44 protein-coding genes (2 of these 44 only partly in view) are annotated in these 57,671 nt (G+C 40.0%); 12 read left to right on the forward strand and 32 right to left on the reverse strand.

Going from position 1 to position 57,671, the window contains the following annotated elements:
- The 3 genes in view from A4V03_RS11760 to A4V03_RS11770 are tightly spaced (at most 29 nt apart) and all read left to right on the forward strand, a layout consistent with a single transcriptional unit that may run on beyond the window.
- A protein-coding gene (locus A4V03_RS11760) for a TonB-dependent receptor plug domain-containing protein (protein ID WP_065539024.1) crosses the window boundary here: on the forward strand, positions 1-2,036 show its 3' portion. Its footprint begins 7 nt before the window's first position; only the last 2,036 of its 2,043 coding nucleotides appear in the window; its start codon lies beyond the left edge, outside the window; its stop codon occupies positions 2,034-2,036.
- Positions 2,037-2,059: 23 nt separating this feature from the next.
- On the forward strand, positions 2,060-4,033 hold the full coding sequence (locus A4V03_RS11765; protein WP_065539025.1) for a YncE family protein: 1,974 nt from the start codon (positions 2,060-2,062) through the stop codon (positions 4,031-4,033).
- 29 nt (positions 4,034-4,062) lie between these two features.
- On the forward strand, positions 4,063-4,845 hold the full coding sequence (locus A4V03_RS11770) for a DUF4465 domain-containing protein (RefSeq protein ID WP_065539026.1): 783 nt from the start codon (positions 4,063-4,065) through the stop codon (positions 4,843-4,845).
- A 278-nt stretch (positions 4,846-5,123) separates the two neighbouring features.
- Here A4V03_RS11770 and A4V03_RS11775 read toward each other — a convergent pair whose 3' ends face one another.
- The 4 genes from A4V03_RS11775 to mutY all read right to left on the reverse strand — a co-directional run bounded on the left by A4V03_RS11775 (position 5,124) and on the right by mutY (position 8,913).
- Positions 5,124-5,756, reverse strand: coding sequence for a 4'-phosphopantetheinyl transferase superfamily protein (locus A4V03_RS11775; RefSeq protein WP_065539027.1), 633 nt, complete (start codon positions 5,754-5,756; stop codon positions 5,124-5,126).
- A 43-nt stretch (positions 5,757-5,799) separates the two neighbouring features.
- Entirely contained in the window at positions 5,800-7,152 is a 1,353-nt protein-coding gene (locus A4V03_RS11780) for a gliding motility-associated protein GldE (protein WP_065539028.1), read from the reverse strand.
- Positions 7,153-7,230: 78 nt separating this feature from the next.
- The gene (locus A4V03_RS11785) at positions 7,231-7,704 is read right to left on the reverse strand and encodes a single-stranded DNA-binding protein (protein ID WP_065539029.1); all 474 of its coding nucleotides are present in this window, start codon (positions 7,702-7,704) and stop codon (positions 7,231-7,233) included.
- 162 nt (positions 7,705-7,866) lie between these two features.
- Positions 7,867-8,913, reverse strand: coding sequence for an A/G-specific adenine glycosylase (mutY, locus tag A4V03_RS11790; RefSeq protein ID WP_065539030.1), 1,047 nt, complete (start codon positions 8,911-8,913; stop codon positions 7,867-7,869).
- Positions 8,914-9,125: 212 nt separating this feature from the next.
- Here mutY and A4V03_RS11800 point away from each other — a divergent pair, with 212 nt between their 5' ends.
- Positions 9,126-9,401: an HU family DNA-binding protein gene (locus A4V03_RS11800; protein ID WP_004300646.1), complete on the forward strand. Its 276-nt coding sequence runs from the start codon at positions 9,126-9,128 to the stop codon at positions 9,399-9,401.
- 283 nt (positions 9,402-9,684) lie between these two features.
- Entirely contained in the window at positions 9,685-11,259 is a 1,575-nt protein-coding gene (locus A4V03_RS11805) for an Rne/Rng family ribonuclease (protein WP_065539031.1), read from the forward strand.
- Between the two features lie 62 nt (positions 11,260-11,321).
- Here the strand turns inward: A4V03_RS11805 and A4V03_RS11810 are convergent, their stop codons facing one another.
- From A4V03_RS11810 to A4V03_RS11865, 11 genes are all read right to left on the reverse strand, one after another.
- Positions 11,322-11,747, reverse strand: coding sequence for a GtrA family protein (locus tag A4V03_RS11810; RefSeq protein ID WP_235827483.1), 426 nt, complete (start codon positions 11,745-11,747; stop codon positions 11,322-11,324).
- Between the two features lie 5 nt (positions 11,748-11,752).
- Positions 11,753-12,457 (reverse strand): CDP-alcohol phosphatidyltransferase family protein, encoded by a 705-nt coding sequence (locus A4V03_RS11815; protein ID WP_065539032.1) that lies wholly within the window; start codon positions 12,455-12,457, stop codon positions 11,753-11,755.
- A gap of 91 nt (positions 12,458-12,548) precedes the next feature.
- Positions 12,549-13,841 carry a sensor histidine kinase gene (locus A4V03_RS11820; protein ID WP_065539033.1) on the reverse strand — a complete coding sequence of 431 codons (1,293 nt, stop codon included), beginning with the start codon at positions 13,839-13,841 and terminating at the stop codon, positions 12,549-12,551.
- 57 nt (positions 13,842-13,898) lie between these two features.
- Positions 13,899-15,248: a sigma-54-dependent transcriptional regulator gene (locus tag A4V03_RS11825; protein WP_065539034.1), complete on the reverse strand. Its 1,350-nt coding sequence runs from the start codon at positions 15,246-15,248 to the stop codon at positions 13,899-13,901.
- 443 nt (positions 15,249-15,691) lie between these two features.
- On the reverse strand, positions 15,692-17,170 hold the full coding sequence (locus A4V03_RS11835; protein WP_065540400.1) for a TolC family protein: 1,479 nt from the start codon (positions 17,168-17,170) through the stop codon (positions 15,692-15,694).
- Positions 17,171-17,179: 9 nt separating this feature from the next.
- Complete coding sequence (locus A4V03_RS11840) at positions 17,180-18,433, reverse strand: ABC transporter permease (RefSeq protein WP_065539035.1); 1,254 nt, start codon at positions 18,431-18,433, stop codon at positions 17,180-17,182.
- A 29-nt stretch (positions 18,434-18,462) separates the two neighbouring features.
- A complete protein-coding gene (locus tag A4V03_RS11845; RefSeq protein WP_065539036.1) occupies positions 18,463-19,752 on the reverse strand; it encodes an ABC transporter permease in 1,290 nt (429 codons plus the stop codon).
- 97 nt (positions 19,753-19,849) lie between these two features.
- Complete coding sequence (locus tag A4V03_RS11850; protein WP_065539037.1) at positions 19,850-20,476, reverse strand: GIN domain-containing protein; 627 nt, start codon at positions 20,474-20,476, stop codon at positions 19,850-19,852.
- A gap of 67 nt (positions 20,477-20,543) precedes the next feature.
- On the reverse strand, positions 20,544-21,209 hold the full coding sequence (locus A4V03_RS11855; RefSeq protein ID WP_065539038.1) for an ABC transporter ATP-binding protein: 666 nt from the start codon (positions 21,207-21,209) through the stop codon (positions 20,544-20,546).
- Between the two features lie 17 nt (positions 21,210-21,226).
- The gene (locus tag A4V03_RS11860; protein ID WP_008025749.1) at positions 21,227-22,474 is read right to left on the reverse strand and encodes an efflux RND transporter periplasmic adaptor subunit; all 1,248 of its coding nucleotides are present in this window, start codon (positions 22,472-22,474) and stop codon (positions 21,227-21,229) included.
- Positions 22,475-22,638: 164 nt separating this feature from the next.
- Entirely contained in the window at positions 22,639-23,544 is a 906-nt protein-coding gene (locus A4V03_RS11865; protein ID WP_065539039.1) for a glucosaminidase domain-containing protein, read from the reverse strand.
- A gap of 110 nt (positions 23,545-23,654) precedes the next feature.
- Here A4V03_RS11865 and A4V03_RS11870 point away from each other — a divergent pair, with 110 nt between their 5' ends.
- Positions 23,655-24,137, forward strand: coding sequence for a cytidine deaminase (locus A4V03_RS11870; RefSeq protein WP_065539040.1), 483 nt, complete (start codon positions 23,655-23,657; stop codon positions 24,135-24,137).
- Here A4V03_RS11870 and A4V03_RS11875 read toward each other — a convergent pair.
- Positions 24,120-24,431, reverse strand: a complete 312-nt coding sequence (locus tag A4V03_RS11875) for a hypothetical protein (protein WP_065539041.1) — start codon at positions 24,429-24,431, stop codon at positions 24,120-24,122. The genes A4V03_RS11870 and A4V03_RS11875 overlap by 18 nt on opposite strands.
- Positions 24,432-24,495: 64 nt before the next feature.
- On the opposite strand from A4V03_RS11875, the gene A4V03_RS11880 reads away from it, so the two are divergent.
- The 3 genes from A4V03_RS11880 to nudC all read left to right on the forward strand — a co-directional run bounded on the left by A4V03_RS11880 (position 24,496) and on the right by nudC (position 28,850).
- On the forward strand, positions 24,496-25,869 hold the full coding sequence (locus A4V03_RS11880; protein WP_065540401.1) for an FAD-dependent oxidoreductase: 1,374 nt from the start codon (positions 24,496-24,498) through the stop codon (positions 25,867-25,869).
- A 381-nt stretch (positions 25,870-26,250) separates the two neighbouring features.
- Entirely contained in the window at positions 26,251-27,951 is a 1,701-nt protein-coding gene (locus tag A4V03_RS11885) for an ABC-F family ATP-binding cassette domain-containing protein (protein ID WP_065539042.1), read from the forward strand.
- An 80-nt stretch (positions 27,952-28,031) separates the two neighbouring features.
- Positions 28,032-28,850 (forward strand): NAD(+) diphosphatase, encoded by an 819-nt coding sequence (nudC, locus tag A4V03_RS11890; RefSeq protein WP_369882202.1) that lies wholly within the window; start codon positions 28,032-28,034, stop codon positions 28,848-28,850.
- A gap of 390 nt (positions 28,851-29,240) precedes the next feature.
- On the opposite strand, the gene A4V03_RS11895 is transcribed toward nudC, so the two are convergent.
- From A4V03_RS11895 to A4V03_RS11905, 3 genes are all read right to left on the reverse strand, one after another.
- Entirely contained in the window at positions 29,241-30,986 is a 1,746-nt protein-coding gene (locus A4V03_RS11895; RefSeq protein WP_065539044.1) for a phospho-sugar mutase, read from the reverse strand.
- Positions 30,987-31,145: 159 nt separating this feature from the next.
- Positions 31,146-32,789 (reverse strand): C69 family dipeptidase, encoded by a 1,644-nt coding sequence (locus A4V03_RS11900; RefSeq protein WP_065540403.1) that lies wholly within the window; start codon positions 32,787-32,789, stop codon positions 31,146-31,148.
- Positions 32,790-32,817: 28 nt separating this feature from the next.
- Complete coding sequence (locus A4V03_RS11905) at positions 32,818-34,470, reverse strand: M23 family metallopeptidase (protein ID WP_065540402.1); 1,653 nt, start codon at positions 34,468-34,470, stop codon at positions 32,818-32,820.
- Positions 34,471-34,669: 199 nt separating this feature from the next.
- Here A4V03_RS11905 and A4V03_RS11910 point away from each other — a divergent pair, with 199 nt between their 5' ends.
- The 3 genes from A4V03_RS11910 to A4V03_RS11920 are packed head-to-tail and all read left to right on the forward strand — an operon-like array spanning position 34,670 to position 42,018.
- The gene (locus tag A4V03_RS11910) at positions 34,670-37,294 is read left to right on the forward strand and encodes a zinc-dependent metalloprotease (protein ID WP_065539045.1); all 2,625 of its coding nucleotides are present in this window, start codon (positions 34,670-34,672) and stop codon (positions 37,292-37,294) included.
- A gap of 32 nt (positions 37,295-37,326) precedes the next feature.
- Complete coding sequence (locus tag A4V03_RS11915) at positions 37,327-40,647, forward strand: SusC/RagA family TonB-linked outer membrane protein (protein WP_065539046.1); 3,321 nt, start codon at positions 37,327-37,329, stop codon at positions 40,645-40,647.
- Positions 40,648-40,659: 12 nt separating this feature from the next.
- The gene (locus A4V03_RS11920) at positions 40,660-42,018 is read left to right on the forward strand and encodes a RagB/SusD family nutrient uptake outer membrane protein (RefSeq protein ID WP_065539047.1); all 1,359 of its coding nucleotides are present in this window, start codon (positions 40,660-40,662) and stop codon (positions 42,016-42,018) included.
- Positions 42,019-42,218: 200 nt separating this feature from the next.
- On the opposite strand, the gene A4V03_RS11925 is transcribed toward A4V03_RS11920, so the two are convergent.
- The 13 genes from A4V03_RS11925 to A4V03_RS11980 all read right to left on the reverse strand — a co-directional run.
- On the reverse strand, positions 42,219-43,511 hold the full coding sequence (locus A4V03_RS11925; RefSeq protein ID WP_065539048.1) for a TlpA disulfide reductase family protein: 1,293 nt from the start codon (positions 43,509-43,511) through the stop codon (positions 42,219-42,221).
- Positions 43,512-43,767: 256 nt separating this feature from the next.
- Positions 43,768-44,871, reverse strand: a complete 1,104-nt coding sequence (glf, locus tag A4V03_RS11930) for a UDP-galactopyranose mutase (protein ID WP_065539049.1) — start codon at positions 44,869-44,871, stop codon at positions 43,768-43,770.
- Positions 44,872-44,907: 36 nt separating this feature from the next.
- The gene (locus A4V03_RS11935; protein ID WP_065539050.1) at positions 44,908-46,221 is read right to left on the reverse strand and encodes an HlyD family secretion protein; all 1,314 of its coding nucleotides are present in this window, start codon (positions 46,219-46,221) and stop codon (positions 44,908-44,910) included.
- Positions 46,221-48,428 (reverse strand): peptidase domain-containing ABC transporter, encoded by a 2,208-nt coding sequence (locus A4V03_RS11940; protein WP_218976239.1) that lies wholly within the window; start codon positions 48,426-48,428, stop codon positions 46,221-46,223. The genes A4V03_RS11935 and A4V03_RS11940 overlap by 1 nt, the downstream gene beginning before the upstream one ends.
- A gap of 20 nt (positions 48,429-48,448) precedes the next feature.
- Positions 48,449-49,744 carry a TlpA disulfide reductase family protein gene (locus tag A4V03_RS11945; RefSeq protein WP_084081146.1) on the reverse strand — a complete coding sequence of 432 codons (1,296 nt, stop codon included), beginning with the start codon at positions 49,742-49,744 and terminating at the stop codon, positions 48,449-48,451.
- 68 nt (positions 49,745-49,812) lie between these two features.
- Entirely contained in the window at positions 49,813-50,082 is a 270-nt protein-coding gene (locus A4V03_RS20790; protein ID WP_139147232.1) for a hypothetical protein, read from the reverse strand.
- A 54-nt stretch (positions 50,083-50,136) separates the two neighbouring features.
- Entirely contained in the window at positions 50,137-51,678 is a 1,542-nt protein-coding gene (locus A4V03_RS11950) for a vitamin K epoxide reductase family protein (protein WP_065539053.1), read from the reverse strand.
- A gap of 40 nt (positions 51,679-51,718) precedes the next feature.
- Positions 51,719-52,657, reverse strand: a complete 939-nt coding sequence (locus A4V03_RS11955; protein WP_065539054.1) for a glycoside hydrolase family protein — start codon at positions 52,655-52,657, stop codon at positions 51,719-51,721.
- 2 nt (positions 52,658-52,659) lie between these two features.
- Positions 52,660-54,510 carry a glycosyltransferase family 2 protein gene (locus A4V03_RS11960; RefSeq protein ID WP_065539055.1) on the reverse strand — a complete coding sequence of 617 codons (1,851 nt, stop codon included), beginning with the start codon at positions 54,508-54,510 and terminating at the stop codon, positions 52,660-52,662.
- 235 nt (positions 54,511-54,745) lie between these two features.
- Entirely contained in the window at positions 54,746-55,690 is a 945-nt protein-coding gene (locus tag A4V03_RS11965; RefSeq protein ID WP_065539056.1) for an NAD(P)H-dependent flavin oxidoreductase, read from the reverse strand.
- A 76-nt stretch (positions 55,691-55,766) separates the two neighbouring features.
- Entirely contained in the window at positions 55,767-56,492 is a 726-nt protein-coding gene (locus A4V03_RS11970) for a DUF4858 domain-containing protein (RefSeq protein WP_065539057.1), read from the reverse strand.
- A gap of 212 nt (positions 56,493-56,704) precedes the next feature.
- On the reverse strand, positions 56,705-57,229 hold the full coding sequence (locus tag A4V03_RS11975; RefSeq protein WP_065540404.1) for a DUF4943 family protein: 525 nt from the start codon (positions 57,227-57,229) through the stop codon (positions 56,705-56,707).
- A gap of 11 nt (positions 57,230-57,240) precedes the next feature.
- Positions 57,241-57,671: the 3' portion of an outer membrane beta-barrel protein gene (locus A4V03_RS11980; protein WP_065539058.1), read on the reverse strand. It continues 619 nt past the right edge of the window; the window shows 431 of its 1,050 coding nt (coding positions 620-1,050); its start codon lies off the right edge, out of view; the stop codon is at positions 57,241-57,243.

The following is a 57,671-nucleotide window of genomic DNA, read 5'->3' on the forward strand; positions in this document are numbered from 1 at the left end:
AAAGAACATTTAATAAAGTGATCTTTGCAGTATTTAGCTGCCAACTCTTATCTATATCACTTTTTGCACAACAGCAAAAGGTAGATACGACACATACATATTCTATTCCCGAAATAACAGTATCAGATATCTACCAGACCCGCGAAATACGCTCAACCGCTCCCCTGCAAGTCTTCTCCAAAGATGCCCTGAAAAACCTGCACGCCCTGCAAGTTTCCGACGCGGTGAAACACTTTGCCGGAGTGACCGTAAAAGATTACGGAGGTATCGGCGGACTGAAAACAGTATCCATACGAAGCCTGGGAGCCCAACATACCGCCATCGGCTATGACGGAATCACCCTAACCGACTGCCAAACCGGACAAATAGATATCGGGCGTTTCTCGCTCGACAACGTAGACCGCCTTTCTCTAAACAACGGACAAAGCGATAACATCTTCCAACCTGCCCGCTTCTTCGCGTCAGCAGGCATATTGAATATACAGACACTCACGCCGCTATTCACCAAAGGCAAAAAGACCAACATAGCCGGAGCTTTCAAAACCGGCTCCTGGGGATTAATCAATCCCTCCCTGCTACTGGAACAACAATTCAATAAAACATGGAGCATGTCAGCCAATGGCGAATGGATGTCCTCCGACGGACATTATCCGTACACATTACATTATGGAAATGCGGCAGAAGACCTGTCCTCACGTGAAAAACGAAAGAATACAGACGTACAGACATTCCGTGCCGAAGCCGGACTTTACGGCAACTTCTCCGATAAAGAACAATGGCGATTGAAAGGCTACTACTTTCAGTCCTCCCGGGGACTACCCAAAGCTACAACCTTCTATAACGACCATTCCACACAACACTTGTGGGATAAAAATACATTCATACAAAGTCAATACAAGAAAGAATTCAGCCAGCAATGGGTGTTCCAAACCTCTGCCAAGTGGAATTGGAGCTATCAACGTTATCTGGACCCCGATACCAAGAACTCTTTTAAGAAAACGGAAAACAGCTATTACCAGCAGGAATATTATCTTTCCGCTTCTGTATTATACAGACTGTTGAGCAACCTCTCTTTCTCACTTTCCACAGACGGAAGCATCAACACCATGAACGCCGATCTCGCCAACTTTGTACACCCCACGCGTTACTCATGGCTAACAGCATTCGCCGGAAAATACGTAAATGACTGGTTAACAATCTCCGCATCCGCATTGGCAACCGTTATCAATGAAGATGTGAAAAAAGGCGGTAGTGCCGGCAATCACCGTAAGCTAACCCCTTATGTAAGTGCCGCTTTCAAACCTTTCCGGCATGAAGAATTCCGTGTCCGCTTCTTCTATAAAGACATTTTCCGTCTGGCAAGTTTCAACGACTTATATTACGAAGAAGTAGGCAACACCCAGCTAAAGCCGGAAAAGGCAAAACAATACAACATCGGACTGACATACAATAAAAATGTATGCCCGTTCCTACCCTATCTGTCAGCAACCATTGACGCTTATTATAACAAGGTGACAGATAAAATCATCGCCTACCCTACCAAGAACCTTGCCGTATGGAGTATGAAGAATCTGGGTGAAGTTGATATCAAAGGCATTGATGCCACAGGAAGCCTGTCCCTCCAACCTTGGGATAAAATACGCATCAACCTCTCGGGTAACTACACATACCAACGAGCGTTAGATGTCACCTCGCCCGATCCGAACACGTATGAATCGACATACAAACATCAAATAGCCTACACTCCCCGCGTATCTGCTTCGGGACAGGCAGGTGTCGAAACACCGTGGATCAATCTGTCTTATTCATTCCTTTTTTCCGGAAAACGCTATGCTTTAGGACAAAACATTGCCGAAAACCGATTGGATAGTTATAGCGACCATAGCATTTCGGCAAACCGTGACTTTCTAATCAGAAAAATCACGACCTCTTTCAGCGTGGAAGTATTGAACCTGCTGGATAAGAATTACGAGATTGTGAAATATTTCCCAATGCCCGGACGATCCGTAAGGGCGACAATAAAAATAAGATATTAACTATTACAAAGTAAGATATTGACGTGAAAAGGAAACTAATATATATATTCTCGTGCTGGCTGTCATTGATAATCTTATTTGCGGCATGTGATGATATGGAGGACAAGCCCTTCACATCAGGCATTATAGGCGATCCGACAGAAACGGGTACTGCCGAATTATATGTATTATGCGAAGGACTGTTCAATCAGAACAATAGCTCGCTGGCACGTTTTTCTTTCGGCAACCGGCAAATGATTCGTGACTATTTCAAAGCAGTCAACCGCCGGGGACTAGGAGATACAGCCAACGACATGGCTATCTACGGAAACAAGATATATGTGATAGTCAATATCTCCAGTACGGTAGAAGTGATAGACTTTCGTACGGGAAGCTCATTGAAACAGATTCAGATGTTGGCAGAAAACGGAAGTTCCCGTCAACCACGCTACATCGCTTTTCACAAAGAAAAGGCATACGTATGTTCATACGATGGAACCGTTGCACGTATAGACACAACCTCCCTATCCATAGAAGCTATCACATCAGTGGGACGCAACCCCGACGGTATTTGTGTACAAAACGAAAAGTTGTATATTTCCAATTCCGGTGGGTTGGACTATTCATCAGGACTGGGGGTAGACAACACGGTATCTGTTGTCGATATTGCCACATTTAAAGAAATTAGCAAACTAACAGTAGGTCCGAATCCCGGTAAAATAGTAGCAGGTCCGGACGAAACCGTTTATGTTGCCACCCGTGGCGAAGATGTAGAAGCCGGCAATTATAACTTCGTCAAGATAGACTGCCGGACAAACAAAGTTACTCAATCTAACGAGAAAGTACAAAACTTTGCCATCGATGGAGAGATTGCCTATCTATACAATTACAATTACATCACACAGAACTCTTCTATCAAGATGTTCAATCTGAAAACAGCAGAGACAATCCGTGAGAATTTCATAACTGACGGAACAGTAATTAAGACGCCATACGGCATCAACATCAATCCTTACAGCAACAATGTATATATCACCGAAGCCCGTGATTACACCACCTATGGCGACTTGCTTTGTTTCAACCAACAAGGACAACTCCTGTTCCGTCTGAACAACATCGGGCTTAACCCGAATACAATTGCATTCAGCAACAAAGCCTCACTAAGCGATGTTGATGGCAACGATGATGATAAGGAGAATCCTCTGGCTTTCGCCAATAAAGTATGGGAATATCGCCCTGCCCCCGGACAGTTTATCAACACCACCACTTCAGCATATAAGGAGGGCTTTACTTATGATGATATACTGGAAGAAGCAACCCGCAGAATCCAACAGAAATCACTCCTTACATTGGGAGGATTCGGCGGTTACATTGTTTTAGGATTTCCACAACCCATTCCGAATGTAACAGGAGAGTATGACTTCAAGATAAAAGGCAATGCTTACTACAACTCCAAAACCGGAACAGGAGCATTGGGCGGAAGTGCAGAACCGGGCATCGTATTTGTATCCAAAGATGTAAATGGCAATGGAATGCCTGACGACGAGTGGTATGAATTGAAAGGAAGCGAATATGGGCAAGACACTGAAACACGCAGATATGAAATAACCTATCACCGCCCTACCTCCGCTAACCAAAACGTATTATGGAAAGACAATCAAGGCAACGAAGGATATATCTTCCGCAACAGCTTCCATAACCAGGAATCATATTATCCACTTTGGATAGAAAGTGATGAAATCACATTCCAAGGAACACGTCTAAAAGATAATGCCGTTTTAGAGAACGGATTATGGGTAGGATACTGCTATCCGTGGGGATATGCAGACAACCATCCTAACAACAAGGAAGGAAGCAATTTCAAGATAGATTGGGCTGTGGATAGTAATGGCAGTCCGGTGGACTTGGATCAAATCGACTTCGTAAAGATTATGACCGCAGTCAATCAGGATGCAGGACAAATGGGCGAAATATCAACCGAAGTCACCACCATTGAAAACTTACATTTTAAGAAATAATTAATTAATAACTAAAATCAGAAAAGAACATGAAGAAATTATCTTTATTATTACTGTTATCAGTATTTGTATTTTGTGGGTGTAGCGATGATGACGATGATGTAAAGAATGAAGTGGTAATTAACTTCGAAAATCAATTACCTCAAAGTGAATCCGAATTAAAGGCTGAAGAAGGAGTGAAAGAGAACCCTGCTGACTATTATTACAAATGGAACTTTAAAGACCCGAATAATTTAGTTGAGTTTGCTCATTACTACGCAGAATGGGGATTTGGAGGTGGATTTACTTATACTAACAAGACAGACGTCACTACTCCCGGGTACACCAATATCAGTGCTATTACCGCAAAAGGAAAGAATGGAAAAGTTTATTTTACTTCCCACTCCAGCAGCTTCACTCCAGCCCAAATCACCAACCTCCATCCTGACAAATATGAATTTAAGGGTGCATGGATTACAAATACAACTTATGCCTACCTAGCTATCAAAGACGGTAATGATGGCAATAGCCCTTCAAGAGTAAAACGATTCAGCAATGGAGACTGGTTTAAAATTACAGCAGTAGGTTACCGAACAAACGGGACAGAAATAGGTAGAGTAGATTTTTATCTTGCCGACTTCAGAGATGGAAAAACTAAAATCGTGAATACTTGGGAGTGGTTTGACTGGAGTTACATTGAAGATGCTGCCTACATTCAATTCGAACTAAGTTCCACAGATAATTCAGAATATGAAAATGAAGGAGTATTAGTTTCTAGTATGAACACCCCTTCTTATTTCTGCCTTGACGGTATTACACTTATCGAAGACTAAACAACCAACTGTTTAATTAATTGAGATTGAGCTTAACATCAATCGACCTCATCATTTTAAAGAGGCTGTCTGAAAAGTCGTTAGTAACTATAACTCCCCTTCTTCGGGAAGGAGGAGAATGAGGATAGAACCGACTTTTTAGACAGTCTCTTCTGCACCAGAATGAATCTATTTTGTTAGAGATGTGATCGCCCTGAATCAAATCCCCAAGAATGACAACTGAACCAAAAACAGGTAGAGGTACTCTATCTCTCCCCCTATTCAACTCAATGTCCGCGTCAGTTCAATGTCCATGTCAACACAAAGTCCGGACAAATACGATAACCGACAGAGTAAAGTTCCTGCTGCTCCGTCGCCAACTCTTGAACCTGAAAGGTTCCTTGCTCTTGAGGAATAAAATGCGTCAAACGAAGTTTACGAAGGTCAGCGTCCGCGTTTTCCATCCGTTTAAAAACAGCCTCCTTTGCTGACCAATGCAATAACAGTCCCCAAGTCATATCGTCCTGATAAGGTTCCGTTTGTTCGTCAGAACGGATATACCGATCAGATACCTTGTGAACGCGTTGAGCATATTGCTCAATATCAATGCCCGCCGGAGTGAAAGAAGCAAGCATCACAGCTACATAACCTTTCGTATGAGAAATACTGATGAAAAAAGAATGATCCGTCAGATACGGTTTTCCTTCGAGGGAATAACCGATTTCCTTATCCTCCTGCAACATGGAATACAACAAAACACGAACAGACAACCATTCCATCTTACGACGTTCGGAAACAAAACGATGCAATTCCTGTTCACAGAAAGCTCTGCGCACATCCGGCAAAAGAGCCAACAGAACCTCCAAAGGCTCTTCCATCTTCCAAACAGCCCACTGTATATCATCCATCTTATGCTGCAGAAATAACGCCATCTTACGTTTGCTTGATTATGCTTTCAAAATTATGATTTCAAGATTATTCTTTCTCTTCCGAGTCTTCCGTGTCCTTCGGCAGAATTGTAAACTTCACCTTCAGGATACGACGACTATCCATTTCGAGCACTTCAAACTCATAATGGTGATAAGTTACTTTCTCATGCAATGCCGGGAATTCTCCTTTAATTTCGAGCAACATACCCGCCAATGTATCCGCATCTCCTACCACCTTTTCAAACTCGTCTTCGTCTACTTTCGTAATCTTATAGAAATCCGTCAACTGCGTCTTCGCTTCAAATATCCAGGTATGGTCATTCAAGACAACGTATGTACGTTCTTCATCATCATATTCATCGTGAATCTCCCCCACAATCTCTTCGATAATATCCTCCATTGTCACCAGTCCGGAAGTTCCTCCAAACTCATCCACAACAATGGCAATATGGATCTTATTCGCCTGAAAATCACGCAACAAGTCATCAATCATCTTCGTCTCCGGCACAAAATAAGCCGGACGGATCAATGACTGCCAACGGAAATTATCCCCTTTGCTGACATGAGGCAACAGGTCTTTAATATACAATACCCCCTTGATATTATCCCGCGAACCGGAATAGATAGGAATACGCGAATAAGCATTGTCAATGATACATTGCATTACCTCCTTGAAAGAGGCACGGATATCCAAATCGACCATATCCAAACGTGATGTCATCACTTCTTTCACTGTTTCACCGCCGAAACGGATAATGCCCTCCAAAATATTATTCTCTTCAGAAAGCTCCGCTTTATCTGTCAGTTCCAATGCATGCGACAATTCATCGACAGAAATATTGTGGCTCTTCTTTACAAAATGCTTATTTAAAAAAGTAGTTGAACGTACAAGCACAGTAGCCACCGGACGGAACAGTTTTTCCAAAAAGTAAATCCCCGGTGCCGAAAAACGGCAAAAAGCCAACGTCTTCTGTGCCGAATAGATTTTCGGCATGATTTCACCGAACAACAACAATAGGAAAGTCAGGATGACGGTCAGTATCAAGAACTCTGCCAATGGAGAATGAAAGACAAATACATTCATAAAGAAGAAGTTGCAGAGAATGATAATGGTTACATTCACAAAGTTGTTTGTAATCAATATCGTTGCCAGAAGGCGTTCTGAATCCCCCAACAAGGCACTTATTTTTTCGTCGGAAGGATGATTCTGTTCATCAATATCATTCCGGTCGGAAGGAGTAAGTGAGAAAAAAGCTATTTCGGAAGCCGAAGCAAAGCCGGAAGCAAGCAGAAGTACACCTGCCAATACTATGGCAATAATAGCAGAGATAGAAGGAGTGTTTACGGTAATACCGTTGAAAATGTCAGCCAATTGGCTTAAATAACCATCTGAGTCCAAAGAATCTAAATTTTAATTAAACAAAAGACAATGTGCCAAGAAGCTCGCAAAAACCTATTGGCACACTATCACATTATCTTAGAACGGCAAATCATCTGCCGGATTATCTTGCACGGATTGTGCCTGCTGCGTTTGTTGCGGCTGACCGGAAACCGGTTGTTGCTGTTGCCCCATCGCTGGTTGTCCGGAAGCAGAAACTCCCGCACCCGGATTGGCTCCTTTCGGAGACAGCATTTCCATATTATCCACATAAATTTCGGTGATATAACGCATAGCACCCGACTGGTCGCTATAAGAACGTGTTCTTATCTTTCCTTCCAGATACAATTTGTCACCTTTGTGCACATACTTATCCACAATCTCCGCCAAACGGTTGGATGCAACGATATTATGCCACTCTGTTCTTTCGGGAATCTGGGTTCCATTAGCCAACGTATATCCACGATCCGTTGTAGCCAATGGGAAAGTTGCTACTGCCGAACCTGTATCGAAGTATTTTACCCGCGGATCTTGTCCTACGTTTCCCAACAATATCACTTTATTTACTGACATATCTGTATCAAGTTTATGATTCTTAAATCAAATCTGTCGCCAAAATTAAACAGAATAACAATAGGATGCAAGAATTTTAAGTATTAAGTATAAAATCAAGTATTAAGTACTAAATTTTAAGTATGCGGTTCATGGCGCAGCCTAATACTTAAAACTTAATACTTAATGCCCATCCATTGCTTGTAACAGGGTCTGCACCAATTTTGAAACAGCGTATTGTTCCAGTTCTTCGACTTTTATTTTTTGGAAGCCACTGAAAGAAGTCAAATTCTTAGATAAAGTCACCTCATATAGATTAGCATAGATAACCCGGTGAGACAGTACATGCTTTATTTCTCTGCAAACCGTACGTACCACCGGTACTTCCCCCAGTGCAAAGAGTGCACGGAATTCCGGTAAAGTCAAAAAATCTTCTTCCGAAAGAGGCACTGGAGTTTCTATCAATGGCAGTTCAAACAGATTTTTCCAAATATCATTGCCCGTCCGTTTATTTATAAAGGTATACGCGCCCGCACGTACATAAATATAATTAAAGTAACGGTTCGTTGTCTTTGTTTTGTGTTGCTTCACTGGAAGTGTTGCCACCAAGCCTTTTGAAAGCGCCGAGCAACTGCCCGCCAACGGACAAAACAAACAATCGGGCGATTGCGGAGTGCACTGAATCGCTCCGAAATCCATTATTCCCTGATTATAAACAGCCGGATGCTTCTTATCCAGCATCTCATCCGCCAATGCTGCAAAGAGCTTTTTTCCTTCCGTCGAATCAATCGGAGTATCGATGCCGAAATAACGGGAAAGCACCCGGTACACATTACCGTCCACCACCGCATAAGGCATACCATAAGCAAACGAACAAATTGCCGCTGCTGTATACTCCCCCACTCCTTTCAGAGCCAGCACTTCCTGATACGTTTTCGGGAAAACCCCATTCATGCTTTTGGCAGCAGCATGAAGATTGCGGGCACGTGAGTAATATCCCAGTCCTTGCCAGTATTTCATCACTTCATCCTCCTCCGCAGCGGCTAAAGTCAGCACATCAGGAAAACGTTTGATAAAGCGAAGAAAATAATCATACCCCTGCGCCACCCGAGTCTGTTGAAGAATAATCTCCGAAATCCAAATCAGATACGGATCGGTAGAATCCCTCCAGGGTAGTTCACGTTTGTTCTCTTTATACCACTCTACAATTGCTTTAGTAAACACGCTCATATCCTCGTTCCTAGTGTATTATCTAACATTTATCTTCTCTATTCTACCCAAAAGGCACACAAAAGTAACTCTTTTGGTTCTAAGAAACCCCTATGCCACTATTTTTTTAGAAAAAATGTGCAGAATATATTTTTTTAGGAGCTTAAAAAGCTATATATTTGCAGTCCAAAAAATTAGCAATAACATAATAATAATATTTTTTTTAAGGAAAAATGACTAAAGCAGATATTGTAAACGAGATTACAAAGAAAACTGGGATTGACAAGCAGACAGTTCTTACAACAGTTGAGGCATTTATGGATGCAGTAAAGGATTCACTGTCTAACGATGAGAACGTATACTTACGTGGATTTGGTAGTTTCGTAGTAAAGAAAAGAGCGCAAAAAACTGCTCGTAACATTTCTAAAAATACTACGATCATTATTCCGGAGCACAATATTCCGGCTTTCAAACCGGCTAAGACATTTACAATTTCAGTAAAAAAATAATAAACAAGAGTATTAACCCATAAAATGTGAAGCTATGCCAAGCGGAAAAAAGAAAAAAAGACATAAAATGTCTACGCACAAGCGTAAAAAAAGACTAAGAAAGAACAGACATAAAAGCAAAAAATAATTTTTAAGTCTGGATCACACAGAAATAAAGAACAAACTTGCGAAGCTAATGTCTTTCAAGTTTGTTCTTTGTTTAAGTAGCTAACCCAAAATGAACAATTAGTAAAAAATGTTGTTCACATAAATGAGATTCAATCAATAATAAGGAAACAGAAAAGTGACAAGTGAACTAGTAGTTGACGTACAGCCCAAAGAAGTCTCCATCGCCCTTCTCGAAGATAAGAGCTTGGTAGAACTTCAAAGCGAAGGAAGAAATATTTCTTTCTCTGTGGGCAATATGTATTTGGGACGTATCAAGAAATTGATGCCCGGACTGAATGCATGCTTTGTAGACGTCGGTTACGAGAAAGACGCTTTCCTTCATTATCTAGACTTGGGTCCTCAATTTAACTCACTCGAAAAGTTTGTAAAGCAGACTTTAAGCGACAAAAAGAAGCTGACCTCCATCAGCAAAGCAACCCTGCTTCCCGATCTTGACAAGGATGGAACAGTAGCCAATACCCTCAAGGTAGGACAAGAAGTTGTGGTGCAAATCGTTAAGGAACCGATCTCCACTAAGGGACCGCGACTGACGTCCGAAATTTCGTTTGCCGGACGCTATCTCGTACTAATCCCTTTTAATGACAAGGTTTCTGTTTCACAAAAAATTAAATCGAGCGAAGAACGCGCCCGCCTGAAACAATTGCTGATGAGCATCAAGCCGAAAAACTTCGGTGTCATCGTCCGCACGGTAGCTGAAGGCAAACGCGTAGCCGAACTCGACGGAGAGCTTAGAGTCCTGATAAAACATTGGGAAGATGCGATGGTAAAAGTACAAAAAGCCACCAAGTATCCGACGTTAATTTATGAAGAAACCAGCCGCGCCGTAGGTTTGTTGCGCGACCTCTTCAACCCTTCTTTTGAGAATATTCACGTCAACGATGAGGCTGTGTACAATGAAATTAAAGACTATGTATCACTGATTGCGCCCGACCGGGCCAATATCGTGAAACTGTACAAAGGTCAACTTCCCATTTACGACAATTTCGGTATCACCAAGCAGATTAAATCATCGTTTGGTAAAACAATCTCTTACAAGAGTGGTGCCTATCTGATTATTGAGCACACTGAGGCGCTTCACGTAGTAGACGTGAACAGCGGTAACCGCACCAAGAATGCCAACGGGCAGGAAGGTAACGCACTCGAAGTAAACTTGGGAGCCGCCGATGAGCTGGCGCGCCAATTGCGATTAAGAGATATGGGTGGTATCATCGTCGTGGACTTCATCGATATGAATGAAGCCGAGAACCGTCAGAAGCTTTATGAACGAATGTGTGCCAATATGCAGAAAGACAGGGCACGGCATAATATTCTGCCACTTAGCAAATTCGGGCTAATGCAGATTACACGCCAACGTGTGCGTCCGGCAATGGACGTCAACACGACCGAAACCTGCCCCACTTGCTTCGGCAAAGGCACTATCAAGTCGTCCATTCTTTTTACGGACACTTTGGAGAGTAAAATTGATTACCTGGTCAATAAACTGAAGGTTAAGAAATTCTCGTTACACGTCCATCCGTATGTCGCCGCTTACATCAATCAGGGGATCGTTTCCCTGAAACGGAAGTGGCAGATGAAATACGGATTCGGTATCAAGATTATTCCAAGTCAAAAACTCGCATTTCTGCAATATGTGTTCTATGATACACATGGAGAGGAAATCGATATGAAGGAAGAATTCGAAATCAAATAGACAGAAAAGGCGGCTGGTCAAAACGAGCCGCCTTTTTGTTTAAACAACAACATATATCATCGTCAAGCTTCGCGCTTTGTAGACACAAAGCACTTGCGAAACACTACCGTATCTGCCAAAAAATAATTAAGCAATCCGGAGATAAGCAACGCCGCAAAGTTGCACCATATCACCCCCCACCCGAACATCTTCTCAAAAATCAGCAAGAACAGCATTTTCACTAGAAAAGCTACTATAGAAGAAAGATTGAACACAAAGAAACGAATCCAAAAATCGCGCATACACCTACCACTTATGCGGTTTTTCCATATCCAGCAATAGGAGCAGATAAAATTGCTCATCACTGCAAATTCGAACGAAATCACGGGAGAAACAATATATACTCCCCAATATCCCTCAAACAAATAATGGGAACATATCCACAATACAAACGTATCGACTCCCGTGCCGAACAGACGGCTCACTACAAATTCCAAATAAGTACGCAAAATTATCAATCCTCCTTTTTTCCGGGGTTATAGGGTTTCAACGGATCGCGTTCGGAAAGAATACGGCGATCTATAAGAAATTGGCTGAGCCATGCTCCGAAAAGGAAAAGGGCTATCAGCAAGCCGATAATATCAAATATACCCAATGTCTGCCCGGCAATAGTATAGATAGTTGATGACAAAGGAGTATACATAAACACGGTATTGATGAGTATGACTACCAGCCGGAATTCCGTAGGTCCGAAGCTACCATAAGTGAGCCGGAACTCATCTTTGATAATCGTGGAAATATATGTATAAATGGAAAGCACCAAGTATCCCGCCAACACCAACATGGCTACATCAAGCCTAAACATGGGAGAAATGCCAGCACCGATACACATGATGCAAATAGTCACCGCATCCAACGTATGATCGATAAAGAATCCGTAAACGGGACGCTGCGTGTGACGTACGCGTGCCAACGTTCCATCAAGGCTGTCGCCATACCAATTGATAACCAGCCCCAATGATGAAATCCATAAATAATTTTTATCTATATGAGCCAAAGCGAAACCCAGCCCACAAATAACGGCACCCAACAATCCAATGTATGTCAACGTATCCGAAGTCATCCACAACGGCTGTCTTTCTGCCATCCAAATCAATACTTTCTTCTCCATTGCATTGAGCAATGAAGTCTGTATCCTGTTTGATGTTTCTTTTCCCATTCGTAATTTTTTATGCAAAATAAATCTTATTACCACAAATGTGGACATATTACAACTTCTTTTTGAGGCTATTTAACACTTTGAAGTGCCATCAAGGAAAAATAATCCGAAATTTGGTCCATCCATCGACGTATGTACGGAGGGAGAATGTACATCCGTGACGCATCAGCACTTCGCGGATAAAGACAAGTCCAATGCCTTGTCCGTCGGGCTTAGTCGAAAAGAAAGGGCTGAACAGTTTTGCCTGCGTTTCTTTGTCGATGCCTTTGCCGTTGTCCATTATTTCGATAGCGGCGGGCGAAAGGGTGCGGAGGACGATTTCACCATCCGTTTCAATGCTTTCGGCTGCATTTTTTATGATGTTGACAAGCACTTGTTCGAATAAAGCAACATCCAACATCACTTTTGCCAAGGATTCATCTAGTTCCATGCGAATCCGGATATGGCGGTCGGCACATATACCCTCCATGAAGCGTGTGCAGGTGAGCAACAGACTGTTCAGACAAACAGGAGAAAGAGTAGGTTCGGGTATCTTCACCACATCGGCAAAACGGGTAATAAAACGACTCATCGAGAAGCAACGGTCGGTACATACACGCATCACGTTGCAGATGTCTTCCATTCCTTCTTCGCTGGAAAGAGCTTGTTCTACCGTATCCAGTGTGGAAGTAATGCCGGCAGTCGTATTGTTCACTTCGTGGGCAATCATGCGGATCACTTTCTCGTATGCTTTCTTTTCCGCTTTCATCACTTCGTCGGTAAGGGTTTCTACCAAATAGAAGGGATGCTGAAATCCACGATCAATGAAAGAAGAATGAGTACACCGGTAGATATTCGAGTCGTTCAGACGGACGGTCACCGTCTCTCCTTTCGGGAGGTTGGCCAATTCCACCGCTAACGGAGAATCAATCTCTTTCATCTTCTTGCCTTGTACGTCTTCCAAACGAACTCCGAGCATCTTCAAAGCCATCGGATTCAATTCTGATAGGTCTTCATCAAGGGAAGTTATAATTACCCCCATCGGAGAAGCTTTAATCAGCAAATCGAGAAAATGATTTTGTTCACGCAGGCGGAGACGTTCATTCTTGAGCTGTTCCATCATGCGGTTGAAGATATTCACTATACGATCGGCCTCATATTGACCTACAGGACTAAGACGACTACTGAAATCCTGCTCACGCAACAACTCCATACCGCTTCCGATTGTATTCAACGGTTTCACAATCTTACGATAGAAAAAGATCAGATAAATGAAGATGAAAAGTATCAGCCCCTCTCCTATGTAGAAAAAGATTGTATTCAGTTGACTGGAAAGGAACAGCAAGACACCACCTAATACCAGCAGCAGAAAGACTAGTATGTAAAAGAATCCTTGTATACGCACGTTATCTATAGCTAACGATTAATCTTATATGATTAGGCACGTACGTACCTAAATCTATCACATTGTTATATTATATTTCTCGAGACGACGGTAGAGTGCAGCACGGCTGATACCCAATGCTGTAGCTACCTGACTCAAATTTCCTTTGTAACGGTCCAACGCCTGGAGAATGGTTTGGCGTTCTATTTCATCCAAAGTCATACCGGCCAGAGTTGCGCCTTCGGTCACTCTTACGTCATCGTGGCGAATATACTGTGCATCAAAGTCGGAAGCATCAAGTAGCGGTTTACCACTTACCAAAATGGTACGTTCCACCAAGTTTTTCAATTCACGAATATTCCCCGGATAGGGCAAACGGCTCAAGAATTGCAGGGCATCGGCAGAGAACTCCGTACGGGGCAATCCGTTAGTTACCGCCTGACGGTCAGCAAAATGACGTGCCAGCAAGGGAATATCTTCGCGACGTTCGCGCAGGGCAGGCAGTTTCACTGTTATCAGATTGATACGATAGAAAAGGTCTTCACGAAACGTACGTTCGCCCACCATCTTGCGCAAATCGGCATTGGTGGCTGATACTACCCGGATATCTGTCTTTCGCGGACGGCTGTCGCCAAGCACTTCAAATGTCTGATCCTGCAATACACGCAGTAACTTCACCTGGCACGAAGGATCGAGATCACCTATTTCGTCTAGAAAAATCGTTCCTTTATTTGCCATTTCGAAACGTCCGATACGATCTGTAGAAGCATCGGTAAAAGCCCCTTTCTTGTGCCCGAACATTTCACTTTCGAACAGGCTTTGAGAGATACCGCCAAGATTCACTTTCACAAAGGGGTGTTTGGCTCGCTGACTGTTGATATGAATGGCCTCGGCTATCAATTCTTTGCCTGTTCCGCTTTCCCCTGTAATCAGGACAGAAGCATTGGTCTTTGCTATACGGGCAATGGTGTTCAACACGTCCGTCAATCCCTGGCTACGCCCGATGATGTGACTGCGGTCGAAAGCATCATTCTGTTCTTGTGTTGGTTCCTGTGGAGTGCCCGAAAGTTGAAGTGCCGTTTCGATGCGTTGCAACAAGGCGGCATTATTCCAAGGTTTCGTAATGAAATCAAAAGCTCCTGCCTGCATTCCTTGTACGGCTAGTTGGATACTTCCCCAAGCGGTCATCAATATCACCGGTGTTTCGGGACGGAATATTTTTACTTGTTTGAGTAGGGTCAAACCCTCCTCACCCGTTGTAGAAAGAGTGAAGTTCATATCCATCAGGATTAAATCCGGAGCTATGGAACGTACTACTTCCATAGCTTCCCGTGGACCGGGAACGGTCTGTGGTTCATATCCTGCCCGCTTCAACATGAAGCTAAGCGAAGAACGCACTGCGCTGTCATCGTCAATTATCAGAATCATAGTTATATTTGAGTTTTGCCCAGTCAATTAACAACTTTGTCTCACACTCCAAAGGTACTAATAAATAGTTTGCTACCAAATGATTGATATATAAATCACGGAATGCACGCTTCAATAATACAAGTTACGTAATAAAGCTGTTTTCTTATTATTGTATTTAAGATTTTCCACTGCACTAAATAAAGATTTTCAGTACAGTAATTTATAATTATTTATGCAGTCGAGTAATTATCCCGTTATAACGGGACAATAGTCACCTTATAGAGTGATAAATATCATCTTATAAGGTGACTATTGTCACTCTATAAGATGACCACCTGTCTTCGAAAGGATTAAAACTCTTAAGATACGAAATTAATTTGTAAAAAGCAAGAACGGAATAGAAAATAATACTATTTACTGCAAGTTCCTCCATAAGAATCAAAAGCTTTTTCCTACCCTTTCTATTGCCGGATGATTTCATCAAAATCAGCTTCAAGTTCGGTATTGGTACGAAAATCCCATAGCGTCAGACTGCGAATCTGATAATAGTAATACCAATAATAATAGAGTTCGGAAATATGTTTCTGTCTTGCCTCATCTTTAGAGTTCTGCGCATCATTCAGGTCTAAGGTATTAATTTTACCTATCAGGAAAGTTTCAATACTGGTCTTATAACGTTGCTGTGCAATTGCATCGGCTTCCTTCGCTATGTCCAACTGCTGCGCCTGATTATTGAAATGCTCCACCAACAAAAAGATATCCTGGTTGAAGTTGATCTGTTCCTGGCGGATCTTTGAAAGCACCACATCCCGGTTACTCTTGGCTACCCGGACTTTCCCACGGCGTTTTCCCCAATCGAGAATCGGAATCTTAACACCTACCTGAACAATCTGATTATCCTGCAAGTTCCTGTAAACGGCTGGAAAATTCCGGTTCTCACCCGTATATCCCACGCTTGCAAACAAATCGACACTACGCAAATTTCCACGTGCGGTAGCTACTTCATAATCGGCTTCCAACTGGCGACGACGGATATTCTGTGCAAAAGAATTACGTTCCAATGCTTTATTTAACACCTGATTGTACTCCATCCTCGGGCCTTCTACAGCTTCGGGAAGAACAGGACTGAGTACTTCATCCTCCCCTACTCCCAGAAAGGCACGGAGTTGGAACATCTTGGCATTAAGATCACTCTCTGTTTCCGTCAATGCTGCTTTTGCATTTAAGGCAGAAAGCTTCAACTGCAAGAGTTCATTCTCGGAAATCTGCCCCATTTTGCGTTTGGCAAGGGCTACTTCATAAAGGTGGTCGGCGTTTGTCTGATTCTGTTTCGCCGTACCAAGATTTTCTTTTGCCAACAAAAGATTAAAATAATAGGTGATGGTACGCATCGTCACTTCTTCGGTAGCAGTGATAAAAGCAGCTTTTGCTTCGGCATAACGAACCGGTTCGATACGTCTGTTCCACTTTATATTATTGACTCCAAAGATGGGTTGTATAAGTTTCAATGTGACAGGAACCGACATAAAATGACGGTTTCCTCCAGCTCCCAATTGCTTGATATAGTCGAGAGAGGAGGTCAGCGAAAGCTTACCACCGGTAAGCCAGATGTTTTGGTCAATGGAAAGATCACCGGTAAGCCCCAATGTGTTATTGCGGACGAAACCGTAAGAACCATCCGAATTTTGATAGGAACTATATGATTTGTTATAATTGGGAAGGGTTCCGGTCAGGTTGACTTCCGGCAGAAGATCGGCACGAAAGGTGCGAAACTCCCAATAGGCGGTTTTCAATTCATTCAAGGCAACAGCAGCGTCAACAGATTGAGCACGCGCCATAGCAATAGCTTCATTCAAGGTTATTTCCCTTTCCTTCTGTGCTGACAATGCCAACGGCAGGCAAACGGCAGCAAGAGCGAACAATATATTTTTCTTTTTCATTATGCACATTTATTCTTCGCGCAGCGCTTCGGCAGGCTGTATGCGGATTACCTGACGGGCAGGAAACCAAATACCAATAAGAACCATTAAAGACATCAGGAAGTAGGTTATGACAAATGTAATAAGAAAACGCACTACTCCCCACTCCATATACCCTTCAGTCAACTCCAGATGGCCGATATTATAACAGATGGCGGCGGCAGGCAAAGCAGCCAGAGTCAATAATAGCAATCCTTCTTTATTTAAACGTTGCCAAAGCTGCATCCGGCTGGACCCGACTGCTATACGAAGTGCAGACTCGGCACGACGGTGCTGCGTACGAAACCAAAATGTGCCGACAATACCCAGCAGAATATTGAGCAATAAAAAGCCCATCATCCAAAGATGTATCTGTACTTGATTATAACTCCCTTGCTGGAAGCCATCCCGCAGATCTTCATAATCATGCACTTTCAGGATGAATAAGTTACCGACACTCAACTGGTTGGCAGACAATTTCATCAAACGTTCCGCAAAGTCTTTAGAAGTCCCCGGTTTCACACGCAGGCAAACTTCTACATCTGAAGGATAAAGTTCACTATCAAGTTTGGCCATTATCTTTTCAGAAAGAGCAATGGCTACATACCGGTCACTATAATTAGCCCAGAAGTCATTGTAACGCACTTTCTTCGATACTCCTCCTATCTTGTATACTCTCGTAGAATCATCCACATCGACCATTTCTTTACCCAACAGTGTACGATCGCCTTTATAATCTTTGGACCAGCAATTTTCACCAACAACCACATTGCCATTCCTCAAAGCTTGTACCAACGGCTGATAACCACGTCCATCAGCACTTTGGTAACGGAAGACCTGAAAAAAGTCAGGGGTTACCGAACGCCGTAGCGGATGAATAACCAATGTATCGATACGCAAAATACTACCGGAATTATTCCCGATATAGGGACGCGCATTTCTGGATATTGAAACGACCTCCACTTCCGGCAATCTCCGGAGACGATTGGTCAATTCAACAATGTCTTGTCCTAAAGATGTACTCTTTTGCTCTTTCGAAAGATAGGAATTACTCTTTTCGTTTTTCAGGCTTAGTTCCAAATAATACGTATCGGTAATATCAAATCCTACCGGTTCGTAATAAGTACGCGCTGTCACATACGTCCGATCGACCACATACCACAGGACCACAAAAACAATTAACAGTTCTGACCATAACCATCCGTTTGACCGGCGCTCGTTCCATATTTGTTTTAATAGTTGCATTTTCTTTAGAATTTAGATGAGTTGAAGAATTATCTTTCGTTGATGGCATCCACAATATTGGTGCAGGTTACTCTCCATGCCGGAATGGCGGCACTTAGCAAATTGAGTAGGAAGCAAGCCAAAAATGCCAGCAGGAATACGGTAGGGTCGAACAGTAAGTCGACACACATGGTCCGCAAATCTTCCACCCCATTGGATACAAAGTCTACGGAGAAAAGCATTCCTCCCAAAAGGAAAGCGGCGACATAACTTAATACCAGTCCGAGAATTCCTCCGAACAGGGAATAAAGCATATTTTCGGATAGTACCTGCATCATAAGTTCCCCTCTGGATGCACCAAAGGCTTTTCGCACTCCTATTTCGGAGATACGCTTACGCATACGTGACAAAGTAAGTCCGGACAAGTTGACGGCAGGGACGATCAACAAGACAAGTAATGTCAGTATGTATTGCCGTATTGCTTCTTTCACAGCCGGAGGATTGTTGGAGGAATAGCGTTGCGCGGCTACGAAATAAGTATCAGGCTGTCCGTGATAGAGTAAATCGAAATTGGGATGCCCTGCCATAAAGATAGTCCGTAAGCGGTCCGCTTCCTGCCGAATAGCCGGAAAATCGTCTTTCGATTTAGCCAGTATATAGACGGCAGTCATACCCATGATATTGTCATCGCCCCAAGTGGCTGTGAAGGCATTTGTAGAACTCAAAGGAATCCAAACTTGCGCATAGGCGTACTTCGCCAGTTTAGAGACCGGACGTACCACTCCGCAAACAATATAAGCCGAATGATTCAGAAGGAATGTTTTCCCAACCACTTCTGACGTTCCGAACAAGCGGCGAGCCATATCTTCGGAAATCACCGCTTTGTCTGCTCCGGCATCAAAATCAGCATTATCATACGGTTTACCGGATAGAAACTTAAATTCAAATATTTTCCAGAAATCATCGTCTGTTTGCAACACACTACAACTTTCCATCTCACCTGCCGGTTTAGCAGCCAGCATGGTTTCCTGCCCGATATTGGTTATGGAAACAGCTTCGGGAATTGTCATTGCTTTGAAACAAGCCTTTGCCGTATTGTATCCGATAGCGCCATTGCTTTGCCAATTCACGTTAGACTTATTTTGAAGGCCTGCGAAACGGAAAATGAGCATCCGGTCACGATGGGTTTCCGGCGCAAAGGGAGCAATAGTCGCACGTAAAGTAATCACGATCACCATTATCATAGCAATAGCCAAAGCTGTACCAATAATGGAAATAGAAGAAAGCAGTTTATTTTCTCCCAACAGATGGAATGCTTGTTTAAAATAGAGTTTTATCATGATCGTTATCAGTATAAAGTTCAGTATATTTCTTACTCATCTTTTTTATTCTTTTTTCGATTAGGTTACACAGTAGTTCGTCAAAGAACGTTCTACGTTAGAAGTTCCAGCCCTTCTTTGTTATATCCTTACATTTCAAGTTTTTGTGATTGATTTTACCAACACCATCCTTTTTAAAGAAAGCAGTATCAGCCTTACCCGATAAAGTGATATTTCCTACTCCATCCACTTTAGCCTTGATAACACTACAGTCAACATTCATTTTCATATTGCCTACTCCGTCGACATCAAGTTTCAGTTCATCGCAATGAAGATTTTTCACGTTGCAATTTCCCACTCCGTCGAGTTCGAAAGCTATATTTTTAAGATTCAATTTTTCCTTTGCATCAAAGTTCCCTACCCCGTCGATTTTCACTTTACTCAAATCGGGAGCAGTTATATAAAAAATCAAATTCTTGACATTCTTTGCATTCTTCTCTTTATAATCGATAACCAGTGTACCATTCTTCACCGTTACCCGGGTTTTCTCTACAAATTCGGAAGGTCCTTCCAAACGGCAGGTACATTCTGCCGATTGAGCGAAAATAATATTTCCGACAGATTGCAGGTTGATGGCAGAAAATTTGCCTACATTATAATCTTTACTCACATTTTGTGCCGATAGCGAACAAAAAGCAACACTTAACAGGACAGCTATCGCAACGATGAAAATATTCTTTGTCATATTGGTTTTTAATTTAGAGAGATATTATTCTGTTTTCTATTTAGTTTTATGTATACAACGCAGGTTCCTATTGCACCTGTCGTCCGTCAAAGAAACGGATCGTACGCGAAGTCTGCTTCGCCTGTTCTTCATTATGGGTGACCATAACAATGGTGCGTCCGTCTTCTTTATTCAACCGGTGAAGCAGTTCCATTACTTCGGCTCCCATCCTTGAATCCAAGTTACCAGTCGGCTCATCGGCAAGGATTATTTCGGGATTACCGATAATAGCACGGGCAATAGCTACACGTTGGCACTGTCCACCGGAAAGTTGTGTAGGAAAATGTCTCATACGATGGCTTAACCCTACTTTTTTCAATACCTCTTGCGCCAACCGCTTTCGCTCACTACTGCCAACACGGCGATAAAGTAGAGGTAGCTCCACATTATCCATTACACTTAACGAATTAATCAGATGGAAAGACTGAAACACAAAACCAAGCGTTTTATTACGGAAAATCGCCAATTCTTTATCTTTCATTCCTTCGGTACGTATTCCATTGATTTCCACTATTCCCTTGGTAGGTGCGTCAAGTAATCCCATTATATTCAACAATGTAGATTTTCCGCACCCGGAAGGTCCCATTATACTTAGGAATTCTCCACGTTCTACCGTCAGATTCACATTTTCCAACGCTACCGTTTCAATCTCATCAGTACGGTAAATTTTGGAAAGAGAGTTCAATGTTATCATAACTTCTAGTATTTAATTTATTTAATCTTCAGCTTATTCTTGTTCTTATATGCACTCATATCGCTTACCACTACCTTGTCGCCCGGTTGCAATCCACTCAAAACTTCTACATATTCAAAGTTTGAATCCCCCAACTGTATCTTACGTTTGACCAGTTCATTGTCTGAGTTGCAGACAAACAATTCGTATTCACCACGCCCCACATAGAAAGAGCCATTGGCAACACGCATCACATCTTCCTTCACGGCATTCATCACATAAACATCTGTCTTCAATCCGGAGCGCAGACGACGGTGATTATCTTCCTTCAACTGAACCGTGAATGATATGACGCCATTCTTGGATAACGGTGTTACACTACTGACCGTTCCTTCCAGTTTATCACTTCCTATCTTAACTATTGCTTTTCCTCCGGCTGCCACACGGTCGCCATACGTATCAGCAATCTCGCCTTCTACCTTAAAATGACTTAAATCGGAAATGATAGCGACTTGTCCGCCTTCGGAAATCTGCGCACCAATCTGGTTATTAATATAGGTAAGAATAGCTCTGCGCGGAGAACGGATTTGCGCGTCATCCAAAGTACGTTTCTTTTCGGAGAGACTCTTACGGAAGATGTTAAAATCGAGTTCCTGTACTTTCAGTTCGGCAGCAGCTACCTCCTTCTCATTTTTATATTGCTGCCGGAGTTGTTCGTACTCTAACTGGGCAACATTATAGCTCAATTCAGCCTGGCGCACTTTATCCGTTGTTCCCGCACCGAGACTGTCCAGATAGTGTTCATTTCTCAATTCCACCTTCATCCGGCTTAATTTCATAGCCGAAACTTTGATCTGCATCGCCATATCCGAAAGCTTCGTCTGATTATTGACACGAAGCTGATCGAGCTTATACCGACGCATCTGCTCTTCGTCCAGCAACTTTTTATATTCGGTTTCCGTACTCTGAAGGTCGAGTTTCAGAATCGGAGTACCTACATCTACGCTATCTCCTCCTTTTTTATAAACTTCAAGAATACGACTGTTGATCGGAGAATTGATAATTTCTTCAAATGCAGGAACCACCTTGCCGGAAGCACTGACACTTACCTCAATAACTCCTGTATCGACTGTGGAAAAGACAAGATCTTTTGCCTCTACTCCTGCCCTTAGTACAGATATAAGTACACCAATGACAACAATACTTGCCACCCCGATGGATGAATAACGAATGATCTTCTTGTTACGTTCTTTCTGACGTACTTCTTTAGGAATTTCTCTGTCCATATCTGATCGTTTACGATTTTACCATGTATCAATTTAGCATTTCATATACCAAATCTATGCCAAAACCGTAAGTGATTGATAAATAGAATATAACAAAAAACACAGGGTGTCCGAAATCGGACACCCTGTACGCATTTACTGTTCAGAATATGAATGGAAAGTCTCTATCGCAGACGCAAACGGTCTCCTATTTCCGGAACATATTCACCATCCTTACGATTCATTTTATACAGATTTTTGAGACGAATACCATATTTTTGAGAGATGCCATGCATGGAATCTCCATCCTTCACAATATATACAGTATAAGGTTTGGAAGCCTTTTTCTTCTTGCTCTTCAAGTAGATGATATCCCCTTTCATCAAGGTATAATCACGCTGTAAGTCGTTGTACGTCACAAGTTTCTTCCAGCTAATGCCGAACTCGTTACCTAAATCTTTAAAGGTATCACCGCTGCGAGCTACCACATAAGCGATATCATTAGCAATATACACCTGATGTGGATTCATCAACCAAGGATTCTTTTTCAGTTTCCGTTCCGAATATACACCCTTACGGTCATATTTATACAGGTCATAATCTTCGATAATTGTAATCAAGCGGTTAGCGTATGAAGGATCGGTAGCATAGCCTGCTTTTTTCAGTCCACGCGCCCAGCCTTTATAATCGGTGATATTCAGTTTGAAAAGAAAAGCGTAACGGGCACCTCTTCTAAGGAAGACGGAATGATCTTCGTAAGAGTCACGCGGATGCTTATAAGCACGGAAACATTCGTTGCGGGCATCATCATCATGACGGACCGTACGTCCCCGCCAACTGCCACCACACTTAATACCAAAGTGGTTATTACTCTTCCGTGCCAACTGGCTGTATCCGGCACCGCTTTCCAGCAATCCTTGCGCCAACGTGATACTCGCCGGAATCTTATGAAGCTTCATCTGTTCAACAGCCAAATCACTATACTTATTTATATATTCGACGTAACGGGCATTCCGTTTCTGTGCCTGCATTCCTACGGCAAAGAAAAAAACAACGGTTAAAAAGATAAATCTATGCAGTTTATTCTCCATTTTTATTCAGATGTGAATTAGATGGCACAAAAATCCGAAAAATAATTGGGATTATCAATCTCTTTCCTAACTTTGTAACATTAATTGTAGAAACCAATACCCTGACGTATATGAAAGACCTCACAATTACCGCTATTATCAAAGTATATCAATATGATGAGTTGAATGAGGCTGATCGGGCACTTATGACGGCAGCCATGGAAGCAACAACTCGTAGTTATTCTCCATACTCCCACTTCTCCGTAGGTGCCGCTGCGCTATTGGGCAACGGAACGGTGGTTACAGGAACCAATCAGGAAAACGCGGCCTATCCGTCGGGACTTTGTGCAGAACGTACTACATTATTCTATGCCAACTCCCAATATCCCGACCAACCGGTTGTCACTCTTGCCATTGCGGCACGAACGGAAAAGGATTTTATCGACCTTCCGATTCCCCCCTGCGGCGCTTGCCGGCAAGTGATTCTGGAAACGGAAAAACGTTACAAACACCCCATCCGCATCCTATTATATGGCAAAGAATGTATCTATGAAGTAAAAAGTATAGGAGATCTACTGCCGTTATCATTTGACGCATCAGCAATGGAGGATTAATGGGGCAAAAAGTCTTTTCTTCACGCCTTCACAATCTCCACTGTTTGCATTTTCATAGCCTGTAACCTTCGCATCGGTAGTGTCAATCTTAGCATATTGAGCAGTTTGCATTTGAGCAGCCGAATGCTTACAATAAAATATACGAGAAGACGGTAGTTTATCAGTAATAAGAAGGCGAAAAGACATTGTGATCCTAGCCAATGCCGTAATGTTATTATCCGACTCGTCACCATGCGTACTCAAAACACTCAAAAAGACAAAGACAACGACAAAGGATTCTAATCTTCTTGCCATTATGAAACAAATCGTATTTTCAGACTGTTATATAGTCTCATACGAATCGTCAATACAAGAAGTTATGAAACAATATGATGCAATTATTATAGGATTCGGCAAGGCAGGGAAAACCCTGGCTGCCGAACTATCGAACCGCGGATGGCAAGTGGCCATCGTAGAACGTTCTAACATGATGTATGGAGGTACTTGTCCGAACGTAGCCTGTATTCCAACCAAAACACTGGTGCATGAGGCAGAGGTTTCCGCCTTGCTTCACCACGATGATTTTCCGCAACAGGCGAATATGTATAAACAAGCCATCGACCGAAAGAACCGTCTCACTTCCTTTCTTAGAAATGATAACTACGAAAGATTAAGTAAACGTCCCAACGTGACTATTTATACCGGAACAGGGTCTTTCATATCCGCCGATACCATAAAAGTGGAACTTCCCGAAAGCGAAATCGAACTGAAAGGAAAAGAGATCTTTATCAACACGGGGGCTACTCCCATTATCCCTGCAATAGATGGTATTCAGCAAAGTCAGCATGTATATACCAGCAGCGCACTTCTGGAATTAAGCGTACTTCCTCATCACCTGATTATCATAGGTGGAGGATATATCGGACTGGAGTTTGCTTCTATGTATGCCAATTTCGGCAGTAAAGTAACGATACTGGAAGGAGGAAACAAATTTATGCCTTGCGAAGATCGGGATATTGCAAACAGCGTCAAAGAAGTGATGGAGAAGAAAGGTATTGAAATCCATCTGAACGCTCGGGCGCAGTCTATCCACGACACGAATGACGGAGTGACAGTGACCTACTCGGACGTATCCGACGGTACTCCTTATTATGTAGATGGGGATGCCATTCTTATCGCAACGGGACGTAAACCGATGATTGAGGGATTGGATCTGCAAGCAGCGGGCGTAAAAGTTGATGCCCACGGAGCTATCATCATAAACGATCAGTTACGCACTACTGTTCCTCATATATGGGCAATGGGAGATGTGAAAGGCGGATCACAGTTTACTTATCTCTCGCTGGATGATTTCCGGATTATCCGCGATCAGCTCTTCGGCGACAAGAAACGTGATATCGGAGACCGTGATCCTATACAATATGCAGTGTTTATTGATCCGCCATTGGCACATATCGGAATCAGTGAAGAAGAAGCGCTGAAAAGAGGATACTCATTCAAGGTTTCCCGGTTGCCGGCATCCTCCATCGTCCGTACCCGTACATTGAGGCAGACAGATGGTATGCTAAAAGCTATCATCAATAATCATAACGGGAAGATTATGGGCTGTACTCTATTCTGCACCGATGCTTCAGAAATTATCAATATCGTAGCTATGGCAATAAAAACAGGGCAGACGTCTACGTTCTTGCGCGATTTTATCTTCACACATCCCAGCATGAGTGAGGGATTAAACCAACTGTTTGATGTATAAGAATGAGAAAGAGTATAACTCACTTCTTTCTAAAACAAAGCCTCTGAATAGGGTAAACAGAGGCTCTATTGGGAGTAATCGGAGGCTCTGAATGAGGTAAACGGGGCCTCTGAATAAATGAAATTCATTCTTTTTTCAGTCTTAATAGAGTGAAATCGAATAAAAAGTATTATCTTTGCAGTCAAGTTAAACTATATACCTACCGCAATGATAATTACTAAGTAAGACAACACTTCTAAGTAAACATCACTTTTCTTATATGCTTTTTCTATATTGTCAAGCATCACGAAATCCGTGTTGTTTAGCCAGTATTGTGTTTGTCGTTCCCCCTATCCTGTGATTTTTTCACTCTATTTTCAACCTCAAACCCAATAGATCATCATGTCTATCAGTATCCAACAAATCAGCTATATCCATCCGGATAAAGAAGTATTATTCAGTGACCTCAATTTCGCCATCAGTAAAGGACAGAAATTGGGATTAGTCGGTAACAATGGTTGTGGCAAGTCTACTTTGCTACAAATTATTGCCGGGCAGTTATCCCCCTCTTCCGGTGTCATTGTCCGCCCGGACGATCTATATTATATCCCGCAACATTTCGGGCAATATGATTCACTGACCATCGCACAGGCTCTTCAAATAGAGCGCAAACAGCAAGCTCTGCACGCCATCCTGGCAGGAGATGTCTCAAACGAGAATTTCACCATTCTAAATGATGACTGGAATATCGAAGAACGTTCCATCGCCGCTCTCGATTTATGGGGATTAGGACAGTTTACGCTATCCTACCCGATGAATCTGCTTAGTGGCGGCGAGAAGACCCGCGTATTCCTGGCAGGTATGGACATTCATCATCCGTCTGTCATACTTATGGATGAACCGACCAATCATCTCGATTCTTCCGGCAGACAACGTTTATATGACTGGGTAGAAAAATATCGTTCCACCCTGTTAGTGGTAAGTCATGACCGTACTCTGCTCAATCTTCTCCCCGAGATTTGCGAACTGGAGAAGCATCAAATCAATTATTATGGCGGAAATTACGAATTCTATAAAGAACAAAAAACGCTGATGCAGGAAGCATTGCAACAACGTATTGAAGAAAAAGAAAAGGCACTACGTATCGCCCGTAAAGTGGCTCGCGAAACGGCCGAACGTAGGGACAAACAGAATGTACGCGGCGAAAAGAGTAATATAAAAAAAGGAGTTCCGCGCATTATATTGAACGCACTCCAAGGGAAATCCGAGAAGAGCATCAGTAAACTGACAAGCGTTCATCAGGAGAAAGCTGAGAAGTTAACAGATGAGCGCAACCAGCTTCGAGGTTCGCTCTCTCCGACTGCGGCATTAAAAACCGATTTCAACAGTTCCTCGCTTCATACCGGGAAGATATTAGTGACAGCAAAAGAGATTAACTTCAGTTATCATTCCAATTCGGTTAACAATAATATGCTGACGAATGATGAAATTAATTCTTCTAATATAGATTATCATAATAATCCAGACAGCATTGATATTCAGGAAAATAGTATTTCAAAGCAACAGCTTTGGCAAACTCCTGTCAGCTTTCAGCTAAAGAGCGGAGACCGCCTCCGTATAGAAGGAACCAACGGTAGCGGGAAAACAACTCTATTGAAATTAATCACCGGCCAACTTCAACCACAGGAAGGCACCCTGACACGGACGGACTTTAGCTCTGTCTATTTGAATCAAGAGTATTCGATCATTGACGACCGGAACAGTATTCTTGAACAGGCTTACGCTTTCAACAGCCGGAATCTGCCGGAACATGAAATAAAGATTATTCTGAACCGTTACTTGTTTCCTGCATCCGAATGGGACAAATCCTGCCGGAAACTTAGTGGTGGTGAGAAAATGCGTCTCGCTTTCTGCTGTCTGATGATTAGTAACAATACTCCCGATATGTTTATCCTGGATGAACCTACCAACAATTTGGACATACAAAGTATTGAAATTATCACTGCTACTATCAAAAATTATACAGGCACTGTGATAGCAATCTCACACGACAATTATTTTATTCAGGAAATTGGTGTCGAACAATGCATTTTATTGAGTTAGTCTATTGATATTTTATCTGATAAGTCTAAATATCAATCTAGTTTTTTTATAACTTCGCAGCGCGAAGATCAAGAATTAGAATTAAAATGAATCAGACAACACAATCATGGTGGTTTATCTTTTACAAAGACCAACTGCTTCTTGAGAAAAAAGAGGATGGCATATATGCTATCCCGTGTAAAGAAAGCTCTCCTATTGTTATTAAAGAAAAAACAACCGTACACAATATCACTACACTGGAAGGGAGAAACTGCAAGGCTTTCTCCCTCTCCTCTCCCATTGAAGAATCGGAGCAATGGGTAATGATAGGACTTCGTGCCTCCTATGAATATCTTCCTTTGTCTCATTATCAGACAGCAGGAAAAGCACACGAGATTCTGCATTGGGATAGAAACAGCCGCTTTTGTTCCGCCTGCGGCACGCCTATGGAACAGAAAGAATCTATCATGAAGCGTTGTCCGAAATGTGATCGGGAGGTATATCCTTCCATTTCCACAGCGATTCTTGTATTAGTAAGAAAAAAAGATTCACTACTTTTAGTGCACGCCCGCAATTTTAAAGGAACATTCAACAGTCTCGTTGCCGGATTTCTGGAAACCGGAGAAACGCTAGAAGAATGTGTAGCACGTGAAGTGAAAGAAGAAACCGGACTGGATGTAAAGAATATCACTTATTTCGGTAATCAGCCCTGGCCTTATCCCAGCGGATTAATGGTCGGCTTTATTGCTGATTATGCCGGAGGGGAAATCAACCTCCAAGATGAAGAATTGAGTTCGGGAGACTTTTATACAAGAGACAATTTACCCGAACTTCCCAGAAAACTTAGTCTTGCCCGAAAAATGATTGATTGGTGGATAGAGCATCCAAATGAACAATATGGCATAAATGGACTTGGATAGGCACGAAAAAAAGAAATAGCACTGACTGAAAAATAGACTAAGAAAGCAGGCCACGAAATACACATAACTACAAACGAACAACTTACGAATATGAAACTGAACGTATCACTCTAAAGCATCAACAAAACTTGTGTATCCGCAGCCTGCCTGTTGAAATTGAGATGATGCCAATACAACAAGATTCGGGCAAGAAGGATTAGCAAGTGGACTTAAAGAATGCAAAGGAAATGAAAGAACTGTGCCAAATGAGGAAAAAAGCCCGAAAATAGGCAGAATCAGGGCTATGCATAGAGAAAAAGAAGCGCCTCCATAATCTTTTCGAAGATTATGGAGGCGCTATTTATTATTTATCTTTCGTTATCTATATCTGAAATTTCAGCAGAAACCCAATCAGATACCTAATGATTTCTTCACTGCTTCAATCTTTTCCATTGCGGCAGATTCGGCAGAAGCATAACAATTGCGGCATCCCATTTCGCCCTGAACTTCCATATAGAACTTAATCTTCGGTTCTGTACCTGAAGGACGAACAGAAACTTTGCTACCGTCTTCAGTGAAATACTGAAGTACGTTAGATGGTTCCGGCATATCGATTGCAGTTACGTTACCTTTATCATCTGTCTGTTTCAGTGCCTTATAATCTTTGCTCAGGATCACTTTAGAGCCACCCAATTCTTTCGGAGGATTGGCACGGAAGTTCTCCATCATAGCTTTGATTTCTTCTGCACCGCTCTTACCCGGTTTCACTACGTTTACAGTAAACTCTTTAGAGAATCCGTATTCTACGTAGATATCCAGCAACAACTGATACAAGGATTTACCATTATCTTTTGCCCATGCAGCAACTTCAGCAATCAAACAGCAAGCTGATACGGCATCTTTATCGCGAACGAAATCTTCGGCAAGGAATCCGTAGCTTTCTTCACCACCACCGATATATTTCTGTTTGCCTTCACGCAGACGGATTTCACGGGCAATCCATTTAAATCCGGTGTAACAGTCAAGCATTTCGATATTGTTCTTATCTGCGATTTTCTTGATTAATTCAGTTGTAACGATTGTCTTCACGCAGAACTCGCCACCTTTAATCTTACCCAGTTGTTTGTACTGCGTCAGAATATAATAAAGGTACATCATACAAGTCTGGTTACCGTTAATCAGTACCCATTCGCCTTTATCATCCTTGCAAGCAATACCTACACGGTCAGCATCCGGATCGGAAGCCATAACGAGGTCAGCATCAATTTCTTTGGCAAGGTTTACAGCCATAGAAAGAGCTTCCGCGTTTTCCGGGTTCGGAGATACGACAGTCGGGAAGTTACCGTCCTTAATCATCTGTTCGGGCACAGTAAATACGTTTTCGAATCCCCACATTTTCAATGCACGAGGAATCAACATCATACCTGTACCGTGGATCGGAGTATAGACAATCTTCATGTCTTTGTGACGGGTGATAGCTGCCGGATCAATAGAAACAGTTTTCACCATGTCCAGATAAACCTTATCGATGTCTTCACCAATAATCTGAATCAACTCCGGATTTCCCTGGAATTTAATATCGGCAGCAGAAGCAATTGCATTCACTTCGTCGATGATACCTTTATCGTGTGGAGCCAATACCTGTGCACCATCGTCCCAATATGCCTTGTAACCGTTATATTCTTTCGGATTGTGAGAAGCAGTCAGAATGATACCGCTCTGGCAACCGAGGTGACGGATGGCGAAAGACATTTCCGGTGTCGGACGCATGTCGTCAAACAGATATACTTTAATACCATTGGCAGAGAAAATATTAGCAGAAGTTTCTGCAAACAAACGGCTGTTGTTGCGGCAATCGTGACCGACTACTACAGAAATCTGCGGCAGGTCTTTGAAGTTCTTTTTCAGATAGTTGGAAAGTCCTTGAGTGGCAGCACCTACCGTATAGATATTCATACGATTGCTACCTACGCCCATAATACCACGCAGACCACCAGTACCAAATTCAAGATCTTTGTAGAAAGCTTCAATTAGTTCGGTTTTATCATCGTTTTCCAACACACGTTTCACTTCAGCCTGGGTTTCAGCATCATAAGCCGGGGTTAGCCATTTTTCGGCTTTTTCAGTGACCTGTTTAATAAGTTCCTGATTTTCCATTTCGATTGTTATTTATTGGTTAATGAATTATTTATTATCAATTTCTTGAGCACACAAATGTAAAATAATAAGTTTATAATTCCTATTCTTTTAATTGAAATTTGAGAATTAAGAATTAGAAAGCGATATACTTAATACCTAATAGTTCATACTTAATATCTATTCTTGTGGCACTTTATATCTGTCACCAGTCTGCTTGACATATTCCTGCAAGAATTCTTTCGGATATCCGGGACGCATCACTCCGGCAGGTTGTCCGATGGAATTACGCTCAAACTTACCGTCTTTAACGCGTTTCACCACTCCATCATTGTACTTCACAATCAAGAATGTTCCCAATTGTTTCCAAGTATCGAAAGTGCTCTGTGCGGTCATATTTGTATAGTTTGTCAGAAAGTCAACTGCTGCGTTCTTATCTTTTGCCAGCAGTTTGGCAGCCATTTCTTCAATGCCTTCCTGTGCATTGTTGAAAGTAGTTTCCATTTCTTTCTGCGCTTCCCGTACATCACCGATCATCAAATCATAACGCGGATAGACCATATTAGATACCCAGTTGAAAATCCAGAAAGCAGAGTTCCAGGAGAAAGTAATATAATCGGCTCCGTCTACACGGGTATAACATACCGGCGCTTTAGTAGCACAACAATAAACCGGGGTAAATACTGCCATGTTCGCATCATCCACGCCAAACCAAAGTACTCCGCCTATCGGGTCCGGCTTGTTAGCGCGCATTTGTGCAACAAATACAAACCCGCTTTGTTGAGTGGAAATCGGACGTTCGTTGAAATATTCCTGCCCGTCTACCTTGAAGTTCAGAGGAGAAAGACGGTAAGGTGTCTTATAAGGTCCGGCTCCGAAATCATTGGAAATGTCAAGGGGCGTTCCTTCATAATGGTCACGCATCATATCTTTCACATCTTGCACGGATAACTTCTGTTTCGGTTTCACAAAAAGAGGCATCGGCGTATTAGTCTTTCCCTCAATGTAAGGAAGATAATCTTTTCCGTTATCCGTAAACTTATTAAAATAGCTCCACACACGAGCCTCACAGAAACGACGGGCACCAAAATCAAGAGGCGCATAGGCTAATGAGAAACTAAAGTCTTTATTTACTCCATTAAAATATCCCTTTTCGCGAGCAAAAGAAATGACATCCGGAGAATACATACAGTTTTCCTTGTCGTTCATATCAAACTGGTGGATACGTGACTGGTTCGCATGAGCTGAGATACAATCATCAGGCACGCGTACTGCTACCCAAACCGCTCCACGGATGCTGGGACCTTTACCAATCATTTCCATAATCCATATTTCGTTCGGATCGGCAATAGTAAAGGATTCTCCTTCGCTATAGTAGCCGTATTGCTGCACTAAATCGGTCATAATCTTAATAGCTTCACGGGCAGTGCGCGAACGTTGCAAACCGATATAAATCAGACTTCCGTAATCGATAATCCCTGTAGAATCGGCCAATTCCGGACGTCCGCCGAAAGTTGTCTCACCAATGGTAACCTGATATTCATTCATATTACCAACTACATTATAAGTTTGGCGTGCCTGCTCTATTTCTCCCAGATACTTGCCAGTATCCCATTCATAAACTTTCAGCATCGTCCCTTTGGGATAGGTGGCAGCCGGATAATGATAAAGTTCTCCGAATAAGCCATACGAGTCGGCAGAATAGGAAACAATCGTCGAACCATCGGCAGACGCATTCTTTCCGACAATCAGATTGGTACAGGCGAAAGTGTTCGCCACGGCCGCCATCAATACAGCGGCACAAAGAATAATTCTTCTCTTCATAATAAATATATGATTCATTTTTAATAATTTACCAAACAAAGCTTTCACGGACCACTGTTTCATTCCCACAGTAATCGGTCACTGTAAATTCAACAGTATGTTTGCCTCCTTTCTTAACGCGTTTCGGGTCTAACGTACATTCCCAGTACGATTTCACAATATTGGGACGTCCGAAAAGCGCATACTTTCCGTCAATCGTACCGCGATAGGAAGCAATTCCCGTACCCTGATCTTTCAGTCGACAGACAATCTTTCCGTTTCTTCCCCAGTGATTCTTGTTGACAGGGATAATCTCCGGCGGGATGGTATCGATGGCAACAGTGTAAGTTCCCAACTCCCGGATAGATGCTTTCATGTATCCGTCTTCATACTTTCCGCCTACGCTGTATTTTCCTCCTTTTGGAGTTATGCGGGCCACATAATATTTCGTCGTATCGGCAATTGGTTTTCTACGCAACCCGATACACAGTTCACAAGCTGCGTGCAGCGGAACCGTCTTATCATTCAACTGATAAGTAAAAGCAACGGCACCACTATCCGCCTTCACCTGATAATTAAGGGGAACATCATCATACAACATTCCTTTCGGAACGACCAGGTTCAATCCCGGTTCTTGCAGATAATTAGTCTTATTCCAGGTAAAATAATATTTCTCCCGATGATTCAACGGTTCAATCGGTTGCTTCCGCCCCCGTACAGTGAAACTATATTTGGAAGTGTTTCCGAAAGCATCTTTTAATGTATATAAGAACTGATAGTCCCGTTCCTCGTCAATCGTCACCAAGCCACGGTTATCATTCGATGCTTTTAACAGACGCAAAGTGTTACCCGGATCAATGAATGATTTCATATATTGTCCGTAAGTCCAGGAATTAATCATCCGGTTCTCTTCCTGCGAGAAACGATCTACGGTGCTACGAAATATTTCATTTCCATCTACCGTAAGCACAACCGAATAAACTCCATAATGGTTATTCACTCCATCCATGTAATCGTATGCTTTGATCCCCACACCTATCATTCCCCATGCTTCCACCGGACACTCGCTATTGGGAAGGATGGTTTTATTCTCTTGCTTTCCATCCACTACTCCTTTACCCGGCTGTGGAAAAAATAGAATGCCATCCGCTTTCGGAGCGCGCGTATCTTTTATTTTCGACCGAAAGAAAGGCATAGGATCAACATAATCTCCCGATTCCGTTTCAAATACATCCAGGTGAAGATGCGGACCGAACGAATATCCGGTGTTTCCGCTCCATGCGATCTGCTGCCCCCCTTTCACCGGATATTCTCCCGGTTCGGGAACAATCTCTACTTCCCAGCTTTCTTCTTCATATTGAAGTTTCTCCACCCTTTCGGCAATGGGAGAAACAAAACCATTCAAATGGCGGTTGATCGTTGAATAGCCATTGTGATAACAGACATCAAGTACATATCCCGAACCATTCGTGACGCGAATACGCGAAATATAGCCATCAGCGAGAGCACGAACGGGTTTACCGATAACTCCGCCTGTTTTAAAATCCAGTCCGCCGTGGAAATGATTGGAACGGATTTCCCCAAAGTTTCCACTCAATGTAAGAGGAAAGTCAAAAGGAGGTACAAAAGTTGCTTGCTTCTTCTCTTGTCCATACCCTCCGATACAGCAAGCCAGCATCAGAGCAGTAATATATCGTCTCATCATTCCGTTCACTTTTTTACTCCCGCAAATGTACACTATTCCCACTAAACTATGAAATATCCGAGGAGAATGATGACCGTAGATACTAGTTAATATTTCTTTTTAATGTTATATTGATTGCAAATTAATAGTCATTGTGTTATTTATATTAGTAATTTTGTGACCGTTTTTTTAATTATAATTAAAAGTTAGAGACTCAATGAGAATGTATGTCAAAGTAATGGCAGCGGTCATTGCATGTATATTGCTGAGTGGAGAAACGTTCTCAGCATTTGCAACTACCCCCGCTACAGAAAATCTGAGTTGGTTTAAAAAGAAAAAGAAGAAACCAGAAGAGAAGAGTAAAAGCGACTACGAGAAATTAGTGGAAGACAGTAAAACAACCAAAGGGATGTTTACTGTACATCAACAGAAGAATGATTATTATTTTGAAATTCCCACTTCACTTTTGGGACGTGACTTATTAGTTGTCAATAAGCTGCAACGAGTCCCTGCCGAACTTAACGATGCGGGCGTAAACCGCGGAGTAAACTATGAGAATCAGATGGTTTGCATGGAATGGGACAAAGCGACGGGCAAACTAATGTTACGCCAACAACGCCCATTACCTCTGGCCCCCCAAACGGACGCTATCTTCCGTTCGGTAAAGGATAATTTTATCTCTCCACTAATTGCCGCATTCAAAATCGAAGCAATCAATGCAGATTCTACGGCATTAGTAATCAAGGTAAATGATATTTATGACGGTACGGAAACCAGTATCAATAATGTATTTACCAATATTAATCTGGGTACTTCGGCCATCAAGAATTTATCACGTATTCTATCCATCAAATCTTTTTCAAACAATGTCGTGGCAACTTCCGAGTTGACCACTCGGGTAACGGAAGGAACTACTACTGTTTATGTAACGGTGGAGGTTAGTTCGTCTATTCTCTTATTGCCCGAAAAGCCGATGATGGGACGATTCGACAATCAGAAGGTCGGTTATTTCACGAATCCGTTATTAAGTTTCAGCGATGCACAGCAGCGTACGGATAAGACACAGTATATCACCCGCTGGCGCATGGAACCCAAACCGGAAGATCGGGAGGCTTACCTGAAAGGTCAGATGGTGGAACCTGCCAAACCGATTGTCTTCTACATTGACAATTCAACTCCTTACCAATGGCGTTCGTACATTAAGAAAGGTATTGAAGACTGGCAGATTGCTTTTGAAAAGGCTGGTTTCAAGAATGCGATTATCGCCAAAGAAATCACTGACAGTATGCATGTAGACATGGATGATGTCAACTATTCCGTAGTGACTTATGCTGCTTCGGAAAAGAAAAATGCAATGGGACCTTCTTTGTTAGATCCCCGTTCCGGAGAAATCCTGGAAGCTGATATTATGTGGTGGCACAATGTGCTTTCTATGGTACGTGAATGGATTACTGTCCAGACCGGAACAGTGTGTCCGGAAGCACGTAATGTGCAATTGCCCGATGCTTTGATGGGAGATGCCATTCGATTTGTAGCTTGTCATGAGGTAGGCCACTCTTTAGGACTCCGCCACAATATGATGGGTTCATGGGCTTTCCCAACAGATTCATTACGTTCCGAAGCATTCACTTCCAAAATGAATTCTACCGCTTCATCTATCATGGATTATGCACGATTCAATTATATCGCACAGCCTGGAGATGGAGTGAAAGTTCTTTCTCCGCATATCGGTCCATACGATATGTTCGCTATCGAATATGGGTATCGTTGGTACGGAAAGAATACTCCGGAAGAAGAAAAGGATATTTTATTCGATTTCTTGAGCAAACATACTGATCGGCTTTATAAATATAGTGAAGCACAAGACGTACGCGATGCGGTAGACCCACGTGCACAGAACGAAGACTTAGGTGATGATCCGGTTCGTTCTTCTTTACTTGGTATTGAGAATCTGAAACGCATCGTTCCACAAATTCTTCAATGGACTACTACCGGTGAGAAGGGACAAACTTATGAAGAAGCATCTCGCCTCTACTACGCTGTAATCAACCAATGGAACAACTATTTATATCATGTCCTTGCCAATATTGGCGGTATCTACATTGAAAATACAATTGTAGGAGACGGCGTTAAAACTTATACATTCGTAGAGAAAGAGAAACAACAAGCTTCACTGAAATTTCTGATGGATGAAGTTTTGACATACCCTAAATGGCTGTTTGACACGGAAGTGGGGCAATATACTTATCTACTTCGCAATACTCCCATCGGAAAACAGGAAAATGCTCCTACACAAATCTTAAAGAACGCCCAAGCCTATATCCTTTGGGATTTACTTGGCAATACTCGTTTGATGCGTATGATAGAGAATGAATCTGTCAATGGAAAGAAAGCCTTTACAGTAGTGGAACTTATGGACGGACTTCATAAGAACATATTCGGTGTTACCGAACGCGGTGGCATCCCTAACGTAATGGAACGTTCTTTGCAGAAAAACTTCCTCGATGCATTACTTACAGCCGCTGCAGAACCTGAAGCCGTTAAAATCAACAAGAAAATTGCCAACGAGCATTTCTTGCTTGACCACGCTACTCCTTTCTGTAGCTGTTACGCTGCCGAACAGCGTGCACTTCGTCAGGAAGACCGGATGGGTGCTCCACGTGTGCTCAACTTCTACGGCAGTCAGCTCAACCGTATTTCAGATGCTATTTCTGTGAAACGCGGTGAATTATTACGTATCAAGAAGTTGTTGCAGAACCGTCTCGGAACTTCCGATACCGCTGCACGCTATCATTATGAGGACATGATTCTGCGTATTAATACGGCTTTAGGAATCAAATAAAACAATATCAATCATTTTAATAATCTATATTGATGAGAAAAAAATACTTATACGTTCTTATATGTTTTCTGATGAGCACGTTGGCTACAGCCAACGCTGCTAATCGTATAATCACCGGAGTCGTTATATCCGGGGAAGATAATGAACCTCTGATCGGTGCTTCCGTATATGTTAACGCAGATGACTTGAAAAAGGCCGGAGCATCACAGACTTCTCTAGGTACTATCACTGATATGGATGGTAAATTCTCCATTTCCATTCCGGAAAAGGTGACCAGACTACATTGCAGTTATATAGGTTTTGAAGAACAAAATATCGTGTTGCAAGCTGGAAAAGATACTTATCGTATTGTACTTCAAGCTTCATCACACACATTAGGAGACGTAGTAGTAACTGGTTATCAAGAACTAGAACGTCGTAAACTGACTGCTGCTATCGCTAAAGTAGACGTTACAGACGGAATGGTAGGTGCTGCAAAAAGTATCGATCAGGCATTAGCGGGACAAATCGCCGGTGTGGCTGTAACGACAACTTCCGGTGCACCGGGAGCTCCAGCACGTATTCGTATTCGTGGTACTGCTTCACTGAATGGAACACAAGACCCGTTGTGGGTATTGGATGGGATACCTTTGGAGGGGACAGATATTCCTGACCTTGGAGACGAAGCTAATAACATTGTTGACATGAAACAATCATCCATTGCTGGAATAAGCCCGAATGATATTGAGAGTATCACTATTCTGAAAGACGCTGCCGCTACTGCCATATATGGTGCACGTGCAGCAAACGGAGTAATTATCGTGACAACCAAAAAAGGAAGAACAGGCAAGCCTATCATTAATTTCAACACTAGGTTAACTTACACTCCTAATTTAGATACTTCGAAATTAAACCTTTTAAATTCTGAAGAAAAAATTAATTTAGAATTAGAATTGATGAAAGAGCCTAATGATGTTATTAATAATCTTCCAGCTTACTATTGTAAAGGAGGTGTAGCATCTGTCTTAAAACAATATGACTTATTCAAAGTATATCAGCAGCAAGGCTGGAATGGACTTCCCATTGAAGCACAAAATGCTATCAATCAATTAAAAAACATCAATACAGACTGGAATGATATTTTGTTTAGAGATGCTTTTACTCAAGAATATAATTTCAGTATCTCGGGAGGAAGTGAAAAAGTTACTTACTACAACTCCCTCGGCTATTCTAAAGAAGACGGTAACGTACCAGGAGTAAGTATGAGTCGTTTTAACCTGACCAGCAAAACTTCATATCAAATGAATCGTCTGTTAAAAATTGGTTTCTCTCTTTTTGCCAACAGACGAAAAAACACAAACTTTGTTACAGATTCGCATGGTTATTCAAACCCTATTTATTATGCACGTACAGCCAACCCATATCAAGAAAGTTACGATGCAGCGGGTAACTATATATATGACTATAATATTAATACAGATGATGAACCAAACCCTAATCAGGGCTTTAATATTTTTGAGGAACGAGCCAACACAAATAAGGAAACAGTAACAAGTGCAGTCAATGCAATGTTTAATGCAGACCTGCGTTTCAATGACCATTGGAAACTTACATCACAAGTTGGCTTACAATGGGAACAAGCTAACCAAGAACAATATATCGGAGGCAATACATTTACAATGCGCAACATGCGAGAGAATAGTAAATATGACAATGGTACAAAATATCTTATTCCCGAAGGAGGTATGCACAAAGTCAATAATGCCACGACATCGCAAATCACATGGAAAGTACAAGGAGAATGGAATCAATCTTTCAAAGATATCCATGAGGTTCAAATCATGGCAGGTTCCGAGATTCGAAAGAATTGGTATGATGCAATAGCCACCAATGCCTATGGATATGATCCTAAGACTCTCACAACAAAGCCAATTATCTTTAGAGACAAAGATGACGCCAAAAATTATCCATTACATACAAAAAGTTACACAGAAAATGCTTTTGCCTCATTCTATACCAACGGTTCTTATACATTAATGAGACGTTATACATTAGGAGCAAGCGTTCGCATGGATGGTTCCGACCTTTTTGGTGTAGATAAGAAATATCGTTACCTGCCAATTTATTCTGTTAGCGGTCTCTGGCGTATATCAGACGAACCCTTTTTAAGAACAACGAGAAATTGGATGGATAATTTAGCATTACGATTATCTTATGGATTACAAGGAAATATAGACAAAAACACCTCTCCTTACCTTATTGGTGATTATAAAAACGAGACTATACTTAACAATGAGGAAACAAGTATCAGCATATCGGGAGCCCCTAATGACAAATTGCGTTGGGAAAAAACTGCTTCATACAACATTGGTGTCGATTTTTCTATATTAAAATCAGCAATAAACATGAGTGTGGACTACTATTACCGCAAAGGAACAGATCTTATTGGTATAAAAAACCTACCTCTAGAAAACGGCTTCGAGAGTATGACCATTAACTGGGCAAGTATGGAAAATAAAGGCGTAGAAATCAATCTGCAAACACGTAATATAACTACCCGTAATTTCTCTTGGTATACAACATTCAACTTTGCCTATAATTATAACAAAGTATTAAAAGACCTGACAGCTTCCAATAGTCTCACTCCTGGACTCGAAGGTTCTCCTGTAGGTGCTATCTTTGCAATCAAAAGCGAAGTCGATCCTGAGACCGGACGTATACTCATCTACCCGAAAGGAAGTAATGAAGCCATTGATGTAGAAACATTGTTTGACATGAAAGATGAATGGGGTATCGGGTATTACTCTTACAATGAAGATGCAGAGTTCCGACGTAATTTATATGAATATGCAGGTACTACTGACGCTCCTTATACTGGTGGTTTAATCAACACATTTAATTACCGCAATTGGGAACTAAGTTTTAATTTTGCTTACAATTTGGGAGCCCATGTCCGTACAAGTCCATCATATGATATAACCAGCTTCGACCCAGGACATAATGTAAATCGCGATATCTTGGACCGCTGGACACCGGAAAACCCTACTGGAAAATTACCAGCTCTTCTTAACCGTAACAATTATCCGGCAGACAACTATTTCTTTGATAACGTCAAAGAAGTCTACAGAAATCTTGATATATGGGTAAAGCGTCTTAGTTATGTACGTCTACAAAATATAAGACTGGCTTATACGCTACCACAGGAATGGCTACATAAAATAAATATAAATGGAGCAACCGTTGCCCTAGAAGGTCGTAACTTGTTTGTCTTTGGTTCCAGTTATAAAAATTACATGGATCCGGAATCTATGTTCAACCGTTATTCCACTCCTGTAGCCAAATCAATGACATTCAACCTGAGTCTTAACTTTTAAAATTAAAGATATATGGATAAGATAAAAAAACTATATACAATTTTCATAATCAGCGGATGTTTGGTTCTTTCCTTGACATCATGTGATAGTTTTCTAGACATTCAGCCTGTAGGAAAAGTTATTCCTAATACTTTGGAAGAATATAGAGCACTTATAACTACAGCTTATGGGGTAGATTTGACAGATAGAGGCATGTGCGACATGCGTACGGAGGATATTTCTGTCAGCAAAGACGAATTTGATCAAAATAACTTCAAAGACATTGAAAGATGGGTTACAAGTAATCCATCCGGAACAGAATTTGGCTGGAGCTATTACTACCAAAATATTTATTATGCCAATGCTATCATCAACAAGAAAAATGAGATAACAGAAGGGAGTGAAGCAGAAATTAATCAGTTAGTGGGAGAAGCATATTTTATGAGAGGGTATATGCACTTTCTGCTAGTCAACCTTTATGGACAACCATATACAAAAGAAGGAGCGCCAACTAGCAAAGCCATTCCATTAAAATTATCCCTGGATTTGGAAGAGATGCCGTCACGTAATACAGTAGAAGAAATCTATACATCTATTCTTTCCGATATTGAAAATGCCCGGCAACTCATCAACCATAAAGAATGGGAAACTGATTATAACTATCGCTTCAGCAAACTTGCTGTAGATGCGTTTGAATCTCGTGTACGACTTTATAAAGGTGAATGGCAAGCGGCCTATAATGCAGCAGAACGTGTACTAGAACAGAAAAGCGCATTAGAGGACTACAATAATAACAATAGCACCGACTTTCAGATGCCTAACACATATACTTCTGTAGAGTCTATCACTGCTTATGAAAATGTATATAGCCGTAACGGAATTAATGCTTCACTTGCCACCCCAACATTCGTTAAAATGTTCAAAGAAGGAGATCTTCGTACTGAAAGATATTTCGGTGATGTAGATGAGGAAAATGATGGCAACTACAAAATTATTAAAACCAATGAGACTTCACAATATAAATGTACTTTCCGTACTGCTGAACTCTATCTAAATGCAGCTGAAGCTCTTGCTCAACTAGACCAACTTCCAGAAGCCCGTGACTATCTGCTAAAACTAATGGAAAAAAGGTATACCTCTGCAGGATATACGCAGAAAAAGAACGAAGTAAATGCAATGAATCAGGCAGAACTTATTACCGAAATATTAAACGAACGGGCGCGTGAATTAGCTTTCGAAGGACATCGTTGGTTCGACCTACGCCGCACCACTCGTCCTGAACAAAGAAAAACAATAGATGGGCAAACATTGATATTGTCGCAAGATGACGAACGATATACACTGCGCATCCCTCAAAGTGCTATCGCAGCCAATCCTGATCTAATGAATTAATACATCACTTCAAAATACGGGTTCTATCCTAAAACGAAGTTATCTTACATTCAGAATAACTCCATTCTCCTTTTTCTGGAAGAAAGAGAATGGAGTTATTTTTGACACACTTTTGTTATTCATGCACTGTTGGATTTAAGATCTTGAATGGGAAAATCAACAACCTAGAGTACAACATTTAATATATTACACAATATATACTATTTCAATTTTTCATCTAGCAATTTTTGCAATTGTCCTTTTTCTGCACGAAGAGCTGAACCGGCATAGACTATAATTCCTTCTTTATCAATTATAATCATGTGAGGAATTCCTCCTATTAGATAATCTCCCATAAAAGACTTCATCTCTTCATTCGAGCTTGTCCTAAGTTGTTCCCAAGGCATTTCAAATTTGTCCACTGCTTCTTTCCATTTCTTATCTGAATCATCGATTGAAACACTGACTATTGAAAGGCCTTTGTCTTTATAATCATCATAAACTTTTTTCAAATGTGGAATTTCTCTTTTACAAGGTCCACACCATGACGCCCATACATCAACAACTAATAATTTGGACTTGCCAACATAGTTTTTCAGTTCTTTGCGTTTCTTAGAAAGCGTCTCGAATATATGATTTTTAAATGTTTCTCCTGACATTTGGGAAAGCTTATTCATACGTTCTTGATCTCTTTTATGTTCCTCTACTACAGCAAGCATCCATGGAGTATTTTTCAGGGTATCATCAGCTAACCCATATAATTCTTCAAAATCGGGCAATGAATAATTCCATCCATAGCAGTACATACGTCCTATTCCATTATGTATATTCTGCTTCACAAATTCTTTATACATTGCTCTTCTTGACATACCAAACATTCGCCGCAAACTATCTGATTTAACCTGAAGGATATCATTGGTAAAACGCTTCGTCGTTCTCTGGAATTGCGTTAAAGCATCATTCAAAGGCGTACCAACCGCACTCAATGAATCTAAAGAGACTTGTATATTTCCTGCATCCAAGAATAATTCTACTGAACGCGTGGGTTTGGGATAATTACCTACTGCCAATATTGAAGGATTATAGTCATTCACCTTTCCTCGAAAACTGAATTTACCATCCGCCACCATTACCGTATCAACATGTTGGATCTTCTCCCAATCGGTAGACTTGAATGTGAATAACATAGCAAGTTCTCCATTATATGCAGGGTTTATCGTCCCATGAATTATATATTCATCAGGTTGCAAAGGGGCTTCTTCCGGTTTATTAATTGTCCAAAAGGTCCAAATACCATTTCGTGCTATTTCACCAAAATTCATGATAGCATTACGAACAGATATAACCTCACCTGTCCCAGTTGCTTCTTCTTTATAAACTTTCCAATATGCCACTTGTGTATCCATAACTTTAGAATCCATAAAGCAGATAACCGTAGAATCAGGCAACTGCATTTGGCTTTTTATCGGTAGAAAAAACATCTGCATCAACAAAAAAAATACTATATATTTCATATTTACTCATAAATTGAAGCCTATTTCCTGTAAGAAAAAAATAGACTTTATATTAATAATTACTACAGCTAATTAAAATTTAGTTGACATGACACATTCACATCCTATTGTTTTTTTACAAAATCTTAGTACAGAAGGAAGTTTCTGAGTCATAATGCATATTATGGAACACAATACCCAGAACATTCTTAATAACTTTTTCATATCTATAAATCATTAGATTAATAATACTTTAATGGGGCAGCCCTGATTAAAGTTATATAAACTTATGACTAAAATCTAGCGCTCTTTGTACAACTTCATCCATATTATAATACTTATATTCAGCTAGTCTTCCTCCGAAATCTACTCTTTCTTCTTGCTGAGCTAACATCCGATACTTCTCATACAAGGTATTATTATGTTCATCATTCACTGGATAATAAGGCTCACCTCCTTTAGCAAAACTCTGTGGATATTCTATAGTAATTACCGTATCTCGTTGATTTCCAAACTCAAAATGCTTATGCTCAATAATTCGAGTATAAGGAACCTCAGCATCAGTATAATTAACTACAGCATTTCCTTGGTAATTCTCAACTCCATTCAATAAGGTGGTATCAAACTTCAAACTACGATACTCTAATCTACCATAACAATAATTAAAATATCGATCGATCTCTCCCGTATAGATTATCCGTGCCGCCATATTATCAAAACAATCTTTCTTCTTAAAATAATCTGTATTTAGCATAACATCGCAATCGATCAACATTCTTTCAATAATAGGAGTATAACCACCTATCGGAATTCCTTGATAGTTATCATTGAAATAATTATTATCAAAAACGAATCGTACAGGAATACGTTTTATTATTGAGGGTGGAAGTTCCGTCGCTTTTCTGCCCCACTGCTTTTCTGTATATCCTTTTATTAAAGTCTCATATATATCTTTTCCGACTAAAGATATTGCCTGTTCCTCTAAATTGGACGGTTCTTCTATGTTAGCCATCTTTTTTTGAAGCTCAATAATCTTACGTACATCTTCTTGAGTTATAGCACCCCACATTTGATAAAAGGTATTCATATTAAAAGGCAAATTGTATAATTTACCTTTATAATTAGCAATAGGAGAATTTGTATATCTATTGAATTCTGCAAATGAATTTATATACTTCCATACTCTCTTATCATTTGTGTGGAAAATGTGTGCTCCATATTGATGAACAGTAATCCCATTTACAGTATTTGTATACACATTACCTCCAATGTGCCCACGCTTATCAATAACTAAACAAGACTTTCCTTTTTTAGTCATTTGTTCTGCCACTACAGAACCGAATAAGCCACAACCAACTATTAGATAATCATATTGTTTCATAATGTTCAAAGATTATACATCACATTATTAATAGCTTTAGTTCTTCAATATTTTCTTTAATGGCTGCAACAAACGTTCAATCAACCTCAAATCTTCAGTTATTATTTCCGCTTGCCCACTCATCTCACGCGTTACAGGTAGTGTCTTACCATAATTAGTGTTCATTCCTTCAGGTAATACTATTTCTACAACATATCCATTTTGTTGTTCCTGTACAATTGGCATAGGAGAAATGTTACTAACCTTTCCTTTCAAATATCCAAATTCCTGATCTGGAAAATTGTTTAAGCGAATGTGAACCTGCTGCCCGACCTTTACTTTACCAGAACCTTGAATTGGCATAAAAGCTTTACCGATTGGAACCGCATTTTCTATCGGTGCAATTACAAATGCTGTCTCACCTTGAGTTACCCATTGATTTCCACTCCATATTCCTATATAAGATAAGCGCCCACTTATTGGAGCGATTAATGAGTATTGTTGTTCCCACAAAGAAATTTGAACCCAAAGTTGCTCTAAACTGTTTTTCAGATTCAACTGATAAGTTTCATCTTCATTAACCCATTCTTTTTGTATATCAACTAGGTTACTTTTTTCTCTTTCAATTTGCAATTCAACTTGTGCTACAGACATGTGTGAATTTTTATTTGAACTTAAACCTTGCAAATAATTTCGTTTTGAATTCTCAAACTCTTCAGCAACTACAATCTGACGAGAAAAAAGTAAGGAATCACGTGCAAACATCTTATAAACCAATGCACAATCTTCTTCAGATATAGACAACCCATCTTTAACTAAACTGTAATAAGCTTCTTGAAGATTGAGTTGTTTTTGCGCACTTAATATCTTTTTCCTATAATAGTCCTGTTTCAAGAATCGCGCATAATCCTTCAACAAAGTAACAAATGAAGCATAAGTTGATTGGATTTCACCCAATTGAAAAGTCTTTTCACTAAATAACTGATTGCCATAAGTCAAATCATATCCTTCATTTTTCCATTGGTTCAATAATATTTTTAGAGAATCTATATCTTGGAAGGATGCAACATTCTCTATTAATGCCAAACGCTGACCGACTTTGACCTCACTTCCATTTCCTACAAAAAGAGAATCGACTTTTCCTGATACTTTCGTGACCAAATATGTGGGTGGATTTAGCATCGTCAATGTGATTTGAGCATTTATTTTATCAGGATATTTAAACCAATAGGATCCTATTATAATAAAACTAACAACACCAAATATCACAGTAGTACCCCATCTCAAAATCCAGGGTGGTATTCGATTCATAACTTCTTGAACTTCATCACTACGAATCTCGATATCTTTATAATTCTTTTCCTCTTTCATTAAAGACCTAACTCAAGTTGATTTTTCACTAATTCATAATATAACCCTTTTCTTTTGGTTAATTCATGATGAGTACCTTGTTCAGCAACCTGCCCATTATTTAATACCACTATATTATCTGCATCTTTCACTGTACTTAATCGGTGCGCAACAACCACAACCGTTTTTCCTTTATAAAACTCATGCAAATGCGCCATGATTTCTTTCTCATTATTTGCATCCAAAGAATTAGTAGCTTCATCGAAAAACAAGAATTCAGGATTTTTATACACAGCTCTGGCAATTAATAAACGTTGACGTTGCCCTTGACTGATACCATTTCCTTCCATTCCGATTTTAGTATTGTACCCTAAAGGTAAAGAGTCGATAAACTCCCTAATATTTGCAACCATTACAGAATGGCGCAATTTTTCTATATCTATTTGCTCTTCACCGACTGCTATGTTTTGCGCTATTGTCTCTGAAAAGATGTAACCATCTTGCATTACTGCACCAGCACTTGCGCGCCATAAATGTGGATTTATATTTTCTAAAGGTGTTCCTCCCACTAATATCTTCCCTTTATTCGGTTTATAAAATCCCAACATTAGTTTTACCAAAGTTGTTTTACCACTCCCACTAGCACCAACAATAGCTGTTACTTTATGTTCAGGTATTACTAAATTGATATCATTTAGTACATAGTCTCTATCTGCTCCATCATAACTAAATGACAAATTATTTAATTCAATATATTTAAATGCTGGTAATGAAGCCATTTTCATATCAATATTATGTTCTTCGTCTTCTATCTCATGAACTTCATTCAGACGTTCAAGACTTATTTGTGCATCCTGAAATTGTTGAACGAAACTAATAAAAGAACTTACCGGTGCAGATAGCTGCCCTATTATATATGTAAGGGACATCATCATACCTAAAGTTAGATCCCCCTCTACAACCGATTTCGCAGCAATAAAAGTTATAATAATATTGGTCGTATGTGAGAAGAATACAGATCCTATTTGCTGAATTTGTCCAAGAGCTAATCCCTTAACACTTATCTTAAACAATTTCACTTGTATCCGTTCCCATTGCCATCTTTTTTGTTTCTCACAATTATTCAATTTGATTTCCTGCATTGCAGTCACCAACTGGATCATATTACTTTGTTCACTTGATGACTGTGAAAAACGGCGTATATCTAATACTCTACGATACTTCAAAAACAATAGAACCCAACAAACATACAAAGTATTTCCAAACAGAAAAATAGCTAGGATACTCAAATTATAGTAGGCTAGCACAAAGGAAAAAACAAAGAAATTGACAAAGGAAAACAAGGTTCCTATTGAGGAACCTGTTAGAAAGCTTTCAATACGACCATGATCACCTATACGTTGCAATATATCACCGACCATTTTTGAATCAAAATACCTCAAAGGAAGCTTCATAAGTTTACACAGAAAATCAGAAATTAATGATATATTAATACGTGTATTCATGTGTAACATTATCCAACTTCTAATAAACTCGACTGATAATTGAGATAAGAAAACTATTAACTGTGCTATTAATATTAGAGTAATAAAGGAGAGGCTTCCATCTTGAATTCCTATATCAACTAATGATTGAGTAAGAAATGGAAAAATTAATTGTAGCAAACTTCCAATTAACATTCCTAACGTTAACTGTAATAATTCCTTCTTATATGGAGACAAATATCTTAAGAAAAAATCAAGGCTTCTTTTGTTTTTCTTATTTTCATCCTCCATTTCATAAAACTCAGCACTAGGTTCCAATATTAAAACAGTACCTTTAGATTCCCTCTCACTGACTGTCGTTATCCATTGTTTTCTAAATTCTTGCTCTTTATAAGTTATCAAATCACCAACAGGATCTGCTATATCAATCAAATACTCTTTTTTTTTCTTCCTAATATTATAGCACACTACAAAATGATTTTGATTCCAGTGCAATATACAAGGCAGTGGGATTCCACTAATTAACTGTTCGAATGTTATTTTAGCACCTATTGTGCGAAAACCAATAGCTTCAGCTGCATCGCTTATACCTAGCAAAGACACTCCGTTCCTTGTCAAGTATGACCGAGAACGAAGTGACTGTAAAGAATATGATTTACCATAATAGCGAGCGATCATCCGCAGACAAGTAGGACCACAATCCATTGCGTCAAGTTGCGTATAGAAAGGAAATGCTTTAATCATAATATATTACACATCATGCATTATTTCAATTTTTCATTTAACAAATTCTGCAATTGTCCTTTTTCTGCACGAAGAGCTGAACCAGCATAGACTATAATTCCTTCTTTATCAATTATAATCATGTGAGGAATTCCTCCTATTAGATAATCTCCCATAAAAGACTTCATCTCTTCATTCGAGCTTGTCCTAAGTTGTTCCCAAGGCATTTCAAATTTGTCCACTGCTTCTTTCCATTTCTTATCTGAATCATCGATTGAAACACTGACTATTGAAAGGCCTTTGTCTTTATAATCATCATAAACTTTTTTCAAATGTGGAATTTCTCTTTTACAAGGTCCACACCATGACGCCCATACATCAACAACCAATAATTTGGACTTGCCAACATAGTTTTTCAGTTCTTTGCGTTTCTTAGAAAGCGTCTCGAATATATGATTTTTAAATGTTTCTCCTGACATTTGGGAAAGCTTATTCATACGTTCTTGATCTCTTTTATGTTCCTCTACTACAGCAAGCATCCATGGAGTATTTTTCAGGGTATCATCAGCTAACCCATATAATTCTTCAAAATCGGGCAATGAATAATTCCATCCATAGCAGTACATACGTCCTATTCCATTATGTATATTCTGCTTCACAAATTCTTTATACATTGCTCTTCTTGACATACCAAACATTCGCCGCAAACTATCTGATTTAACCTGAAGGATATCATTGGTAAAACGCTTCGTCGTTCTCTGGAATTGCGTTAAAGCATCATTCAAAGGCGTACCAACCGCACTCAATGAATCTAAAGAGACTTGTATATTTCCTGCATCCAAGAATAATTCTACTGAACGCGTGGGTTTAGGATAATTACCTACTGCCAATATTGAAGGATTATAATCATTCACCTTTCCTCGAAAACTGAATTTACCATCCGCCACCATTACCGTATCAACATGCTGGATCTTCTCCCAATCGGTAGACTTGAATGTGAATAACATAGCAAGTTCTCCATTATATGCAGGGTTTATCGTCCCATGAATTATATATTCATCAGGTTGCAAAGGGGCTTCTTCCGGTTTATTAATTGTCCAAAAGGTCCAAATACCATTCCGTGCTATTTCACCATAACGCATGATAGCATTACGAACAGATATAACTTCACCAGTTCCATTAATCTCACCATCTCCCATTTTCTTTGCTGTAAATTGATAATCAGCTTCTTTAGAATCTATAAAACAAATCGTTGAATCGGGTGATAACATTTCCTGCCCTTTTACAGATATAGGAGAAAATAATATTATAAGAAATAAATATATTACATTTTTCATACATCGAATTATTTATCATAATGGGAAACATTTTCAAGGCAAATGTTTCCCATTTAAACTTCATAAGGTTAGTTTATACCAGATATAACACATTCACATCCAATTGTTTTTTTGCATATTCTTGGTTTCATTACAAATGAGCCATTAGATGAATCATAATGTCTATAAGGAGCACAAGTACCAGAGCATTTTGTCTGAGGAGGATCAAATGAAATATATTCTTCATAACAATTATCGCCAGTTTGTCTAGCGAAGGAGTTTCCTCCCAATATCTGTTTCATTTCTGAATCAGACATCTTCTCTACATGTAGTAGAGTCATTTTAGATAACTTTTTCATGTTTGTAAATTATTAAATTAATAATAGCCGCAACGTGCAGCAAATAATACTATTCTAAATATCTGTATCTAGGAAAAAAGATAAATTTTCTATTGTATATTGAGGAGGAAGTAAATATCCATTAACTAAGATTGTTGGAGTAGCCACTAGATGCGTATACCTTTTCCATTGTTCATGTTTTTCCAACTCCTCTTCCACTCCTTCAAAGCTAAAATTATATTTTGCTATAAAATCATCCGAATGATATTTACCTTTCTCATACCAATCTTTATATATTTCATCTATTTCGCCAGATTTCCCATTTAGATATGTTGCAATCAAAAAACGATTACTATCTAACAAGTCATCGCTAAAAGCTGAAAAGATATATTGCACACAAAGTTTATCTGCATTAATAGCCAACATCTTCTTTACTCTCGTATGCATCTGTCCACAAGGCTCACAGTGCGGATTAGTCAATATAGTTACTTTTAACTTCGCTTTTGGATTACCAAATACTATTTTCGTTGTATCCTGTGTTTCAAAATAGGGTTGTGATTTTAATAGAGCTTTAAATACATCATCAGAATTCTTTAATGCAGTAAATCCTTGTTCAAGCAATTCCAATCTATTAGAATGAGCTATTTTCATAGTTGATATATTGATCAACAAAACGATAAATACATAAAACGAACCAATCGAAATTGATGGTATAATACTTAATGGGGATTCATTAAAACATACTCCCAATATATTAGTTAAGAAAATAGCCCACAACAATACTTGAACTATCAAACATAGCATGCACCACTGCCGAACTTTCTTATATTGATACCAGACACTCCAAACAGTATAAGGAAGAGCAAAAACATTAATTATTGCTTGATAAGAAATATAATTGGGTAACAGAATAATCAATAATAGATTTGCAATAAAATAACCTAATCCTATCTCACTCCAACTAAAAAATCCAATTTTAGCTGCTGGCAATTCCAAAATATTATTACAATCTCGTTGATGAAATAAAGAACAAATTTTATCTGCATAATCACTTTGTCTCTTCTCTTGTTTCAGTAGCAACAAATATGATATGTATATGCCAACTAAATTGATAACAGATAAAATAGTTCCATATACTCCTATTTGTTCCATATTTGCATACCATGCTCCAAAAAGAAAAAGAGAAGGAATAATGCATAATAAAACAGTTTGAAGTTTTTTCACTAAAGTTATCATCAAATGTTTTTGATAATCTGGTTCTACAGAGTCTACAGCTGGTTCTGCAAGAAGCGCAACTCCAGACCATACCTCTTTAAAATTATCAAAAGAGTTTTTTATCTCAATATTTCCCCAATCATAAGTAACATTATTTTCTGAGATAGCTTTAACAACGACAAATTCTTCTCCAACATGAGCAATAAAAGGAGGCACAAACTGCCTTACATTTTTATCAACAGAACGTACTCCTTCATTATAAACGCCATAAGTTTTTAACATATGAGAAAGTCCATACAAAGAATCACGATAAGGATGGGTTCTATATAATTTATCTGAAAAAGCTGCGGTATGTTTTACTTTCAGAGCAGTAAGAAATTGTGTAAATATAGTATTTTTCATTTGATAAAGCCAAATAAATTAGTTAATAAAAAAATAGCCATTACATTTTCATAACCCATGTACCAATTTTGGCTAATTTACTATTCATCATATATAAATCAAAATCAATATCTAAAAGGAGTTTATCTACCAATACATCAAGTTTAGTAACTAACGGAGATAATGATAACGGCATATTAAATAGCCAATACCAATTTAATTCCGATTCAAACATTAAACTCTCATTCATTACATCCATATGAAAATTTATGCTTTTGACTTTTACCAGTAGCTCTTTAGTAATTCTATCTTCCGGCAATAATGAAACAACTTTCTTCAACAAAACAATATTTACATCTCTATTTCTATTAATTGACTGTAGCGCACATTCCAGAAGATAATCATATAAAGGATAAAATCGACACTTATCAGCAACAAAATCAGATAACTTTAACAAAACGAAAAGAATTGAGCTTATTAATAAAATCCTTGACGAGTTATCTTTTATTTGTCCCAAATCAATCGCCTCAACTGCATCTATAACCTTAAAAATCCATTGCTCCTTCTGAGAATTAACAACATCTTCTACAGACAAACGATCTAATAAATATAAACCTGAAGAATAGATGGGATAATCAGCATTCATATCCTCCATTAGCGTTTCTTTTACATCACATAACAACTGCTCGTCTAAAACGTCTAAAATTTCTGAGGGATCGCCTTCTACGTACTTTTCCTTTATAATTCGGCACATTGCACAACCTATTCCAGCTAATCCACGTTCATAATTTCTTGGAATTGCATCATTCATTTTATTATAAATATCATCAATTATTTCATCTGCGATATTTTCATAAAACTGGTTATTTACAAATCTAGAATATCTATACATAAATAACGCCAATCCTATTTTACCATATAAAAAGCCAATACCGTCCGCATTATTCAGATTTGCAATAATTGTATTGGAAATTTGAAGTAATATTCTTTTTTCTATCATAATTATTGATTCTTTTTGTATGCTATTACTTTTCTAAAGAACTCTATAAGCTGAGGAACATGATAGTCGAATGAGAATTCCATTCTATGTCTCAACATATTAACACGTAAGCGAGAGAGCATTTCTGCATCTTTTAATTTAGTTACCAACTCTTCATAATTATCAAATAGGACACCAATATCCAATTTGTTTACACAATCTTGAATTGCGACTAAAGCATTAGAGTTATTTTTCATCATAACTGGCAATCCAGCAGCAGCATAAGTGCTAATTCTGGCCGGTATATTCAAATCATCCCAACCAACTTTAAGTATATCATTATTATTATAGCTATTAAAACAATGCAAACAACCGATATCGTATTTTGAAAATTCTTTTGTCCAATTATCAGCACTCACGTGAGCATGAACATGAAAATGATTTGGTGCAATACGCATCCATTTTTGTTCAGCGCTAAAACGAGATTCATAATAATTTTCAGTATATGAATGAACATGAATATTATTGTCTGCCAACAAAGCCAACCCCTCATCCTCTATGCCAATCATGCGCCCGGCAACAAGAATATGTATAGCATTATCATCTTCCGAAAGCTTTTTTGAAAAATTATTTTTGAAATAATCAACTTTTGGCAAATCCCCATCTAACACCATAGACAATCCATCTTTATCAATTATAAACTGGTTATACCACGATTGGGTCAATTCGTTCAAATAGATTTTTCCTGTTGAAAACGTATATAAATACATTAATTCATTCCATGTACCTTCTCGCAAACAGATAAATGGTCCTTCCTTAAAATGCCAAACAAATGGAATTTGACGAAACTCTCTCAAAACATTATAGGCAAATGAAACAGCACCTGAGTTTAGCATTGCATAAATAACATCTGGCTTTATTCTTTCCACTTCATCTTTCCACCGAGATATATTTAGATCTTCCACATGCCCAAAAGGCAAATGTCCAACAGTCGAAAAACTATATTGCGGCTCTGGCAACCACAGTCCATACAATTTATGACCAGCTTGCTCTAAAGCATAAATACGTTCTGGATTATAAGACAATTCACCTACTATTAAAATTTTCAATGATTGCTCACATACAGAAATCTTTTCTCTATAGGAACTGTATAAGCTGTCCTCATTAATAAACTTATATTTAGAAACTCTTAACTTAATAGGATCCTGTACATGATAATATCCCCTATATTTATTTAATCCACCACCATATTTTTCCGCTATTAATCTATGTCTTTGATAAGGATGGTTTGTCCAATAACAAGTTATCTTTTGAGTCATTGAAAACAAACCTTTGTCAGCTAATTTATGCCAAAACATCGCAAATAAATCATTAGTAATCCATTCTTTTCGTTCTAACCAGCGATCTAATGTTTTCCTATGCGCTGTTTGGACCAATTGCATACTAAATCCCTTTTTTATTCCTAAGCTTTCGGTGTCAGAAACGTTAAATAAAGAATCTTTCACATCATATCGTACACCAGAGTATGCTAAGACAATATCCTCATTTTTATCAAACTCTTCTCTTAAGACATCCAAATGGTCTCTAAAATAGTAATCATCTGATGGAAGATAAGCAATATAATTATAGGTTGCTTTCTCAATTCCTTTATTCAAGGAATATCCTAACCCCTCATTTTTGTCGTTTTTCAAATATATGATTCGTTTATCTTCTAAAAAAGAAGAAACAAATCGGTCTGTATCATCTACACTACCATCATTTACAATCACCAACTCCCAATGTAAATAGGTTTGTTGAAGTAAGCTAAAGATAGCACGTCTAATGAAAGCCGCCTGATTATAAGTAGGCATAATAACTGAAATACCATCAACCATAGTAATCTAAAAAATTATAGCATTTATACTAAAACCGTACAAAGGAAAGGAAAAGGCATTAAAAGCTAGGAAAAATATAAACCAATAAAGGACAAAATCTATTCATTTGTCTGTTTTTAGGGTAATTCAAAAGTAACTAAGCTATTCCTCCTTCAAGAAAAGTAGCTAAAAGATAGGAATACAGGCGAATTGGCTATTGAAAATGAAAAATGTATACTATCAAGAAATTCTTATATTACATTGAAAACAAATAATCTTTCCCGGCTGCTTGCCGATAAGATTCAACCAATTCATTCATCACCTCTGCCACCGACTGTTGACGGGATATTATTGCCGAGACCTGACCTATTTCCAGTTCACCTTCTTCCAAGTCACCTTCGAAGATACCTTTCTTAGCACGTCCGCGTCCGAGCAAAGTTCTTAATTCCTCGGAAGTAGCGCCACTATCTTCAGCCTTCTCCACCGCTTCACGAAAAGCATTTTTTACCAATCGTGTCGGAGCCAGTTTTTTCAATAACAACTTAGTATCCCCTTCACCAAGACTCAAACAATAATCTTTAAATACAGGACTCGCTGAACTTTCTTCAGTCAGCGCAAAACGTGTTCCTATTTGTACGCCTTCGGCACCCAACACCATAGCAGCCAGTATTCCTTCTCCTGTTCCAATACCTCCTGCGGCTATCAAAGGCAATGTGGTAGCCTCACGCACAGCAGGAATCAAACAGAAAGTCGTTGTTTCCTCCCTCCCATTATGTCCTCCGGCTTCGAAACCTTCAGCTACTACTGCATCTACCCCGGCTTCTTCACATTTCACAGCAAAACGAGAAGATGAAACGACATGAACAACTGTTATTCCACGCGCTTTCAACCATCCGGTCCACGTTTTCGGATTTCCGGCAGAGGTAAAAACAATCTTCACTCCCTCTTCCACTACAATATTCATAATCTCTTCTATTTGGGGATACATCAAAGGGATATTCACTCCAAAGGGAAATTTTGTGGCTGCATTACATTTACGGATATGTTCACGTAAAGTGTCCGGATGCATAGAACCGGCGCCGATCAATCCCAATCCGCCGGCATTGCTCACGGCAGAAGCAAGACGCCAACCGCTACACCACACCATACCACCTTGAATAATAGGATATTGAATACCCAGAAGGGAAGTAATTCTATTCATAATTAATAATTTATCTATGTGTTAATATGTTGATGTACATTACACATTGTTACATCAACACATCATTATAACGTCTTCAGCGTGCAATCTGTTCGATCGGTTTATTTATCAACACAGTTGTAGAATCTCCATAAGTTCTCAAAACCTCCAATGTGCGGGCGCGGTTATCTCTGCCTTTCTTATTCCAAAACTCTTTGGTAAAGACAGCCATCAGGTCAAGTCCGCCGACCGTTCTGCCATTGACATATACTCCACTTCCACCAAACAAGGGAATAGGTGCATCCATCACTACCGTGTTCACCATCATTCCATTAGCACGTTCGCTCAACTGCCGGAAACGTACTCCACTCGCCTGTATCTCTTCCAAAGATTTACGCACCCCTTTCGCCATCGGATTACGTGCCCAGTTCGAGTAGGATCTTTGATGGCGTATTTCATAGAAAGGATCTCCCCGCCAAGTGTTTTTATCAATCTTTATCTTCTTCTGATAAATAGGATCCCAGTTATAAGGGGTATTCGCTTTATATGGCATCAGGCTCAACACCACTTTCGGTTTAGGCAATGCTTCAGGAAGCGATTCATCAGGCATCATCCAGCTTTTCTCCTCCGACATTCGGGGAGTACCAACCGCAGTTCCGAAATCAATCGACTTTACAGCATCCATATTCAAATGCAACTCTTGGTCACTCTCCAGCAATTTCTTCAAATGCAAAGAGTCTTGCGCCGTCCATACTTGCGAATATGCAAATAAAGCCGTCAGGCACAGTACCATTGTTGCAATAAACCGTTTCAATCTATCCATCCTCTATCTTCTTTCAATACCTGTTATTTTGGAGCGCTTCATATATAACGAATTCACATACGTTTCTCCCTTACGTTACCGCCCATATTCTCCTACGAGAAGCGATCTTTTGAACGTAGTAATCCCCTGTCAGCAGCATAAGACTACTGATACAAACAAACGTTCCCACATGAATGTTTCCTATTTTTTACTTTCCGAAGGCGCCGCCTTTGTTACCACCAACGATAACCCGACCCACAAAGCGGCTCATCGTAGCACGGATCAATCGTCCATCTTGTTTTCGGATATTGGCGTTCTTCCCACCAATTACGATAACAAGTGGCTGCATCGAGCACCTCCTCATCAGTCAGGAAATAGATTGCTTCATAATTTTCAGCATTCGCCAATACCATTTTGCAACCTAATGACGGAGGTGTACCTTGGCGGATAGATTCAATCACCCAAAGCATACACTCGCCCAACCGAATTTTACCGTTATTCATATTATAAACCGACGGAAAAGAAGGAATAATGGTCAGATCTTCTGCATATTTTAAAAGTTCGGGGATGTCCTCTTCCGTAAAGTGAGGAACCTCCACCACCCCTTTATCATTCTTCATCTTGTACGTACCCGACTTCAATTGTTTTACAAAAAGGGCAACATCCGGATTGTTATAATCCATTTCTTCGCTGGTGCATCCTGTAAAAGATACGATCAGGCAAACAGCCATCCACAGCATTAGTAGTGTTTTTTTCATTTTCATAAGGATTAATACGTCATGCGAAGTCCGCAAAGTAAATTAAAATTAGTCGGCCGTTTCGTTCGTACCGTAGCCAGTTTCGAATCTGTTTTGAAATAATGCGAAACTCCGGGCTCGGCAAAAACAGCAAGTCGGTCATTAATCTTATAATTGATTCCAATACCGGCAGTCACTGCCAGCTGGATAGGTTCTTCTTTAAAACTGTTGTCCGGCGCGCCGGCGATACATTTATCGGCTATTCCGCCTACGGTAGCATAAAGGTCAAATTTCTTCGTATCTACCAATGTTACATTTACTTTAACGGGGATACCCAGATAGTGCAAATGCTGCCCCGCCGAACGAAGGTTTGAATAAAGCAGTCCGGTTTCTATTCCGAGAGATTCGTTTAGTTTACGCTCTACCGTTACCCCTGCGGAAACCGGCATTTTATAAGTGCCAT

Origin of the sequence: Bacteroides caecimuris, assembly GCF_001688725.2 — a bacterium.
In the GTDB taxonomy this organism is placed as follows: domain Bacteria; phylum Bacteroidota; class Bacteroidia; order Bacteroidales; family Bacteroidaceae; genus Bacteroides; species Bacteroides caecimuris.

Coding starts and splice junctions, on each gene's coding strand:
- A4V03_RS11770 (WP_065539026.1), top strand. CDS start 4,063: ATGAAGAAATTATCTTTATTATTACTGTTATCAGTATTTGTATTTTGT.
- A4V03_RS11775 (WP_065539027.1), bottom strand. CDS start 5,756: ATGGCGTTATTTCTGCAGCATAAGATGGATGATATACAGTGGGCTGTT.
- A4V03_RS11785 (WP_065539029.1), bottom strand. CDS start 7,704: ATGTCAGTAAATAAAGTGATATTGTTGGGAAACGTAGGACAAGATCCG.
- mutY (WP_065539030.1), bottom strand. CDS start 8,913: ATGAGCGTGTTTACTAAAGCAATTGTAGAGTGGTATAAAGAGAACAAA.
- A4V03_RS11800 (WP_004300646.1), top strand. CDS start 9,126: ATGACTAAAGCAGATATTGTAAACGAGATTACAAAGAAAACTGGGATT.
- A4V03_RS11815 (WP_065539032.1), bottom strand. CDS start 12,457: ATGGGAAAAGAAACATCAAACAGGATACAGACTTCATTGCTCAATGCA.
- A4V03_RS11825 (WP_065539034.1), bottom strand. CDS start 15,248: ATGATTCTGATAATTGACGATGACAGCGCAGTGCGTTCTTCGCTTAGC.
- A4V03_RS11835 (WP_065540400.1), bottom strand. CDS start 17,170: ATGAAAAAGAAAAATATATTGTTCGCTCTTGCTGCCGTTTGCCTGCCG.
- A4V03_RS11840 (WP_065539035.1), bottom strand. CDS start 18,433: ATGCAACTATTAAAACAAATATGGAACGAGCGCCGGTCAAACGGATGG.
- A4V03_RS11845 (WP_065539036.1), bottom strand. CDS start 19,752: ATGATAAAACTCTATTTTAAACAAGCATTCCATCTGTTGGGAGAAAAT.
- A4V03_RS11850 (WP_065539037.1), bottom strand. CDS start 20,476: ATGACAAAGAATATTTTCATCGTTGCGATAGCTGTCCTGTTAAGTGTT.
- A4V03_RS11855 (WP_065539038.1), bottom strand. CDS start 21,209: ATGATAACATTGAACTCTCTTTCCAAAATTTACCGTACTGATGAGATT.
- A4V03_RS11860 (WP_008025749.1), bottom strand. CDS start 22,474: ATGGACAGAGAAATTCCTAAAGAAGTACGTCAGAAAGAACGTAACAAG.
- A4V03_RS11865 (WP_065539039.1), bottom strand. CDS start 23,544: ATGGAGAATAAACTGCATAGATTTATCTTTTTAACCGTTGTTTTTTTC.
- A4V03_RS11870 (WP_065539040.1), top strand. CDS start 23,655: ATGAAAGACCTCACAATTACCGCTATTATCAAAGTATATCAATATGAT.
- A4V03_RS11875 (WP_065539041.1), bottom strand. CDS start 24,431: ATGGCAAGAAGATTAGAATCCTTTGTCGTTGTCTTTGTCTTTTTGAGT.
- A4V03_RS11880 (WP_065540401.1), top strand. CDS start 24,496: ATGAAACAATATGATGCAATTATTATAGGATTCGGCAAGGCAGGGAAA.
- A4V03_RS11885 (WP_065539042.1), top strand. CDS start 26,251: ATGTCTATCAGTATCCAACAAATCAGCTATATCCATCCGGATAAAGAA.
- A4V03_RS11895 (WP_065539044.1), bottom strand. CDS start 30,986: ATGGAAAATCAGGAACTTATTAAACAGGTCACTGAAAAAGCCGAAAAA.
- A4V03_RS11900 (WP_065540403.1), bottom strand. CDS start 32,789: ATGAAGAGAAGAATTATTCTTTGTGCCGCTGTATTGATGGCGGCCGTG.
- A4V03_RS11905 (WP_065540402.1), bottom strand. CDS start 34,470: ATGAGACGATATATTACTGCTCTGATGCTGGCTTGCTGTATCGGAGGG.
- A4V03_RS11910 (WP_065539045.1), top strand. CDS start 34,670: ATGAGAATGTATGTCAAAGTAATGGCAGCGGTCATTGCATGTATATTG.
- A4V03_RS11915 (WP_065539046.1), top strand. CDS start 37,327: ATGAGAAAAAAATACTTATACGTTCTTATATGTTTTCTGATGAGCACG.
- A4V03_RS11920 (WP_065539047.1), top strand. CDS start 40,660: ATGGATAAGATAAAAAAACTATATACAATTTTCATAATCAGCGGATGT.
- A4V03_RS11925 (WP_065539048.1), bottom strand. CDS start 43,511: ATGAAATATATAGTATTTTTTTTGTTGATGCAGATGTTTTTTCTACCG.
- glf (WP_065539049.1), bottom strand. CDS start 44,871: ATGAAACAATATGATTATCTAATAGTTGGTTGTGGCTTATTCGGTTCT.
- A4V03_RS11935 (WP_065539050.1), bottom strand. CDS start 46,221: ATGAAAGAGGAAAAGAATTATAAAGATATCGAGATTCGTAGTGATGAA.
- A4V03_RS11940 (WP_218976239.1), bottom strand. CDS start 48,428: ATGATTAAAGCATTTCCTTTCTATACGCAACTTGACGCAATGGATTGT.
- A4V03_RS11945 (WP_084081146.1), bottom strand. CDS start 49,744: ATGAAAAATGTAATATATTTATTTCTTATAATATTATTTTCTCCTATA.
- A4V03_RS20790 (WP_139147232.1), bottom strand. CDS start 50,082: ATGAAAAAGTTATCTAAAATGACTCTACTACATGTAGAGAAGATGTCT.
- A4V03_RS11950 (WP_065539053.1), bottom strand. CDS start 51,678: ATGAAAAATACTATATTTACACAATTTCTTACTGCTCTGAAAGTAAAA.
- A4V03_RS11955 (WP_065539054.1), bottom strand. CDS start 52,657: ATGATAGAAAAAAGAATATTACTTCAAATTTCCAATACAATTATTGCA.
- A4V03_RS11960 (WP_065539055.1), bottom strand. CDS start 54,510: ATGGTTGATGGTATTTCAGTTATTATGCCTACTTATAATCAGGCGGCT.
- A4V03_RS11965 (WP_065539056.1), bottom strand. CDS start 55,690: ATGAATAGAATTACTTCCCTTCTGGGTATTCAATATCCTATTATTCAA.
- A4V03_RS11970 (WP_065539057.1), bottom strand. CDS start 56,492: ATGGATAGATTGAAACGGTTTATTGCAACAATGGTACTGTGCCTGACG.
- A4V03_RS11975 (WP_065540404.1), bottom strand. CDS start 57,229: ATGAAAAAAACACTACTAATGCTGTGGATGGCTGTTTGCCTGATCGTA.